General features: G+C 41.4%; 36 protein-coding genes and 5 pseudogenes (2 of these 41 only partly in view). All 41 read left to right on the top strand.

The annotated features are described in order from the left end of the window. Window positions 1-121, top strand: the 3' end of a protein-coding gene (locus EHLA_RS12265) for a DUF6017 domain-containing protein (RefSeq protein ID WP_028087787.1). Its footprint begins 974 nt before the window's first position; the window shows 121 of its 1095 coding nt (coding positions 975-1095); its start codon lies off the left edge, out of view; its stop codon occupies window positions 119-121. 105 nt (window positions 122-226) lie between these two features. Further along, window positions 227-532, top strand: a complete 306-nt coding sequence (locus tag EHLA_RS12260) for a hypothetical protein (protein ID WP_028087788.1) — start codon at window positions 227-229, stop codon at window positions 530-532. A 45-nt stretch (window positions 533-577) separates the two neighbouring features. Further along, on the top strand, window positions 578-1135 hold the full coding sequence (locus tag EHLA_RS12255) for a hypothetical protein (protein ID WP_044925306.1): 558 nt from the start codon (window positions 578-580) through the stop codon (window positions 1133-1135). 24 nt (window positions 1136-1159) lie between these two features. Beyond that, window positions 1160-1684 carry a flavodoxin family protein gene (locus EHLA_RS12250; protein ID WP_008119059.1) on the top strand — a complete coding sequence of 175 codons (525 nt, stop codon included), beginning with the start codon at window positions 1160-1162 and terminating at the stop codon, window positions 1682-1684. 75 nt (window positions 1685-1759) lie between these two features. After that, window positions 1760-1969, top strand: coding sequence for a DUF6219 family protein (locus EHLA_RS12245; RefSeq protein ID WP_009300563.1), 210 nt, complete (start codon window positions 1760-1762; stop codon window positions 1967-1969). A gap of 619 nt (window positions 1970-2588) precedes the next feature. After that, window positions 2589-2999 carry a single-stranded DNA-binding protein gene (locus tag EHLA_RS12240; protein ID WP_049946959.1) on the top strand — a complete coding sequence of 137 codons (411 nt, stop codon included), beginning with the start codon at window positions 2589-2591 and terminating at the stop codon, window positions 2997-2999. A gap of 13 nt (window positions 3000-3012) precedes the next feature. Continuing rightward, a complete protein-coding gene (locus EHLA_RS12235) occupies window positions 3013-3462 on the top strand; it encodes a hypothetical protein (RefSeq protein ID WP_026650179.1) in 450 nt (149 codons plus the stop codon). After that, the gene (locus tag EHLA_RS12230) at window positions 3431-4183 is read left to right on the top strand and encodes a phage antirepressor KilAC domain-containing protein (RefSeq protein ID WP_226852932.1); all 753 of its coding nucleotides are present in this window, start codon (window positions 3431-3433) and stop codon (window positions 4181-4183) included. Before EHLA_RS12235 ends, EHLA_RS12230 begins: the two co-directional genes overlap by 32 nt. A 70-nt stretch (window positions 4184-4253) precedes the next feature. After that, the gene (locus EHLA_RS12225; protein WP_026650181.1) at window positions 4254-4745 is read left to right on the top strand and encodes a PcfB family protein; all 492 of its coding nucleotides are present in this window, start codon (window positions 4254-4256) and stop codon (window positions 4743-4745) included. Between the two features lie 23 nt (window positions 4746-4768). Further along, window positions 4769-6628 carry a VirD4-like conjugal transfer protein, CD1115 family gene (locus EHLA_RS12220; protein ID WP_222891062.1) on the top strand — a complete coding sequence of 620 codons (1860 nt, stop codon included), beginning with the start codon at window positions 4769-4771 and terminating at the stop codon, window positions 6626-6628. A gap of 121 nt (window positions 6629-6749) precedes the next feature. Then, window positions 6750-6878: pseudogene (locus EHLA_RS12215) on the top strand (Maff2 family mobile element protein); the annotation flags it as partial. A gap of 722 nt (window positions 6879-7600) precedes the next feature. After that, complete coding sequence (gene ltrA, locus EHLA_RS12210; protein WP_096240995.1) at window positions 7601-9487, top strand: group II intron reverse transcriptase/maturase; 1887 nt, start codon at window positions 7601-7603, stop codon at window positions 9485-9487. A gap of 148 nt (window positions 9488-9635) precedes the next feature. Then, window positions 9636-9734 (top strand): annotated as a pseudogene (locus EHLA_RS12205) (Maff2 family mobile element protein); the annotation flags it as partial. A 12-nt stretch (window positions 9735-9746) separates the two neighbouring features. Then, the gene (locus EHLA_RS12200) at window positions 9747-10616 is read left to right on the top strand and encodes a VirB6/TrbL-like conjugal transfer protein, CD1112 family (protein ID WP_005344182.1); all 870 of its coding nucleotides are present in this window, start codon (window positions 9747-9749) and stop codon (window positions 10614-10616) included. A 23-nt stretch (window positions 10617-10639) separates the two neighbouring features. Beyond that, the gene (locus EHLA_RS12195; protein ID WP_028086441.1) at window positions 10640-11104 is read left to right on the top strand and encodes a PrgI family protein; all 465 of its coding nucleotides are present in this window, start codon (window positions 10640-10642) and stop codon (window positions 11102-11104) included. Next, a pseudogene (locus EHLA_RS12190) lies at window positions 10986-13073 on the top strand (VirB4-like conjugal transfer ATPase, CD1110 family); the annotation flags it as partial. The gene EHLA_RS12195 and the pseudogene EHLA_RS12190, both read left to right, overlap by 119 nt. Before the next feature lie 742 nt (window positions 13074-13815). Further along, entirely contained in the window at window positions 13816-15744 is a 1929-nt protein-coding gene (gene ltrA, locus EHLA_RS12185) for a group II intron reverse transcriptase/maturase (protein ID WP_242970684.1), read from the top strand. Between the two features lie 94 nt (window positions 15745-15838). Next, window positions 15839-16219, top strand: a pseudogene (locus EHLA_RS12180) (VirB4-like conjugal transfer ATPase); the annotation flags it as partial. A 16-nt stretch (window positions 16220-16235) separates the two neighbouring features. Further along, complete coding sequence (locus EHLA_RS12175; protein ID WP_008688066.1) at window positions 16236-16346, top strand: hypothetical protein; 111 nt, start codon at window positions 16236-16238, stop codon at window positions 16344-16346. Between the two features lie 18 nt (window positions 16347-16364). Beyond that, window positions 16365-19166: a CD1108 family mobile element protein gene (locus EHLA_RS12170; RefSeq protein ID WP_028086444.1), complete on the top strand. Its 2802-nt coding sequence runs from the start codon at window positions 16365-16367 to the stop codon at window positions 19164-19166. Then, complete coding sequence (locus EHLA_RS12165) at window positions 19147-19500, top strand: DUF4315 family protein (RefSeq protein ID WP_227163109.1); 354 nt, start codon at window positions 19147-19149, stop codon at window positions 19498-19500. The genes EHLA_RS12170 and EHLA_RS12165 overlap by 20 nt, the downstream gene beginning before the upstream one ends. Beyond that, the gene (locus EHLA_RS12160; RefSeq protein WP_028086446.1) at window positions 19463-20890 is read left to right on the top strand and encodes a CD1107 family mobile element protein; all 1428 of its coding nucleotides are present in this window, start codon (window positions 19463-19465) and stop codon (window positions 20888-20890) included. The genes EHLA_RS12165 and EHLA_RS12160 overlap by 38 nt, the downstream gene beginning before the upstream one ends. Continuing rightward, on the top strand, window positions 20891-22963 hold the full coding sequence (locus tag EHLA_RS12155) for a DNA topoisomerase 3 (protein ID WP_055195143.1): 2073 nt from the start codon (window positions 20891-20893) through the stop codon (window positions 22961-22963). It begins immediately after the preceding gene. A 68-nt stretch (window positions 22964-23031) separates the two neighbouring features. Continuing rightward, the gene (locus EHLA_RS12150) at window positions 23032-29328 is read left to right on the top strand and encodes a SpaA isopeptide-forming pilin-related protein (protein WP_073106996.1); all 6297 of its coding nucleotides are present in this window, start codon (window positions 23032-23034) and stop codon (window positions 29326-29328) included. A 72-nt stretch (window positions 29329-29400) separates the two neighbouring features. Beyond that, window positions 29401-29541, top strand: coding sequence for a hypothetical protein (locus EHLA_RS16450; protein ID WP_164651566.1), 141 nt, complete (start codon window positions 29401-29403; stop codon window positions 29539-29541). 6 nt (window positions 29542-29547) lie between these two features. Next, window positions 29548-30648, top strand: coding sequence for a DUF5688 family protein (locus EHLA_RS12145; RefSeq protein WP_026648906.1), 1101 nt, complete (start codon window positions 29548-29550; stop codon window positions 30646-30648). 73 nt (window positions 30649-30721) lie between these two features. Beyond that, window positions 30722-31030, top strand: coding sequence for a hypothetical protein (locus EHLA_RS12140; protein ID WP_026648905.1), 309 nt, complete (start codon window positions 30722-30724; stop codon window positions 31028-31030). Between the two features lie 880 nt (window positions 31031-31910). Then, window positions 31911-32255, top strand: coding sequence for a TnpV protein (locus EHLA_RS17165; RefSeq protein ID WP_222891046.1), 345 nt, complete (start codon window positions 31911-31913; stop codon window positions 32253-32255). A gap of 1022 nt (window positions 32256-33277) precedes the next feature. After that, window positions 33278-38365 (top strand): annotated as a pseudogene (locus tag EHLA_RS12135) (DEAD/DEAH box helicase family protein); the annotation flags it as partial. 81 nt (window positions 38366-38446) lie between these two features. Further along, entirely contained in the window at window positions 38447-41197 is a 2751-nt protein-coding gene (locus tag EHLA_RS12130; RefSeq protein ID WP_028086450.1) for a YodL domain-containing protein, read from the top strand. Window positions 41198-41497: 300 nt separating this feature from the next. Then, complete coding sequence (locus EHLA_RS12125) at window positions 41498-41713, top strand: helix-turn-helix domain-containing protein (protein ID WP_028086451.1); 216 nt, start codon at window positions 41498-41500, stop codon at window positions 41711-41713. A gap of 24 nt (window positions 41714-41737) precedes the next feature. Continuing rightward, window positions 41738-43471, top strand: coding sequence for a type I restriction-modification system subunit M (locus EHLA_RS12120; RefSeq protein ID WP_073106993.1), 1734 nt, complete (start codon window positions 41738-41740; stop codon window positions 43469-43471). Then, complete coding sequence (locus tag EHLA_RS12115; RefSeq protein WP_073106989.1) at window positions 43468-44745, top strand: restriction endonuclease subunit S; 1278 nt, start codon at window positions 43468-43470, stop codon at window positions 44743-44745. The genes EHLA_RS12120 and EHLA_RS12115 overlap by 4 nt, the downstream gene beginning before the upstream one ends. Window positions 44746-44748: 3 nt before the next feature. Beyond that, the gene (locus EHLA_RS12110) at window positions 44749-47826 is read left to right on the top strand and encodes a type I restriction endonuclease subunit R (RefSeq protein ID WP_073106987.1); all 3078 of its coding nucleotides are present in this window, start codon (window positions 44749-44751) and stop codon (window positions 47824-47826) included. A 12-nt stretch (window positions 47827-47838) separates the two neighbouring features. Continuing rightward, window positions 47839-49041, top strand: a complete 1203-nt coding sequence (locus EHLA_RS12105) for a DUF6361 family protein (protein ID WP_073106984.1) — start codon at window positions 47839-47841, stop codon at window positions 49039-49041. Then, complete coding sequence (locus EHLA_RS12100; protein WP_073106981.1) at window positions 49034-50881, top strand: phospholipase D family protein; 1848 nt, start codon at window positions 49034-49036, stop codon at window positions 50879-50881. The genes EHLA_RS12105 and EHLA_RS12100 overlap by 8 nt, the downstream gene beginning before the upstream one ends. 12 nt (window positions 50882-50893) lie before the next feature. After that, window positions 50894-53815, top strand: coding sequence for a hypothetical protein (locus EHLA_RS12095; protein ID WP_231301769.1), 2922 nt, complete (start codon window positions 50894-50896; stop codon window positions 53813-53815). After that, complete coding sequence (locus EHLA_RS12090) at window positions 53796-54170, top strand: TnpV protein (RefSeq protein WP_001129922.1); 375 nt, start codon at window positions 53796-53798, stop codon at window positions 54168-54170. Before EHLA_RS12095 ends, EHLA_RS12090 begins: the two co-directional genes overlap by 20 nt. A 366-nt stretch (window positions 54171-54536) precedes the next feature. Beyond that, on the top strand, window positions 54537-56456 hold the full coding sequence (tet(O), locus tag EHLA_RS12085) for a tetracycline resistance ribosomal protection protein Tet(O) (protein WP_015521635.1): 1920 nt from the start codon (window positions 54537-54539) through the stop codon (window positions 56454-56456). A gap of 51 nt (window positions 56457-56507) precedes the next feature. Further along, window positions 56508-56681 carry a cysteine-rich KTR domain-containing protein gene (locus EHLA_RS12080; protein WP_002779755.1) on the top strand — a complete coding sequence of 58 codons (174 nt, stop codon included), beginning with the start codon at window positions 56508-56510 and terminating at the stop codon, window positions 56679-56681. A 487-nt stretch (window positions 56682-57168) separates the two neighbouring features. Then, window positions 57169-57671, top strand: partial view of a sigma-70 family RNA polymerase sigma factor gene (locus EHLA_RS12065; protein WP_000241709.1) — the 5' portion only. 10 nt of this gene lie beyond the right edge of the window; only the first 503 of its 513 coding nucleotides appear in the window; its start codon is at window positions 57169-57171; the stop codon falls past the right edge of the window.

Below are 57671 nucleotides of genomic sequence, written 5' to 3'. Positions count from 1 at the left end.
GAAGAATATCCGGCAGTATATGCTGACGGTATTGTATAACGCTCCTGCAACAATCAATCAGTTTTATGATGCTGAAGTTCGACATGACATGTACTGGGGGAAGGATATTCCAGACAGGTAAGAACTTTGTGCCCACTGGGCACGAAGTTTAAAAAGAGATAGTCATATCTGGCAGATATGCTAAAATAACCTTGTGTCCACTGGGCACAAAGTAGGAGGAAGAATTATGTTGAGATTTATGATAAAACTGCCATTTCGAATTATTGCAGCTCCTGTTTGGCTGGTACTTGCAGCGGTGAATATTGTGCTGGTGTTCCTGGTTGGGTTATCTGCTGGATTCTGCTATCTGATAGCCGGAATCTCTGTTGTGACAGAAGTTTTGAGTATTGGGTTTGGAATCAGTACGGACTGGACAATGAAATCAGCGATTATTACGACAGTAGTGTTTGTTCTACTCCCACATATCGGTATGGGGATAGTTGCAGTAATTGAAGTTGTGAAATGTGGATTACAGGAATTTATTTTTGGATGATTGTGGAAAATATAGTGGCGCTATATGGAAAGGCAGAAATAAACAATGGAAGAATTATATAAAGTGATGGATGATTTGCTTGAGGTGGAATTTCAGATGAAAGCAGGGATGGATATTCTGAAAGAACTGGAAGAGTTTTATATGCTGGAAAAAGAAACCGAAAAATCGGATGCTAGAAAAGTAGCTGTGCTGATGAAAGGATATCTGCAGTCGATGAAGTCAAATATTCGAGAAATCATTCGTTATATTGATGACACGACACTTGAAAAATCAAATGATAAAAAGAAAGATAAACAGGAATCTGCGAGCACCATATCCGAGGAAGTGCAGGAATTTGTGAATCTGACAATTACAGAGCATATGGGGAAAGCATATTCAGAATGGAAGTTAAAGCAGGATAAAGAGCCAGTAAGTGAGATTGATAAGAAATACCAGAAATTACTGGAAACGTTATCCCAAGAACAGGAAGAAGTGATTACGGAATACTGTAATGCAATTTTTAGCAGTGGAGCAGAAACAGAAGAATTTTTCTATCGACTGGGATTAAAAGATGGACTGAATCTGAAAAATACGGTAAAATCTGTATTAGAAATGATATCATGAAATCGGAAGTTGGAGGATACACGCATGAAAATTGTAATCATTAATGGAAGTGCCAGAAAAGGAAACACGCTGACAGCAATCAATGCATTTATAAAAGGAGCATCAGAAAAGAATGAAATTGAAATCATTGAACCTGACAAACTCAACATTGCACCATGCAAGGGATGTGGTGTCTGTCAATGCTCTAAGGGATGCGTCGATAAGGATGATACAAATCCTACAATTGATAAAATTGCTGCCGCAGATATGATTCTTTTTGCTACACCAGTTTATTGGTGGGGAATGTCAGCACAATTGAAACTTATCATTGATAAGTGCTACTGCCGTGGATTGCAGTTAAAAAATAAAAAAGTTGGCACGATTGTTGTAGGCGGTTCTCCCGTAGACAGTATCCAGTATGAGCTGATTGATAAGCAGTTTGACTGTATGGCAAAATATCTTTCATGGGATATGCTTTTCAAAAAATCATATTATGCAACAGCCAGAGATGAACTTGAAAAAAACAAGGATTCCATGAACGAACTTGAGGGGATCGGAAAAAATTTATAAAGCACGTTCCAAATTCCTGTTTGCATATTTCATCAAACGGTACATATTAAAATTAACACAAAGGGAGATGTTAGAATGAAAGCTCATGAATATTGGTCTGTCGGAGCATTGATAACGATGCTAGGAACTTTTTATAGCGGATATAAAGGTTCAAAATCAAGCCATAAATATTTTGCGGCAAGTTCTTTGCTTTGTATGATTATGGCTATTTACACAGGTCATAAGATGATATCTAAAAACAAGAAAACAAAGAAAGAACCAATATCATTAGGAAATGAAGAATAATACAATCAACCTTGTGCCCAGTGGGCACGAAGTTGGCATAGTCACTATGGTGTCAGGAGAAATCCTGGCATCTTTTTTTTATATCTTTTTACACTTCAAAAAATAATTTCAAAAAATTTCTAAAATCATGTCCGATTTTGTCGCTCCCAATACAGAGTATATGGAAGGCAAATTGAAAATCCTCTGATTTCCAAAAATCACAAACGTAAAAGAGGTTCAGACAGTTCTTCCGATTGCACCTTGACAATTGAAGGAGCTGATACATCTTGAGGAACATGCTTACCGGAGATAATCCGGCTCGTGCAGGCGAAGACTCCTACGGGAAGAGCGAAGCAATAATGATACCACCGAAGGGTACAGGACCTCTGCTGAAACAGAGACTGTGACTGTATTTTTACAGCCGGGTTATCTGGAATGATAACGATCAGATGTATATGTACAGACAAAGCCCAAATGTGAATACTTAGATTTTCTTATTTATATTACAGGAGAAATCCTGTAGCAAGTGGGGAATGGTTCGAATCCATTCCTCATTTTTTCGTGCAGAAAATGCACAGATTATTATCCTGTTTGAAATACCAGGGAAGGGTGTTGCAGGAAGAAAGGGAGGACAAAAAGAATGAATACGATTGTTTTAATGGGTAGACTTGCCAGAGATCCAGAAACTAAGCTGACATCTACGCAAAAGGGACAAACCAAAGTATCTAGGTTTCCACTGGTAGTAAAAAGAAATCGCACAAGCAAAGCATTTGTAGTGATGATCACAGCTTATGGAAATAATGCAGAATTTGTGGAGAAATATCTTGAAAAAGGAATTAAGATTGCTCTTTCCGGAGAGTTGGTAATCTCTCAGATCAAAGATGAACAGACTGGAACTGCATCCTATTATACCGAAGTCATTATGGATAATGTAGAGTTTGCAGAAGCCAAAACAAAAAAAGAAGAATCTGACGGATTTCAACCAGCAGAGAAGAGGAAGATTCCATTCGATATACCAGAAGAACTTGAACAAGAAATGCCATTTCGATAGGAGGACAAGATTTATGAGAAAATACTTTTTAGAATTATTTGCAATAGGATTGGTTGATTCAGAAGGAAGAATCAATACAGAACATATGACAAGTGATGCGCTTATGACTGCCATGAAAACAATGGAAGAGCTGACGCAAATGAAAATGGATCGTTTGGTTTTGGAAACAACAATGGAGATGATCTTATGTATGTTTGAGTCATGTGACACAGAGGAATTTACAGAAATATTAGGCAAGCTGCTTGGCGGAAAGCAGACTTCTAAAGTGACAGCTCATTTGGAAGCACTGGAGGAATTGTTGACAGAAGAGGAATATAGTAGTTTCCTTGCAGAATATCTTGGTTATTTAACCGTGAATGTAGCAGAGTTTATTAGGAGCACAATCATTGAAAATGGTTTGATGTTACTTGCCGGTTCAGGAGGAGAAGAGGATGGAGAAGAGGATGGAGAAGACGGATTATAAAATCACAGAGTTTCACAATTCGGAGTTTGGTTCCATCCGTATGATTGAAGATGGAGGCAGACTTTTATTTTCTGGAATTGATGTAGCATTTGCTTTGGGATATGCAAAACCAAGAAATGCGATAAATGTTCATTGCAAGGGGGCCCTGAAACGGGGCGTCCTTACATCAGGTGGGGTACAGCCAATGATTTTTATTCCAGAGGGAGATGTATATCGGCTGATTACAAAAAGTCGTTTAAAGTCAGCACAGAATTTTGAGAAGTGGGTATTTGATGAGGTACTTCCGGCTATTAGGAAAACAGGCGGATATTTAGAGACCGATCTTTTAGACAGGGTAAAAGATAACCCGGAACTTCTTTTGGAATTTGCCGAGAGACTTTTGGCAGAAAACAATCGAAATCGAGAATTGCAAAATCGTGTAAAGGATATGCAGCCAAAAGCAGATTATTATGATCATTTCATGATTACAGGAGAATGCACCAATATTCGAACGACGGCAAAAGAGATTGAATTTCCAGAAAGAAAATTTGTGAAACTTCTTTTAAATAGAGGATTTCTATATAGGAGTCCATCCGGCACGCTGTTACCCTATGCGGTGGAGAAGAACAATGATCTGTTTATTGTAAAAGACTATTTTAACAATGGACATCTTGGTTCACAGACATTGGTTACACCAAAAGGAAAAGAATTTTTTAAAGCGTTGTGTGCGGAGGAAGAGTAAAGAATGAAGGAGGTGGTTGCCATGATTACAGATCTGGACAGCAGTTAAATCGCTGAAAGGAGGGAAAATCATGCAGGAAGAGGTAACTCAGAAAACGGTCACGTTCTGCATTCGGACTACCAAAGTAACAGCAGATTTATTGAAAAAGGTTCTTGCTGCTTATCTGCGTCATCAGAAGCAGAAATCGGTAGAGAAGAAAGCGAAGAAGAATCAGCCGAAACAGGGAAAGGTCACGGTAAAAGAGCTGGCAAAACAAAATGCCGGGATGGTCAATATCGAGATCACAAATAAGAATATCAAGTCCTTTGAACGTTATGCCAGAAAATACGGGATCAATTATGCTTTGAAAAAAGATAAGAGTAAAGATCCACCGATGTATCTGGTGTTTTTTAAAGGACGTGATCAGGATGCCCTCAATGCTGCTTTCCGTGAGTTTTCCCAGAAACAGATTCAAAAAGCGAATAAGCCTTCTATTCACAAGCGTCTTGCAACTTACAGAGCAATGATGCCAAAGAAATCGAAGGACAAAGTAAAGAACCGGCATCAGGAGCAGAGCCGATGAAAAAGCAAATCGGTAAAAATCTGATGCAAAAATGGAAGAATAAGATCAGGGTCAGGCTGTCCGCCCTGGATAAAAAGAAACTGGTTCTTACCAATATCCCATATATCTTAACTGCTTTTTATACAAATCGGGCATCATTTCTTTACAGAAACAGTCTGGGAGAAGATATTGGGAACAAGCTATTATATGCGATGGAACATGCAGACAGGATTCTTACTGGATTGCAGCCAAGTTTTAACTGGCGTGATATGCTGACAGGAATTGTAGCAGCTGTCATTCTGAAATTACTGGTATGGCAGAAACAGTCAGATGCAAAGAAACTCCGGAAAGGAATCGAGTATGGTTCAGCCAGATGGGGAAACGCTGAGGATATTAAACCTTATATGTCGGAAGATCCCTGGATGAATATTCCATTAACAGCAACAGAAGCATTGACTATGGAAAGTAGACCTAAACAGCCAAAGTATGCAAGAAATAAAAATATAGTGGTCATTGGCGGCAGTGGTTCCGGAAAAACTCGATTTTTCGTTAAGCCGTCAGTCATGCAGATGAACTGTTCCATGGTCATTACAGATCCGAAAGGCACTCTGATCGAGGAGTGCGGGAAGATGTTAGCAAAGGGACCACCTAAGAAAGATAAGAATGGAAATATTATGAAAGATAAATCAGGAAAAGTGGTACACGAACCATATGTGATTAAGGTTCTGAATACTATCAACTTTTCCAAATCGCTTCATTACAATCCATTTGCTTATATACGGTCTGAAAAAGATATCCTGAAGCTGGTTACAACAATTATTGTTAATACCAAAGGCGAAGGGGAAAAAGCTTCCGAAGATTTTTGGGTGAAAGCAGAGAAGCTGTTGTACACGGCATTGATTGCTTTTATCTGGTATGAAGGAGATGAAGAGGAAAAGAATCTGAATACCCTTCTGGATCTTTTGAATGAAAGCGAAACCCGTGAAGAGGATGAAACTTACCAGAATCCAGTGGATATGATGTTCCAGGAACTGGAAGAAAGAGATCCGCAGCACTTTGCGGTCAGACAGTATAAAAAATACAAAATGGCGGCTGGCAAAACAGCCAAAAGTATTCTTATTTCCTGTGGTGCGAGGCTGGCACCATTTGATATAGCAGAACTTCGTGAGATCATGTCTTATGATGAAATGGAACTGGATAAGATTGGGGACAGGAAGACAGCCTTGTTTTTGATTATGTCCGATACAGATACAACCTTTAACTTTGTGATTGCCATGTTACAGTCACAGCTTTTCAATCTGCTTTGTGACAAAGCAGATGATGAATATGGTGGAAGACTGCCAGTTCATGTGCGTGTCATTGCTGATGAGTTTGCCAATATTGGACAAATTCCTCAGTTTGACAAGCTGATTGCAACCATCCGAAGCAGGGAAATCTCTGCTTCTATTATTTTGCAGTCACAGAGTCAGCTAAAGGCAATGTATAAGGATAGTGCAGATACTATTCTGGGTAACTGTGATACCACACTATTTCTTGGAGGAAAAGAGAAAACTACCTTAAAGGAAATGAGCGAGCTTCTGGGTAAGGAAACCATTGACCTGTATAACACTTCGGAGACGAGGAGTAATCAGAAGTCTTTTGGATTGAATTACCAGAAAACAGGTAAACAGCTGATGACTGAAGATGAGATTGCAGTCATGGATGGAGGAAAATGTATCCTGCAGATCCGTGGTGCCAGACCATTTTTCTCGGACAAATATGATATCACGAAACACAAAAACTATCGGCTTCTTGCAGATGAAAACGAGAAGAACCGGTACAAAGTTGAGAAAGAGTTAAATCCGCAGTATACACCGAAATCTGAAGAAGAGGTGGAAGTAATTCATGTAGAACTGTCGGAGTAACCTTGGGAATGAACAGAAAATAATGAGGAAAGGAATAACTGACACTAGGTGCACCGGCTTTTTAGTCGGTGTATTTTCGTTCCCGTAAACACCTGAAAGAAGTCAGTTTTGGTGAATGTATATGGCATTTTTTAGCAGTGCAATTACAACTTTAAAAACTCTTGTAGTCGCAATCGGCGCAGGTCTTGGCGTGTGGGGTGTCGTAAACCTTCTGGAAGGATATGGAAACGACAATCGTGCGACACGTTCGTAAGTGAAAAGCTTACGCACAAAGTCGAAGGGCAATTGTAGCCCGAAACTTTGGAGAACTGATATTCCGATGGGTGAAATGAGGGGGTAACGTCCCGAAGCGCCACCCTAATACTCCGAATGGCGGGGAGCATGCAACGGCTCTCTCCAAAAGTTTATAGAGCTCGGTGAAGTCGGCAGAGAGCAATCGTAAGACTGGTTTTCAGGCCAGACACGAAAGCTGTCCAGAGGTGGATGGTGTTGCCTATATGCCGGGGGTCGGATATCCATGGTGAGAATGTATGAAAATACTGACGAAATTCCGAATGTACGAGTCTAAACGTTGATGCTGTCGAAAGGCAGTACACCTTTCATGGTGGTATCTGTGGGCAAGTAAAATTGGTTGTTATGAAAGTCCATGCATCGTTACAGGCGGTGCGGTTATGCATGACCAGATACAGGCTTAGAGGAAGAACCTAAAGATATCCAATGATAGGAATATCGGAACGTGGAAAGCTGGGGACACGGAGGCGGTTGCAAGCCAGTGATGTGGTGGATGGGAATACCTTCGCGAGAGGGCAATAACCATTCTTTATTCCAGTGAGAGTAGTGGCACAGTACCTATGAAGCCGTGAATAAGTAAGCGGTGGAGGGATAGCCACAAGTCGAATTCAGCAATGAAAATGAAAACACAACAAACACAGCTTCGAGTATGACAAAGAAAATCCAAACCGAAGGGAGAGGATGCCTGTGTTGACTTCGGGGCAGCAAGAAAGGAAAAGTAAACAGAGAAAAATCCGCAACTCAGAGTATTACGACATGGAAGGTACTTTTGACAGGCTGTATGCAGAAAGTAAGAAAGATAAAACCTTCAACCATCTGATGGAAATCATCGAGAGTGAAGAAAATATCAAGCTTGCATACAGAACGATAAAGAAGAATACAGGAAGTGATACTTCGGGAGTGGATAAAAGGACGATAGCCGACCTTGCAAAGTTAAGCGAGGAAGAATACGTCCGTCTCATACGGAAACAATTCAGTAATTATCATCCACGACCCGTAAGGCGAGTGGAAATACCAAAGCCCAATGGAAAGACCAGACCGCTGGGAATTCCAACTATCGTGGATCGGATCGTACAGCAATGTATTTTGCAGGTCATGGAGCCGATATGTGAAGCAAAATTCAGTGAGAACTCCAACGGGTTCCGCCCGAACCGTTCCGCTGAGACTGCTATTGCGCAATGCATGAGGCTGATACAGGTACAGCATCTGTACCATGTGGTTGACCTCGATATTAAAGGCTTCTTTGATAATATCAGCCATACAAAGCTGATGCGTCAGATATGGGCATTGGGAATTCGGGACAAAAAGCTGCTATGCATTATAAAAGAGATGTTGAAAGCACCTGTTGTTCTGCCAAATGGGGAGAAAACATATCCCACACGGGGTACTCCGCAAGGCGGTATTTTGTCGCCATTGCTTGCAAATATCGTATTAAATGAACTGGACTGGTGGATTGCTTCCCAATGGGAACAGATGCCAACAAAGACAAAATTCAAAACGAGGAGCAATGCGCAGGGAACAGAGATTAAGAGCCACGCTTACAGGGCTCTGCGCCGGAGCAGATTAAAAGAGATGCATGCAGTTCGGTACGCAGATGATTTTAAAATTTTCTGCGCATCACATGAGGATGCCGTCAGAGCATACAAGGCAACAGAGTTATGGCTAAAGGACAGGCTGGGGCTGGAAATCAGCCCTGACAAATCCAAAGTAGTTAATCTCAAAAGACAGTATTCTGATTTTCTCGGGTTCAAGCTGAAAGTCCGTAGAAAGGGTAAGAAATATGTGGTTCGGTCTCATATGAGCGATAAAGCATACAAAAAGGCTCATGATAAAGTCTCGGAAGAAGTAAAGGAACTGGCTCATTCGTCAGATGATAATGTTCAGTTCATGCAGCTTCAGAAATACAACTCTGTAGTTGCTGGACTTCATGAATACTATTGTATTTCCACAGAAGTATCTCATGACTTCAGCAGACTTGCCTTTAGTATCAACAAACAGCTCAGAAACAGACTGAAAGGCGACTTATCCAAAAAGGGACAACTCAGAAATGGGTTCATCAAAGAAAAGTATGGAACAAGCAGACAGATGAGGTTCCTTCATGGACGTCCGGTGGTTCCACTGGGATATGTCCAGCCGAAGAACGCCCAGCATAAAAGGAAATCCATCAATAAATACACGGTCAAAGGTCGGGAACAGATTCATAAGAATCTTGCAATCGACACAGCGACGATGTTATGGCTGATGAGAAATCCTGTAAAGGGTAGAACCATTGAATATGCGGATAACCGTATTTCTTTGTATGCGGCACAGTATGGTAAATGTGCAGTGACGGGAATTCCGATGGATTCTCATGATATTCATTGCCACCATAAAGTGCCGGTAAGCAATGGTGGTTCGGATGAATACGCAAATCTAATTCTTGTCAGCAAAGAGGTTCATATCCTTATCCATGCTTCCTCAGAACCCACGATTGAGAAGTACCTGAAATCCTTAAATCTTGACAATAAACAAATAGAAAAGCTTAACAAACTTCGTAGTATGGCAGAAATGCCACCTATTATTCTTTGAATTTAATGCTGTAACGAAGTGTGTAAGTTGTGTTTAAAACCCTGGACGGCTGAATTCGATGGAGCGCCGTGTGCGGTGAAAGTCGCATGCACGGTGTGGAGCGGGGGAAAATCCGGAGATAACTTCAAAGGATTACCTATCGCTATCCGGTGCTAAGAGCCAGGGCATCAAACAGCTGATGGCTGGTGCCGGAATCATGCTGCTGGGAACTACCCTGATTCCACAGCTGGCAACATTGTTCTCTTAAGAGGAGTGGTAGATGAACACCATCATTGAGAGAATTACGGAAGCGATAAAGGATATCCTGATCGGGCTTATCAAGTCCTGTTTGGATAACATGTTCACGTCTGTCAATGAGCAGGTGGGAACCATAGCCGGGCAGGTGGGACAGACACCGCAGGGATGGAATGCCGGAATCTTCAATCTGATCCAGAACATTTCCCAAACGGTGATTGTCCCCATTGCGGGACTGATCATCACATTTGTCCTGTGCTATGAACTGATTACGATGGTAACGCAGAAAAACAATTTCCATGAATTTGAGACTTACAACATTTTCCTCTGGATCTTTAAGGCGTATGTAGCCATTTATCTGGTGACGAATACGTTCAATATCACGATGGCGGTCTTTGACGTTGGCCAGCATGTGGTCAACAATGCCGCCGGAGTAATTTCCGGAAACACAGCAGTGGACGCATCGGAAGCAATCACAAGGATTGTGGATGCACTGGAAGATATGGAACTGGGGGATTTGTTCTTGTTATCCATGGAAACGCTGCTGATCAGTATTACCATGCGGATTCTGTCGATCATTATAACCGTTATTTTATACGGAAGAATGATAGAGATTTACCTTTATACTTCCATAGCACCAATTCCGTTTGCCACCATGACCAATAAGGAATGGGGCAATATCGGAAACAACTATTTAAAAGGCTTGTTCGCACTGGCATTTCAGGGATTCTTCATGATGGTCTGTGTGGGAATTTATGCAGTTTTAGTAAATGCAATGACCATATCCAGTGACCTTCATGCAGCAATGTTTTCAGTAGCGGCTTATACCGTGATTCTTGCATTTTCATTATTCAAGACCGGAAGCCTTAGCAAATCAATATTCAATGCCCATTAGCGGGCAGGAAAGGAGCGCATACCATGGCGTATGTACCAGTACCAAAAGACCTTACCAAGGTCAAAACAAAAGTAGCGTTAAATCTGACAAAACGGCAGCTGATTTTCTTTTCACTTGCCGCAGTAGTGGGAATTCCGTTTTATCTGTTCATGAGAAAACCAATCGGTTCCAGTATCGCAGCCATCCTGATGGTAACGATCATGCTTCCATTTTTCTTCATGGCAATGTATGAAAAAGACGGGCTTCCCTTTGAAAAAGTGGTGGCAAATATCATTCGACAGAAGTTTATCTGTCCGTCAGTAAGACCATATAAGACAGAAAATTTTTATCAGGAGATTTCCACCCTTGTAAAAAAGGAGGGTGTGCCGGATGGCAAAAAAGACAAAGCAGGAGGCTCAGCAGGAGCGTCTGTCCCTGGTGGAAAAAAGAAACCGTCAGGAAAGAAGAAACAAAAAAAGCAGAAAAGAAAGAGAACAGGAAAAGCGTAGGAAGAAGCAGGAACGGGACCGCAGGAAACAGAAAAATATTCCTACAACTGCGCAGCAGAGTATTCCGTATATTCGGATGCTGCAGGATGGTATTTGCCAGGTGACAAAGAACTTTTTCTCCAAGACGATTCAGTTTTATGACATCAACTATCAGCTTGCTTTAAATGAGGATAAGACCACGATATTTGAGAATTACTGTGATTTCTTAAATTACTTTGATTCTTCCATCAGTGTGCAGCTGTCCTTTATCAATCAGCAGGTGGATGTGGCAGAATTTGAGAAAAGCATTGACATTCCTGATCAGAACGATGACTTCAATGCCATTCGTGATGAGTACCGTACTATGTTGAAAAATCAGCTTTCAAAAGGAAATAATGGTCTGGTGAAGACAAAGTATATCACTTTTGGAATCGAAGCAGAAAGCCTGAAGGTGGCAAGACCAAGGCTTGAAAGAATCGAAACAGATATCTTAAACAACTTTAAGGTCCTGGGAGCACAGGCACATTCACTAAATGGTCTGGAAAGGCTGGAGATTCTATATCATGTGTTCAACCAGGATCGGATTGAACCATTTAAGTTCCAGTATAAGATGCTGCCGGAAACCGGATTAAAGACCAAAGATTTTATTGCACCGACTTCCTTTAACTTTTCCAAGAATCAGACATTTATGATGGGAAGAACGATGGGGAGTGTGAGTTACCTGCAGATTCTTGCACCGGAGCTGACAGACCGGATGCTTGCAGACTTCCTGGATGTGGATGACAGCATCAATGTCAACATTCATATCCAGTCCATTGATCAGAGTTCAGCAATCAAAATGATCAAGAGCAAGATTTCAGATCTGGATAAGATGAAGATTGAAGAGCAGAAACGGGCGGTACGTTCCGGTTATGATATGGACGTGCTTCCATCAGACCTTGTAACCTATGGAGAAGAGGCGAAGAACCTGTTGGAAGATCTGCAGTCCAGAAATGAGAGAATGTTCCTTGTGACATTTCTGGTAATGAATACCGCAAAGAAGCGTCAGAAGCTGGATAATAATATTTTCCAGGTGCAGGGAATTGCACAGAAATATAACTGTTCTTTAAAACAACTGGATTATCAGCAGGAAGCAGCACTCATGTCCTGTATTCCACTGGGAGTCAATCGAATTGAAATTCAGAGAGGGCTTACCACATCTTCAACAGCGATCTTCGTGCCATTTACGACACAGGAACTGTTTCAGGAAGGGGAAGCTCTTTATTATGGATTAAATGCATTATCCAACAACATGATCATGGTTGATCGGAAACGTCTGAAGAACCCGAATGGACTGATTCTTGGTACACCTGGTTCCGGTAAGTCCTTCTCAGCAAAGAGGGAAATTACAAACTGCTTCCTGATTACGGAAGACGATATCATTGTCTGTGATCCAGAAGCCGAATATTCGGCACTTGTGCAGGCACTGCATGGGCAGGTAGTTCGGGTTTCGCCAGTATCTGACCAGTATATCAATCCAATGGATCTGAACCTGAACTATTCCGAGGAAGATAATCCACTGTCACTGAAAGCAGATTTTATTCTGTCTTTGTGTGAGCTGATTGTTGGAGGAAAGAATGGACTGGAGCCGGTAGAAAAGACCATCATTGACCGCTGTGTACGGTTAGTATATCAGGAATATCTTGCCGATCCAGTGCCGGAGAAGATGCCAATCCTGGAGGATTTATATAACCTTCTGAGAAAACAGGAAGAGCCGGAAGCACAGCGACTGGCCACTTCGTTGGAAATCTATGTTACAGGTTCTCTGAATGTATTTAATCATCAGACAAACGTGGATATCAATAACCGCATTGTCTGTTTTGATATCAAGGAGCTTGGTAAGCAGTTGAAAAAGATCGGGATGCTTGTAATCCAGGATCAGGTCTGGAACAGGGTAACGATGAACCGTTCTGCCCATAAGTCCACCAGATACTATGTGGATGAGTTCCATCGGACGAGACGTTCCGCTTGTTGAATAGACAGCGGGGTCAGTAGCCGTCCATAAAAAGAAAAGCTACTGATACAACTGATATGGTGTTGTTCAAATGAAGGGGTAACGCCCGGAAGGGACACACACAAACTCCCTACAGCGTGATAGTTGTGCAAGAACTATCGGGTTGTCAAAAGTTAGGGTGAAGAGCAAAAAGCAGGTCCTAACAGGTAAGGCTGAGGAAAGATTCACAGAGGTGTGGGTTGCCTGTGATTATGTAGTGAAGCTGTATATGGTGAGTATCCACGGAAGTGGGGACGAACTGACGATTTAAAGAGTCTAAAATTCGAATGCGTTGAAAAGCGTATGCCAACGGTTTGGCGCTGATTACCGAAAAGTAACTGGGTGGAAGTGAAAGTCGGAGCATTGTTACAGGCAATGGAAATCAGCAGGCTCAAAGGAAGCACCTAAGTACAGTATATTGCATCATATTGGAACGTCGAAAGCAACGAACAGCGAGCAGTTGCACATGCTATGACCTGTTGGTAAGGAAAACACACTGTATAACTTACCTTTATCGTTGTGAGAGCGGAGGCACGAGCGATGAAGCTTCTGTAATGGGAGTGGAGCAACAGCCTCTAGTGGGACGACTGGTCAGTCTGCCAGTCGACAAAACAAGTGTAATAAAGTAATGCAGTTAACATTCATAGGTTCGAGTATGACTAAGAGAAACAAGTCTTGCGAGAGTGAGGTGATGTTGACTATGCAAAGAAAGGAATTGTTAAAGAAAAGTGCTATCCGATATGCTGAGTACTACGGCATGGTCGAAGTACAGGACGCATTATATGCGGATAGTGCGAGCGAAAAGATTTTCACGAATCTGATAAGTATTATCGGTTCAGATGCCAATATCAAAATGGCATACCGCAATCTCAAATCAAACAAAGGAAGCAGCACACCTGGTGTCGACGGTAAGACCTTTAAGGACTTAGCTGAGATGTCAGAGGAAGCATTGGTTCAATGTGTTAGGGACAAAATTCTTAACTATCAGCCTAAAGCGGTGAGAAGGGTATATATCCCAAAGCCAAATGGGAAAATGCGACCATTAGGAATCCCTACGGTATTAGATAGGATTGTACAACAAAGCGTGTTGCAGGTCATGGAGCCTATATGCGAAGCCAAGTTTTATCGGCACAGTTATGGTTTCAGACCGAATCGTAGCACTAAGAATGCCGTTGCCGTGTGTTACAAACTGGCGCAGGTGGACGGATTCCACTATGTAGTTGATGTAGATATCAAGGGATTTTTTGATAATGTCGACCATGGAAAGCTACTAAAACAGATATGGACGATGGGAATACGTGATAAAAGGCTGATTTCCTTAATTGGAAAAATGCTAAAAGCTCCAATTGAAGAAAATGGGGTTAGAACGGTACCCGACAAAGGCACGCCACAGGGCGGTGTACTTAGTCCCTTACTGGCAAATATTGTGCTGAATGAGCTTGATTGGTGGATAGCCAGTCAATGGGAGGAAATGCCTGCAAAGCATCCTCTGAAAAGCGATATTTATATGAATAAAAATGGTACTCCGAATAAAGGGAATCTGTACAAGAAGTTGCGACAGTCCAGATTGAAAGAGTGCCACATAGTGAGATATGCGGATGATTTTAAGATATTTTGCAGGTCGTATTCTGATGCTTCCAAGCTAAAGCATGCGGTCGAGCAATGGCTAATGGACAGACTAAAGCTGGAAACATCTCCAGATAAGTCACGAATTACGAATCTTACCAAAGGCTATAGCGACTTCTTAGGCATAAAATTTAAACTTTACAAGAAGGGAAAGAAATGGTCTATCAAGTCTCATATGACTGACAAAGCCATCAATTCTCAACGAGTGAAGCTGAAAAATGCCATGGCGCAGGCCTGTAAATCTCACGAGAGTGAACAATCACAGCACGATGACCTCATCAGATACAACCAAGCAGTCGTAGGTATGCATCAGTACTATAACATGGCTACTATGATAAATTCAGATGTTCACAGACTGTTCCCGTCGATTGACATAACCATGAAGACGAGACTGAATAGTCGGGCTGACCTCTCCAAGGAAAAACCGCCGACATTGAAAGGTGCGATGGACGAATATTTCTATCAGAAATATGGGGAGTCCAAACAGGTTAGATATATCAATGGTATGATTGTCGTTCCTGTAGCATACTGTAGGACGCAAAATCCAATGTTCTACCGAGTGGACACCAATCGTTACACCCCACAGGGACGTGAACGTATTCACCGCATGCTTGCTAAATCTGAATATGGAGAAACGCTGTTGAAGTTGAGTAGAGATAACGACACGAATCATAGTATCGAATTCTGTGACAACCGCCTATCAAGATTTGTGGCATCAAAGGGTAAGTGTGAACTCTCAAAGGTGTCTCTTGCGTTTGAAGATGTGGAATGCATATATCTTAATCCACCAAGCCAAGGTGGTACGGATGAATATGCAAACCTCAGAATCGTACACAAAGATATAAAGAGCCTTATCTATTCTAATGACGTGAAAATCATCAAGTCCCTCATCGATTTATTCGATTGTAGGGGACCTGCCAAGATTGCAAAGCTCAACAAATGGAGAGCTAAAGCAGGATTGGAAGCAATTAACCTTATAACAATTAACCAGACTTTGAAGTGACTGTATTAGCAATAAAGACTTATCCCATGGAACGCCGTGTGCAATGAAAGTTGCTTGCACGGTGTGGCTCGGGGCGAAAGGCGTGAAAGCGTCTGACCTATCGAGATTTCTCTTAAAAGAGGAACAGACTGCAGCTTATAGTGTGGAGATCTGGAAGCGATTCCGTAAATGGGGTGGTATTCCAACTGGCATCACTCAGAATATTAAGGATTTGCTGTCTTCCAGGGAAATCGAGAATATATTTGAAAATTCAGATTTTATTTATATGCTGAACCAGGCTTCCGGAGACAGGCAGATTCTGGCAAAACAGCTGAATATCTCACCAACCCAGCTGTCCTATGTAACCAACAGTAATGAGGGTGAAGGACTTCTGTTTTATGGAAATGTCATTATCCCATTTGTAGACAGATTCCCGAAGAATTCCCTCTATAAAATCATGACAACCCGCTTGGAGGAGACTTCTGAAGCAGGTTAAAACAAAGGAGAAAACAATGTTACGAGCAATTTCATATGTATTAACTTTTAGTGGCGGTGCTGTTTTTGGCATCGCTTTTCTCTGTTTATTACAGGCAGGGAAAGGGTATCCGAAGAAGGAGGAGTAATCAGTGGCAGAACAGAGAATGAAAGTCAGGGACAAGAAAGTCCAAAAGATGACCAAGGATGGTCTGGTGGAAGAAAACCTGACAGATAAATCTTCTGTTCGTGTCAGTAACCGTGTCGGTGATGTGCAGATGGGAAGAAAACAGGGGGAAAAAGAAGAAAACCTTGTGGATAAGTCTCCCCGCCAGTCTGAACGGAGTGGGAAAAATATTCGACCCTCTGTGCAAAAATCCAGAGATGCACCGGAACTGATACGGACAGAGAAGCAAAGTGAGGATTTTGGACAGAGTAGTAAACAGCAAAATAGAAAAAGAATCCGTGCTGAAGTCGGAAAAGAATCCAGACTTGCAGAAGAATCCGAAGCCGGACAGTCAGGGAGACTGAAAGAAAAACGTGCTGATCTATCAGAAAACAGAGGAGACAGCCGGAGAAATCAGACAGGTGGCAGCAAAAAGCCAAAACAAAAACAACGTTTGAAGTTTGCTTATGAGGAAACTGGTGCTTCTGTGAAAAATGACAAAGATATGGAGAAATTGAACCAGATGGATACGGATGGAGTCAATTTCCGCCATCAGAAACAGAAAGAAAAAGCCAAAAAGTTTTCTTATGAAGAAGCAAGAAAGAAAAAGGAAGCAAAGCAGCATTCCAAGAAAGCACAGGTCTATCAGGCAAATGAAGGAGAAACTCCTGGAAAGAAAAAATCCCGTTTGAAGTTTGGTGAAGGGGAATCTGTGAAAACAGAAAAAACTTCTGTTGTCAAGAAAGCAGGAAGTGCAACTTCCGTAGCATTGCACCGTGAGATCAGCAAAAATGAAGACGATAATGCGGCGGTAGAAGGTGCCCATAAGTTAGAAGAAAGCGGCGAAGGTGTTTACCGGCTGGAACAGAGAAGTGCCAGACGCAGGAAACAGTGGGCATCCAGAAAAAGAAGCAGACTTGAAAGACAGGAAGAGAAACAGGCACAGGCTGCATCCCATCAGGAGCAGAAGAAGCTGAAAAAACAGATTCAGAAGCAACAGATCAAATGGGATTATGCCAAAGCGAAGCGAAGTGAACAGACAGTAGGAACAGCTACAAAAGGTACGATTGATTATATTAAGAAGATTGGCGGTAAGGTCACCAACTTCTTTAAAGAAAATCGGAAGGTGTATATCAGTGTAGCAGTTCTGATCGGATTGATGTTTCTGATCATAACGAATGTCACGTCATGTTCTGCAGTGTTTTTACAAAATGTAATCACTTACACAGGGACCAGTTATCTGTCATCGGATCAGGCAATCCGGGAAGCGGAATTGTATTATACACAGCTGGAAGCTAATCTGCAGGAGCGGATCAACAACATGGAATCTGAAGAACCGGGACATGAGGAATACCGATATAACATCGGACCTATTGAGCATGATCCGTTTATCCTGATCAGTTATCTGTCAGCAAAGTATGAAGAATTTACCTTTGAACAGGTAAAGCCAGAACTGGATGCTCTTTTTGCATTGCAGTATCGGTTAGAAACAGAAGCAGTCAATGAGACTGTGACAGAGACAGCAACTGTAAGAGTTGGAGAATCTTTGGGACAGGTTGTGACCAGTGGGTATTGTAACTGCCCAATTTGTTGTGGTATTTGGAGCGGAGGACCGACTGCCAGTGGAGCATATCCAACTGCCAATCATACCTTAGCGGTAGATGCTTCCAATCCGTTTGTACCAATGGGAACAAAGGTAGTTATGAATGGTGTCGAATATACTGTAGAAGATACCGGAGCTTTCGCAAGATACGGTGTACAGTTTGATGTCTATTATGACAGTCATGCGGCAGCATCTGCACATGGACATCAAACATGGGAATGTTATCTGGCAGATGATAATGGAAGCAATGAAGTGGAAGTGACCAGGACAAGAGATGTAGATGTGCTGAATGTCACCTTAAATAGTGGAAACCTGATGTCAATCTGTCAGGACAGGTTGGGATTTTTCCAGAAAGAACTGTTCAGTGCCTACAACGATACAAAAGGCAACTTGCAGATGTTTGCAACACCGGTTGATTTTAACTGGTATTCCAGTGTGACCAGCTATTATGGATACAGGATTCATCCAATATCAGGAGCAAATCAGCTTCATAATGGTATGGATATCGGAGCACCGGAAGGGACAAAAGTAATGGCAGGGCTGACCGGAACGGTTACAACTTCTGCTTATAACGACAGCTATGGCAATTATGTTGTGATCAAGGACAGTAAAGGCTATGAACTGCGGTATGCACATTTAAGCAGCCGGAGTGTATCTGCAGGAGCATCCGTCACGAAAGGTGATGAGATAGGGCTTGTAGGAAATACTGGAAATTCTACAGGAAGCCATCTTCACATTGAACTTCTGAAAAATGGAGAGCGGTTAAACCCGATCTTTTATCTGGAAACAGGAGAAGGGGCAGGATTTGGCGGCAATGAATATACCAGTGAAGCAGCACAGCGTTTGTTAAATGAAGCAGCGAGATATCTTGGGACACCGTATGTGTGGGGTGGATATTCGCCAAGTGGATTTGACTGTTCTGGATTCGTAAGTTACTGCCTGACACATTCAGGTGTAAGGAATACAGGAAGATTAACGGCACAGGGATTGTATGACATTTGTACGCCGGTATCTCAGTCAGAAGCACAGCCAGGAGATCTGATCTTCTTTACAGGTACTTACGATGCAGGAGTTCCGGTAACGCATATCGGAATCTATGTGGGCAATGGTCAGATGATCCATTGTGGGCATCCGGTGCAGTATACGTCCATCAACTCTCCATACTGGCAGAGTCATTTCTATGGATTCGGACGATGGTAAGGAAAAGGGCGGTGTAACAGCCGTCCGGAAAGGAGAAGCGATGAAAAGTCTTGAAAAAGCAACGGCAGATTATGAGAAAGCCAAGGAAAAAATGGAAGCATCCAAAGCCAGATATGAAGCAGATTTAAAGCGTTTCAAGGCTGCGGAGATAGCAAAAACAGAAGCGGAAAATCTGGAAATTGTAAAAATTATCCGTGCAATGGATATGAGCATTCCAGAGCTGGAAGCTTTCAAAAAGAGAATGAAAAATGAACTGCCCGGCAGGGTAGAAATACAGAAGGAGGAAACAAGGTCTGATGATGAATTTAGAGAAGATGAAACAGAAGAAATCTAAAAATAGCGTGAAAAAAGGATTGCTTGCGGCAACAACGATTCTTTGCTTGACATCGCCTATGTTGCAGACACAGAGTGTGTTAGCGGCAGAGAATACAGCACCCGCAATTACGATTGAAAAGCCAGATGGCTGGAGACAGGGGGAAACGGCAGTCGCAATTACTGTGGATGCCAGTCATATGCCAGAAGGATTTTCTATCACAAAAATTGAAGCGAAAGCTGGGAAAGACGGAAGCTGGCAGGATGTGACAGGGAATGGAAGTATTTCCATTACTGGTAATCAGACGGTCTATGTGCGTGTGACAGATGGTGAGGGGAAGGTCTATGAGCAGAATCGCTCTATTAAGTGTTATGACACAGAAAAGCCTACGCTTTCTGCATCTCTGACAGATGGTGTACTGACGATTCAGGGAAATGATACCGTTTCCGGCATTACTTCTGTGACAGTTAATGGCACCACTTATACAGATCTGAAGGATGGAATGCTGAGAGTGCAACTGACACAGAAAGATTTTACAACAAAACAGATTGAAATCACGGTAACGGATGGTGCCGGAAATACTTCTGAAAAGTATGTGTTGCAGAATCCTTATTATGAATGGGCAAAGAAGCAGGCAGAGAAACAGAAAACTTCAGGTGACAGCAATGGTGCGATGGCAACCACGACCAGTGCAGATGCAACTGGGACTGAGAAAACAACGACTTCACCACTTCCGCAGGATGCACAGGCTTCTGAGCCAACAGATGCAAAAGGAACTGTGGATGATCGGACAGTGACAGGTATTGAGGAACAGCTTAATAAAGAAGGCGAGACAGCAGATTCTGTTACCAAAACAGCTACGGAAGGCACAAAAGAGTTTTATACCATTTCAACTAAGAGTGGTAAGATTTTTTATCTGATCATCGACAATTCAAAATCTCAGGATAATGTGTATTTCCTTACCGAAGTCAGTGAGAAAGACCTGATGAACTTCACACTTTCTGATTCTGTGACACTTCCGGAAGTAGATATTGTTTATGCAGAACCAGAGAAACAGGCTGAAGAAGAAAAGCCGGAAACGACAGAGACAGATGAGAAAGATAAGGTAGAGGATGAAATTCAGATGCCAGAAGACAAAAGTTTGGCAGGGACTTATCTACTGATCGGATTGGTTGCTGTTGGAGCTGCGGCAGGTGGTTATTACTTGAAAGTCTACAAACCGAAACATGAATATGATGATGAAGATGAGATGGAAGAGGATGAAAATGAATCCGAAGATTCAGAGTCAGAAAAACGGGAAGTAGACGATGCAGATGAGCAGGAAGAACAGGAAAATGCAGGGACAGAAGTTTTGAAAGATGAAGATTTCAATGATGAGGTACTAGAAGATGAAGAAGAGGAGCAGGAGTAAATGAAATTAGTGATTGCAGAAAAGCCATCGGTTGCGATGGCACTGGCTTCCGTGCTTGGAGCCAGAACAAGAAAAGATGGCTACGTGGAGGGAAACGGTTATATCGTTTCCTGGTGCGTAGGACATCTAGTTGGATTATGTGATGCATCGGAATACGATGAAAAATATAAAAAATGGAGATATGATGATCTGCCGATTGTGCCAGAATGTTGGAAACATAAGGTATTGGAAGGTACGAAAAAGCAGTTTGGAATCTTAAAGAAACTTATGAGAGATTCCAAAGTAGATGAAGTGATCTGTGCCACTGATGCAGGACGTGAAGGTGAGCTGATCTTCCGTCTGGTGTATGAGCAGGCAGGATGTAAAAAGCCGATGAAGCGACTCTGGATCTCTTCCATGGAAGAACAGGCAATTAAAGATGGATTTGCGTCATTAAAAGACGGTTCGTGTTATGACAGTCTCTATCAGTCAGCTCTTTGCAGGGCAAAGGCTGACTGGCTGGTGGGAATCAATGCGAGCCGTCTTTTTTCTGTTCTGTATAACCAGAATCTGAAAGTTGGAAGAGTACAGACACCAACACTTGCCATGATCGTGGATCGAAATCAGAAGATCAAGGAATTTACCAAAGAGAAATATTATATGGCTCATATCAAATTTGACGATATGGATGCGGTCACAGAGAATTTTCAGAAAAAAGAAGATGCAGATAAAGTGGCTGCAGAGTGTCAGGAGCGCATGTGCGAAGTGGAGAAGGATGATGTGAAAGAGAAAACGGTCCGCCCTCCGAAGCTTTATGATCTGACCACCCTGCAGAGGGAAGCTAACAGAATGTTTGGCTATACCGCACAGCAGACATTGGATGCTGTGCAGGAGATGTATGAGCAGAAGCTTGTCACTTATCCGAGAACAGACAGCCAGTATCTGACAGATGAGATGGGAGAAAGTACAGAAACTCTGATTCAGATGTTATTTGGGAAAATGCCTTATGCTGAAGGTCTGGAATATCAACCGGACGTGAGTAAGGTATTAAATTCAAAGAAAGTATCCGATCACCATGCGATTATCCCAACCATGGAAGTAGCCAAAGCAGATATTGGTGAACTGAAAGAACGAAGCCGCAAGATTTTGTATTTGATCAGTGCCAGGGTTCTGACAGCAACTGCAGATCCTTATATTTATGAGAGTCATAAATGTCAGATTACCTGCAATTATCATACGTTTTATCTCAATGCAAAGAAAACAAAACAGGAAGGGTTCAAGACAATTGAGAAAAAACTGAAACAGTTCTTTGGAATCATTGCAGAAAAAGAAGAGCCGGAGTTGGATATCTGGGCAGGCAAGCATTATGGTCCCTGTGATTCTTTTGTATCGGAGCATTTTACACAGCCACCGAAACAGTACACAGAAGATACCCTGCTTTCTGCGATGGAACGTGCAGGGAATGAAGAGCTGACCGAAGATACAGAAAAGAAAGGACTTGGTACTCCTGCAACAAGGGCAGCAATCATTGAAAAACTGATTCAGTCTGGCTTTGTGAAAAGGGAAAAGAAAAATCTGGTGCCGACAGATGATGGAAATGTGCTGATTACGGTTCTACCGGATGAGATTAAATCTCCGAAGATGACCGCAGAGTGGGAAATGGCATTGAATCATATTGCCCAGAATACAGAGACAGCAGATGAATTCCTAAATGGGATTACAGAGCTGATGCAGGAACTGGTTGCCAGGTATCAGGGGATTTCAGAAGAGAAGAAAAATCAGTTTCAGGGAAAGGCAAAAGGAGAAGTCATTGGCAAATGTCCCCGCTGTGGAGCAGATGTCAGGGAAGGAAAAGTAAATTTTTACTGTTCTGACCGGAAATGTGCTTTTACCTTATGGAAAAATGATAAATTTCTTGCAAGCCAGGGAAAAAAGATGGATAAGGTGGCAGCAAAGAAGTTCCTGTCTAAAGGAAAAATCCATTATAAGGATCTGGTATCAAGAAAAACAGGGAGACAGTATGAAGCAACTGTGGAGATGGTCGATCCCGGAGAGGGAAATGTACAGTTCAATCTTATTTTTCCACAACGATAAGTAGTGTATTGCAGGCAGTCTAAGGACTGTCTGTTTTAATACAAATATATGAAAGAGAGGACCTTAGCATGAAGAAAAAAGGTAATTTTAGAAAAGTAGTATCTGGCTTGCTGGCAGGCATGACAATGCTTAGTACAGTGCTGTCTCCGATGACGGCATATGCAGCGGAGATCCAGCCAGAGGAAAAACCTCCACTTTATGAGGAAGTGAAAGACCTTCTGGATGAAGATGAGGTGGTGACTGCCAAAGATTATGAAATTGAAACAGGCAGTGTATTTGATGTGAAATCAGATTACACGGGACTGGAAATCAAGGATGATAACAAGGTCAAAGTCACATTTGAGGAAGCAAAGAATGACAAGGATGAGGATTTTACGACAGATCATGCGGACACTTACAAAGCGGTCTATTATGTGGAACCGGTAAATCAAGAGCATCCGAAGTACCAGATCAGCCGAAAACTGATTGTGCGTGAGAAAGCAACAGAAGCTCAGACTGAAACTGCAGGGAGTGAAGCAGTGACCGAATCAGAAACCGCTGGCAGTGAACAGCAGACAGAGGAAGCGGAGGATTCAGAAGCAGACTCGGAGATTACCGATATTGACGCTGATGAATTTGATGATTTAGTAGAGCAGGCACAGAATCAGGATACCTATGATGAAGAATCAGGGTTAGAGCTTCATGATGTTTTGGAACAGGCAGGAGACGAAGGTGTGGATCTTGATGCTATGGAAGAGGGAGAGATTGCAACATTTGAAGCAGTTTCAGCTTATTCAGCAAGAAGTACACAGCAGGTAACAATTGAAAAAGGACCACTGTATAGATATGCAGATTATAATCTTGGAACCTATCTGACAGAGCCGTACTATATCAGCTACGGAAACGTCAGAGCAATTGCGTATTGTGTACAGCCAGCTAAGCCAGGACCTGGATCTGGAAATTATACAATTACAAAGATTGGAGACAATCAGGCGTTAGCAAAAGTGTGTTATTACGGCACAGATGCCGCAGGGAGCGAAAGCTTTTTTGCGAATAAACACACGGATTTTTCAGAAGGAAAAAGATTCATCATCATTCACATGGCTGCATCATATGCCAACGGAAGCAGTGATGCATTTTACGGAACCAATGCTACAGGAGAGGCTTTGGCAAAAGAACTCTATAATTATTGTGTGAATAAGCCGGAAATACCAGATGTAGCGATGTCATTTTCAAAGCCGGATGTAAAAGCTTATGTAGATAGAAATGTTCAGAGAACGGAGAACATTAAGTTCAACGCATCTTCCCAGCAGAAAATCACAATGGACTTACCAAAAGGAGTAAAGCTCCATAATGTATCTACTGGAACCGTAAGTGCGGCAGGTGCAAGCGTAACAATTGGAGGAGGAACCACGTTTTATCTCTCAGCTCCTCTGACACAGACAAGAGATGTAAGTGATACTTTTTCTGCAAAAATGAAGGGAAGTATTACAAAAGATTATTCAGCATATAAATTGACTACGAATGCAAGTGTTCAGGATCTGGCATTTGTATTTGGAGAAGGTGTTGCTGATGAAAAATATGTAAGCTTAAAGGTGTCATGGATTGAACAGGCTACGATCGAAATCGTAAAGAAAGACGATACAGCGAATGTCAATCTTGCAGGTGCAGTATTTGGCGTTTACAGCGATGAGGCTTGTACAAAGCTGATCACTCAGATGCCTGCAACAGATAAGAATGGAAAATCCTCTGTTACGATTATCAAGACACAGGATACCGTTTATCTGAAAGAAATCACAGCACCACAGGGATATGTAGTAAATGCAACGGCAACAAATGTAAAACTGGTAGCAAGTAAGACCTCAGCTGTAACCGTGGAAAATAAGGAGCAGCTTGCAGAGCTTACTGTTTATAAAGAAGGTCAGGTGCTTACCGGAGCAGAAGTCAGTGAGAGTGGAACCGTATTCCATTATGAGAACCGCAGACAAAAAAATGCTGTTTACAACGTGTATGCCGGAGCAGATATTGTGACTGCGTATGGTACAAAAGTGTACAGCAAAGGTGATCTGGTGAAAGAAAATCTGACAACAGGTGAGAATGGCTCTGTTACCCTGAAGAATCTCCATCTAGGAACTTATGTGGTAAAAGAAGCAAAAGCACCGGACAACTTCTATAATGGCGGCGAAGAAAAGACAGTGACGCTGACTTATGCCGGACAGAATAAAGAAGTTGTATTTGCGGATGTCACCTTCAACAATGAGCGTCAGAAAGCAGAAGTCACTGTAGTAAAACAGGATAAAGATACAAAGAAACCGCTGGAAGGTGGTATTTTCGCCCTGTATGCGGCAGACGATATCAAAAATGCAGATGGTGTAGTTGTTGTAAAGAAAGGCACCCTGATTGAGAAAGCCACTACCGGTGAGGATGGAAAGGCAAAATTCACAGCAGATCTGCCTATCAATCATTCCTATTCCGTAAAAGAAGACCAGGCACCAGAAGGCTATGTAAGAAATACAGAAGACGTGTATACGTTCAAGTTCTCTTACACCAATGATAAAGAAGCAACCGTATCTTTCGCCCATACCTTCAGCAATGACCGTGTGACAGCAAAAATCAATTTATTCAAAGTTGATAAAGAAACAGGAAAAGCCGTTCCGCAGGGCGATGCAACACTGAAAGGTGCAGTCTACGGATTATATGCCCGTGAAGATATCGTGCATCCGGATGGAGCAACCGGTGTGATTTATAAAGCAGGGGAACAGGTGGCTTCTCTTACAACGGATGAAAAAGGACAGGCTTCTGTAGATGGCTTATATCTTGGCAAATATTACGTCAAGGAGATCACACCACCGACCGGATACCTGGCAGATACAGAAGAACATGATCTTGAATGTAGTTATGAAGGTGATATGACTGCAGAAGTAAAAAGAGAATGCATTTCCAGTGAACAGGTGATCAAGCAGCCGTTCCAGATTATCAAAGCAGCCAACAATGGAAAGACCGATGCAGATCTGTTATCCGGAGCCGGATTTACAGTTTATCTGAAATCTTCCCTTACAAAGAAAGCAGATGGAAGCTATGATTTTGATTCTGCTAAACCAGTAGTGAGTGGAGAAAACGGAGCTACTGAGATTTTTACAGATGAAAAAGGTTATGCCTGCAGTATTCCATTACCATTTGGAAGCTATATTGTCCGTGAAACAACAACACCACACAATTACAAGCCAGTCGATGATTTTGAAGTGAATATCACAGAGAACCATCCGAATGAGCCACAGATCTGGCGTGTGCTTCTGGACAAAGAGTTCAAGGCAAAATTGAAAATTGTGAAAAAAGACGATGAAACAAAGAAATCCGTCCTGATTGCAGGAACAGAATTTAAGGTATATGACCTGGATAACAAAAAATACGTGGAGCAGGTAACTACTTATCCTGTGACAACCACACACAAGTCCTATTTTACAGACAGTCAGGGTTATCTGATCATGCCAAAGAACCTGAAAATCGGACATTACCGGATTGAGGAAGTCAACGCACCGGAAGGGTACACAATCAACAAGAATTATATGGAGATTGCTGTTGATGCAAACACTGCTTATCAGATGGATTCAGAAAGCGGCGATGCCATTATCACAGTTGATTACGAGAATCATCCGGTAAAAGGAAAGCTGACGATCTATAAAAAAGGTGAGATGCTGAGTGGATTCAAAAAGGATTTTGTTTATGAAGAAAAATATCTGAAAGGTGCAGAGTTTAACGTCTATGCAGCGGAAAATATCTACACACCGGATTATCAGAAAGATGAAAATGGAAACAGACAGCTGATTTATGCAAAAGATGCTCTGGTAACAACGGTAACGACCGGGGAAGACGGAAAAGCAGTTGCAGATAACCTGCCGCTTGGTTCTTACTATGTGGTAGAAAAAACAGCACCGGAAGGATTTGTTCTGAACCATGACAGATCGGATGTAGCATTTGTCTATGCAGATCAGGATACACCTGTGATCGAACAGGAAGTGACTGTTGGTGATGACAGACAGAAAGTTGCAATCCAGGTAGAAAAACAGGATGCAGAAAACGGAGCAACGGTAGAAGGTGCAGTCTTTGGCATTTATAACAAAGATGATATCAAAGCAGAAGGCAAAGTCATTGTCAACGCTGATACCCTGTTACAGGAAATGACTTCTGATAAAGATGGAATTGCTTCCTGTACGCTGGATCTGCCACTCGGACAGTATTATGTAAAAGAGTTAAAGGCACCGGCAGGATTCGTTTCTTCCGATGAAGTTCTGAATCTGGATGCTTCTTATCAGGGACAGGACGTGAAGACAGTAAAACTGAAAACAGTGAAGAAGAATCAGCCGACAACGGTTGAAATTACAAAATCAGATGTGACAACAGGTGTGGAACTGGATGGAGCAAAACTCACCGTTCTTGATAGAGAGGGGAATGTCGTAGATCAGTGGACTTCTGTAAAAGACCAGCCACATGTGATTAAACGACTGACCGTTGGGGAGGAATATACCCTTCGTGAAGAAATCGCACCGTATGGATATCTGAAAGCAACGGATGTGAAGTTCACACTGGAAGATACCGCAGAGATTCAGAAGGTAGAGATGAAAGATGAAGTGCCGACAGGACTTTTAATCATCAACAAAAATGGAGAATTTTTGGATAAAGTGACACTTCTGGACAATGTAAAAGGCACTGTGGAGCATCTCTTCGAATATGTAACCGGAAGCCTTACAGATGTGACTTTCGATGTATTTGCTGCGGAAGATATCAAAGCGGCAGATGGTGTCAGCAAAGATTATTACAAAGCAGATGAAAAAGTAGGAACTATTACTACAGATTCCAATGGTATTGCACAGATGGATAATCTCCCGGCAGGCAAATACTATGTGAAAGAAGTTAAAACTGCCCATGGCTATGTATTGGATGGAGAACCGAGATATGTTGATCTTTCCTACCGTGATCAGGACACACCGGTAATCACTTATGATGAAAAATGGCAGAATACCCGTCAGAAAGTAAAGGTTACTGTTCTGAAGAAAGAAAAAGATACAGACCGTGTTCTTGCAGGCGGCGTCTTCGGCCTTTATACCAGTGAAGATATCAAAAATGTAAACGGAGATGTGTTGCTTGAGAAAGATTCCCTCATCGAGCAGAAAGCAACCGATGAGAAAGGACAGATCACTTTTGCGGCAGATCTTCCAGTAGATGGAAAATATTATGTAAAAGAGAACAGTGCACCGGACGGATTTGTGACAACGGAAGAAGTGCAGGAGTTTACCTTTGAATATGCCGGAGAAGATCAGGCAGAAGTAAGCTATGATTTTACGTTTGAAAATCAGCCGACCACAGTGGAACTGACAAAAACAGACCTGACCACAGGCAAAGAACTTCCAGGTGCACACCTGAAAGTGACGGATGCAGATGGAAATGTTGTGGATGAATGGACTTCTACAGAAGGATCTCATGTGATCAAAGAACTTGTTGTAGGTAATGAGTATACCATGACGGAAACAAAACCGGCAGACGGATATGTTACTGCAGAGAGCATTACCTTTACGGTTGAGAATACAGCTGAGATTCAGAAGCATGAGATGAAAGATGATGTGACCAAGGTTCAGATCAGCAAGACAGATATCACAGGAGATACAGAGATTCCTGGTGCAAAACTAACGATTCTTGATAAGGACGATCAGGTAGTAGAGAGCTGGACTTCCACAGAGGAGGCACACTATATTGAAAAACTGCCAATTGGTAGATACACCTTACGAGAGGAACAGGCACCAAAAGGATATCTTCTGACATCGGATGTGACATTTGAGGTGAAGGATACTGGAGAAATCCAGAAAGTGGTTATGAAAGATGATACTGCCAAGGGAAAAGTCATTCTCAATAAGACAGATAAATCATCTGGGGAACCGCTGAAAGGAGTAGAATTTGAATTCCGTGACAGCAAAGGAAAGGTCCTGGAAACCTTAAAAACAGATGCTGCCGGTCATGCCGAGAGTAAGCTGTATGAGATTGCCGCATTCAAGAACGGCAAATATGATACAGCAATCAAGTATTATCTGGTGGAGACAAAAACACTGGATGGATACACACTGGATCAGACCAAGCATGAAGTGACATTTGCCTACGCAGACGACAGTACGCCGGTTGTAGAAGTTACTTTCAATCTGACAAATGAGAAACCGGAAGTTCCGGAAACACCAAGCACACCAGATGTGCCGCAGTCCCATGAAGAGACGAAGGTATCAGATGCACCGAAGACAGGAGATAACACAAATATCTGGCTGCCGATTCTGCTTCTGCTTATCTCTACCGGAGGCATGGCAGGACTTTATATCAGCAGAAAGAAAATCAGAAAACAGTAATCCTCAGTAAAGGGGGCCCTGAATCAGGGCTCCCTTTAAAATACAAAAATTCACAGAAAGGGACAGAAAAATATGATGAAAACAATGGAAAAGAGACAGGAAGCAAGAAAGAACCAGGAGAGAACTTTAAAAAGAATGATGGCTTATCAGAAAAAAGCCGAGCAGATGGTCAGCAGGAAAAGAATGAACCATCACATGATCAGAAAGGGGTAAAAGCGTATGATGAACAGAAAAGAATTTTATGAATATGTCAAAGATAATGTAAAAGACTATTTGCCGGATTCATATCAGAATGGAGAAATCCGTATTGAAGAAGTTGCAAAAAATAATGGATTAAGGTTGACTGGCATTTCAATTCCACAGGGTGATCAAAGAGCTGTGCCGATGGTATATCTGGATTCTCTTTATATGGAATATGTCAATGGAAAAAATCTGGATTCCTGTGTGGGTGATGTGGCAGATATGCGTATTGAAGTGCAGGACAAAGCGGCATTTATCAATATGGGTCTTCCGGATATTTTGGATTATGAAAAAATGAAGGACAAATTACAGGTGAGAATCTGTGACCGGGAATGGAATGAAGAACGCCTGGCTGATAAAGTTGTTACCGAACATGGAGATTTTGCAGCATATTACGCAGTGAATGTGGAAGAAAACGAGGGAGGAATTGGTAGTATTCCGGTTACTGTCAATCTTATGAATGAATGGGGTGTGACAGCAGAACAAATCCAGGCAGATGCAGTGGCGGCAGACAGAAATCGTGGTGTTGTTTTGATGGACATGAATGAAATGATAAAATCCATGATTTTTGGTGAAGAAGCAGAAAATCTTTTGAATGAAAAACTGAATGTTGAAGCAATGGAAAATCCAATGTTCTGTCTTTCAAATGCACAAAAAATGAATGGTGCATCACTGTTACTGCAGGAAGATATTCGTAAGCAGATCGGTGAATGCCTGGGAAGTGATTATTTTGTTCTTCCCTCTTCAATTCATGAGGTGCTGATTCTTCCTGATAACGGAATGTTTGAAGTACCGGAATTAAATGCCATGGTACAGGAAGTCAATGAGACGCAGGTAGAGAGGCAGGAACAGCTTTCGGATAAGGTTCAGTTCTGTGATGGAAAGACAGCAGTTATGGAAAATGCCGAACGCAGGGAAGCACGTCTGGAGAAAGAAAAAGCAGCAGAAAAAGCAACTGGGAGAACAGAAGCAAAAGGTGGAATCCATGGAAAACTGGAGAAAGCCAAGGCGGAGATCAAAGCAAAAGGGACAGATACAATCCCAAAGAATAGGGCGAAAGACCTTGCCTCAGTATTATAACGAGAAATAACGATGATTTTGAGGGGACTGTGTGAGCAGTCCCTAATTTTATGAAGATGGAGGAGAAAAGAATATGGACTGGTGTTTATATGGTGATGATAAAAGAAAGGAAATGGATAGAGATTTAAAACCGGAATATCTTTTGGATGACTTACGGAGATATCAGGATGTATTTGGTGAAGAATTTGGTGTAAAAGAGCTTCTTATGCTGGAGGATATCCGGGTAAAGGCTATGATTGCCGGAGCACTTGCAGATATGCCGGAATTTCTTATTGATCAGATTGGAAAAGCAAGTAACAGTAGTAATTTTCCTTCTATGACAAGGGCAATGGAACGGATTGCCGATGTTGTAGAAGAAAAGTGGGAAGAAGAAAGGGAGTAACAGATGGCAAATAAATTATATGCAATGGAACTTCTGACGGAGGAAGTGGCAAAGGATGTTGCTGCCAATCCGCAGGAATGGATGCGGTTTCTAAATACTGCATCCAGGCTGTACCGGTACACTTTTCCGGAACAGCTCTTGATCTATGCACAGCGTCCGGGAGCAACAGCCGTGGCATCCATGGAAATCTGGAACCAGAAGATGTACCGATGGATTAAAAAGGGTTCTAAAGGAATTGCCCTGATAGATAACACATCCGGACCAAAAACGAAACTCCGATATGTTTTTGATGTGCAGGATACTTATAAGGTAAAAAATCTGGGCAGAGATCCGCAGTTATGGAATCTTAATCCAGAAGGAGAACAACTGGTGGCAGATTATCTGCAGGAGCGGCTGGCACTGGAAGCAACAGAGGGAGGATTAGCAGAGGTTCTTCACCAGGCGGCAGAAGAAAGTGTGCAGGCCTGGTTGCCGGATGCTTTCGACGAACTGCAAATGGATGTAGCCGGCACTTTTCTGGAAGATCTGGATGAACAGAATCAGAAAGTGGAGTTCCGGGAACTGATGACAAACAGTGTCTGGTATGTGTTACTGAACCGATGCGGACTGGATGTGCAGGAATATCTTGATGCAGAGGATTTTCGTCATATTACAGATTTTAACCAGTTAAAGGTTATTGGACACCTTGGAAGTTCTGTGAATGAGATCAGCAGACCGGTATTGATGCAGATTGGACGATATGTGTTGAATGACTTGGAAAAAGATCTGAAAACGGTTGCAAAAGAAAAAGAAGTAGCTTATAATGAATTTAACACGTTAATTCGTGAAAGCAAAACAAGGAACACAGAAGATAGAGGAGAAAATAAGGAGGAAACAGAGCATGAGAGAGATCACTTACAGCCAGAATGGAGAGTACCAGATTCCGGATATCAGTCTGGAGGAGACGAGAGGAACGATCGGGAAGTACGGATTGATGAGGAAAGAGTATCTGAGAAACCACAAAGTAGCCAGATTCAACATTCTGACCTTACAGAACCGTCTGGACAGTCATCTGATGGAAATCGACAGCCAGGCAAGGCAGAGAGTAGACAACCTGATGTCAGAACTTCTGGAGAAAAACCCGGCACCGGACAAAATGGCAGACGGGATGGCATGGACCAGACACATGAACCAGATCAAAGCACAGGCAGAGGAACTGGTAATTCAGGAGATTATTTACAATTAAGTCTGTTCCCGACAGAAGAGGAACAGTTAGGAGAAATAAGGAAAGCGGTAGCTGCATTAGAACAGCCAGCCGCTTTTCTTATTTCTGATGAAGTAGTAGATGATATTCTCCGCACGGGAAGTGGACAGAAAAATACACTGTTTCATATTACGGCAAGACTGATTGAAGGTCTGGATAATGAAGAAATGCAGAACTTCCTGAAGGAGGAATATGAAACAGGTGGAAAAGGATTTACCATAGATGGACAGAAAATCAGTATCTGGTATGACAATGATGGTATCCGTATCCGACGGGGAGATTCCGCCAGAAGAAACTTTGATCGCATGGTTACGTGGGAAGAAGCGGCGGACAGAATCCGGGATATGTATGAGGATAGAAGTTACGTGGATAATCTGATTTCCAATAACGCCATTGAACAGGAGCAGGAAGAAATGACCAATCTTCTTGCACTCCATTTTCGGGATACCAGCAGAAACCGGGAGGAGCAGCAATCATATTCGGATTGGCAGGATGTCGTGCGGGAAGCTTGGACAGATTCAGCGGAAGCAGATGCAATTGCCCATCGCTTTGAATGGCTGCAGAAAGATATGGATGAGAATCCAGAAGATTATCGCAGGTGGGAGATTCAGCATAATCCGGAATATTTCCAGCGTTTTCAGGATCTCCAGAGGGAGCGTTCCTGGGTAGACCAGAAATTTACGGTCGAACGTCCGGCCCTTTCCTTTATCACACAGGATGAGATAGATGCAGTCCTTAGAAGAGGCGGGATCACTGCCGGAGGACGGAATCGGATCTATGAGTATTTCATGGAACATCACGATATAAAGGATGCAGCTGAGTTTCTGAAAAATGAGTATGGTACAGGTGGAGCAGCACCTGGGATACCGGGAGCGTATGAATCCGATGCTTCCCATGATGCGAAAGGATTAAAACTTGCGAAAGGGAAGATTGGCAGTCCAGATGTAGAAGTTCTATTAAAGTGGAATAAGGTTGCAGAACGTGTCCGTCAGCTGATTCGCACCGATGATTTCTTATCACCGGAAGAACTGGAAAAGTATGAAGAACGGCAGGAAGCACAGAGACAGGCGGATCTGGAAGGAGCTCAGCAGGCTTTGGAAGTGGAGCAGGAAGGCTCTGATCAGCAGGAAATACGAGAGGAAAATCAGGAACCGTCGGAGGTTGAGACACAACCGGAAGCAGTAGAAGATGCAGAAAAAAAGGAAGATATAACACCAGAACAGTCTGATATTCCAGCAACAAACTTCCATATCACAGATGATGAACTGGGACAGGGAACACCAAAGGAAAAGTTCCGTGCTAATATCATGGCAATCCAGCTTTTAAAGAAATGCGAGGAAGAAAACCGCAATGCCACACCAGACGAACAGGAGATTTTATCCCGATATGTAGGCTGGGGAGGTCTTGCTGATGCTTTCGATGAAACAAAATCCGCATGGGAGACGGAATATCTGGAATTAAAGACAGTCCTTACACCGGAAGAATATGCAGCAGCCAGAGCTTCTACCTTAAATGCCCATTACACACAGCCAATCGTGATTGAAAGTATGTATCAGGCGTTGGAAAATCTGGGATTTACAAAAGGAAATATCCTGGAGCCATCCATGGGTGTTGGTAACTTCTTTGGAATGCTTCCTGAGAAGCTGAACCAGTCAAAACTCTATGGTGTGGAACTGGACAGTATCAGCGGTAGAATTGCAAAACTGCTTTACCCAGATGCCAATATCCAGATTAAAGGTTTTGAGAAGACAGATTATCCGAATGATTTCTTCGATGTGGCAATCGGAAATGTGCCATTTGGAGCTTATAAAGTGAATGACAGGCAATATGACCGCTATAATTTTATGATTCACGATTATTTTCTGGCAAAGACAATCGACCAGTTGCGTCCGGGTGGTGTGGCAGCTTTGATCACAACAAAAGGAACCATGGATAAAGCATCACCGGAAGTCCGAAAGTATCTGGCAGAACGTGCCGATCTCCTTGGAGCCATCCGCCTGCCGAACACAGCATTCAAAGCAAATGCAGGAACGGAAGTCAGTGCAGATATTTTATTCTTCCAGAAGCGTGACAGCATGACAAAAGAGATGCCGGAGTGGGTGAATCTTGGAAGTGATGCCAATGGAATTACGGTCAATCAGTATTTTGCAGACCATCCGGAAATGATTCTGGGTGAGATGAAAGAGGTATCCGGTCCGTATGGTATGGAAACAACCTGTATGCCGATAGAAGGTGCTGATCTTGAAGTCCAGCTTGCAGAAGCTGTCAGGAATATTCATGGAAATATGGCACCTGCAGTTGATGTGGATGCAGAACTGGATGATGTACCAGAGAGTATCCCGGCAGATCCGAATGTTCGTAATTACAGTTATGCGGTTGTAGATGATCAGGTATATTACCGTGTTAACTCTCTGATGAATCAGGTAAAGATGCCTGCCGCTACTGCAGAACGTGTAAAAGGTATGGTGGAGATCCGAGACACGGTGCGTGAACTGATTGCCATGCAGATGGAAGAATCCGTAACAGATGAAGAAATTCACAAACAGCAGGAGAAATTGAATCAAGTATATGATGCTTACACAGCAAAGTATGGAGTCATCGGAAGTAATGCAAACAAGCGGGCGTTTTCTGATGACGCTTCTTATTGTCTGTTGTGTTCTCTGGAAGACCTGAACGAAGATGGAACATTGAAGCGAAAAGCAGACATGTTTACGAAACGAACCATCAAAAAGGCAGTGGCGGTAACCAGTGTGGAAACTGCGACAGAAGCCTTAGCATTATCATTGAATGAAAGAGCAAAGGTGGATCTGTCCTATATGGCACAGCTGACAGGAAAGACAGAAGAAAAAATCACGGAGGAACTGGTTGGAGTTATATTTAAGAACCCACTGACAGACCAGTGGGAGAGTGGAGATGAGTATTTATCTGGAAATGTCAGGGAGAAGTTAAACACAGCAAGAACCTTTGCAGAGAATCACCCGGAATTCACACCGAATGTCCGTGCATTGGAAGCAGTTCAGCCAAGAGAACTGGAAGCATCTGAAATCGAAGTAAGGATTGGGGCAACCTGGATTGAACCATCGGATTATCAGGACTTTATGAGGGAACTGCTTCATACTCCGTGGTATCTTGCACAGAAGGAGATACAGGTAAAATATTCTGAGGTGAATGGTGAGTGGCGGATTACCGGGAAAAATGCAGACAGTCCAAGAAATGCGTTTGCCTATGCAACGTATGGAACCGAGAGGGCAAATGCTTACCGGATTCTGGAAGATACACTGAATCTGAAAGATGTTCGTATCTATGATAAGAGTGTCAATGAAAATGGGGATGAGATTCGTGTCCTCAATAAAAAAGAAACTATGCTGGCATCACAGAAACAGGATGCCATGAAAGCAGCATTTAAGGATTGGATTTTCAAAGATCAACAGAGACGTGAAAGACTGGTAAGAGTTTATAATGAACGGTTTAACAGTATCCGTCCCCGTGAATACGATGGCAGTCATCTGACTTTCCCAGGAATGAACCCGGAAATTGAACTTCGCCCACATCAGAAAAATGCTGTCGCACATCAGCTTTACGGGGATAATGTGCTTCTGGCTCATGTAGTAGGAGCTGGGAAGACCTACGAGATGGTAGCGGCTGCAATGGAGAGCAAACGTCTGGGATTATCACAAAAGAATCTATTTGTCGTGCCGAACCATCTGACAGAGCAGTGGGGAGCCGAGTTCCTGCAGTTATATCCGGGAGCCAATATCCTGGTGGCAACCAAGAAAGATTTTGAACCGGCGAACCGGAAAAAGTTCTGTGCCAGAATCGCTATGGGAAACTATGATGCGATTATCATCGGTCATTCCCAGTTTGAGCGTATCCCAATCTCTGATGAGAGGCAGGAAGCCATGCTGCGGAAGCAGATTGACGATCTGGAAATCGCAATCCAGAGTGCAAGATATGAGCAGGATGGCGGCCGCTATACGGTAAAGCAGATTGAAAAGACCAGAAAAACGCTGATGACAAGACTGGAGAAGCTGAATCAGAAAGAGAAAAAGGATAATGTAGTTACCTTTGAAGAACTGGGAGTGGATCATCTGTATGTAGACGAGGCACACAGTTATAAAAATGCGTTCCTTTATACAAAAATGAGAAATGTAGCCGGAATTGCCCAGAACGAAGCACAGAAATCAGCAGATATGTTTAATAAATGTCAGTATCTGGATGAGATTACCGGTGGAAAAGGCATTACCTTTGCAACGGGCACACCGATCAGCAACAGCATGACGGAACTTTATGTCATGCAGAGATATCTGCAGAACAGCAAATTACAGAATATGGGCTTGGGATTATTTGATTCCTGGGCATCCACGTTTGGAGAGGTTGTGACCAGCATTGAACTTGCACCGGAAGGAACCGGATACCGAGCAAAATCCAGATTCGCCAGATTCTATAATATCCCGGAACTGATGAATATGTTCAAGGAGATTGCAGATATCAAGACTTCGGATCAGTTGAATCTTCCAGTACCGGAAGCGGAATACGAAACTGTAGTATTGAAACCAACAGAACAGCAGAAAGAAATCGTAGCAAGCCTAGGAGAGCGTGCGGAAGTGGTAAGAAACGGTGGCGTAGATGCTAGTGTAGACAATATGCTGAAAATTACCAATGACGGAAGAAAACTGGCACTGGATCAGCGATTGGTCAATGAACTATTGCCAGACGATCCGGGCAGTAAAGTGTCGGTCTGTGCAGAAAAAAGCTATGAAATCTGGAAAGATACAGTTGTACAGAAATCGGCGCAGATCATTTTTTGTGACTTGAGCACACCGAAAGGCGATGGCAGTTTCAATGTTTACGATGACTTGAAACAGAAGCTGATGGCGAAAGGTGTACCGGAAAAAGAAATTGCATTCATTCATGATGCAAATACCGAAGCAAAGAAGACGGAGCTGTTTGGAAAAGTAAAATCTGGGCAGGTTCGTTTTTTGATTGGTTCAACAGCAAAGATGGGTGCCGGTACCAACGTGCAGGATCGTCTGATTGCTCTGCATCATCTGGATATTGGCTGGAAACCGTCTGATCTGGAGCAGAGGGAAGGACGTATCATCCGGCAGGGAAATCACAATAAAAAGGTTCATATCTTTCGGTATGTGACAGAATCCACCTTCGACAGCTACATGTGGCAGTTGATCGAAAATAAACAGAAGTTCATCTCCCAGATTATGACGAGCAAAGCACCGGTCAGAAGCTGCGAAGATGTGGACGAAGCGGCACTGTCCTATGCAGAGGTTAAGGCACTGGCAACTGGAAATCCGGCAGTAAAAGAAAAGATGGCACTGGACGTGGATGTGGCAAAACTGAAACTTTTAAAAGCCAATCACATGAATAACCAGTACCGTCTGGAAGATGATATTGCAAGAAATTTTCCACAGCAGATTGCAAAATTGACCGAGACTATTGATAGCTACAAAGCGGATATTGCCCATTATCAGGAGCATAAAATCACAGATCCAGAACAGTTTTCCATGGAGATCAGCGGCAAAGTATTTACAGAAAAGAAAGAAGCAGGAGCGGCACTACTGGCAGTCTGCAAGGACATGAAAGCAGTCGATGCAGCAATGGATATCGGAAACTATCAGGGATTCAACATGAGAATCCAGTTCGACAGCTGGAGTAAGGAGTTTATCCTGTCTGTGAAGCATGAATCGGTATCGAAAGTTCATCTGGGAGCAGATGCCCTGGGAAATATCACCCGTATCAATAATCTTCTGGAAAGCTATCCGGAGAAACTGGCAGAAGCGGAGCAACGATTGGAAACGGTACAGGAGCAGCTTACAAATGCCAAAGAGGAAGTTGGAAAGCCATTCACAAAAGAAGAGGAACTGAACCAGAAACTGGAGCGACTGTCAGAACTAAATGCCCTTCTTAATATGGATGAACGGGAAGACACAGAAGCAGAGCAGTCAGAATCGAAAGAGAAAGAAGAACGACCGGCACGTGGTTCTATCCATGAGAAATTGCAGATTTATAAAGAAAAAAGCCAGCGGGAAAGCGAGAATGGCAGGGAAGATAGAAAAAGGGACTTCGGTCTGGAATAAGAAAACAGGAAAGATGGCATAATTTGGTAGAAAGAATGTTCTGCCGGTTATGCCACTTTTGGGAATACAGGAGGAACTTATATGGCGAGAAACATGATAACAGGAATAGAAACGCAGAAAATGCAGGAATATACACAGGAACAAATAGACCGTGCAGAACACATGGGAATAGCAATTCCAGCGGACGTAAAAGAACAGATTTTTGAATATGCAAATCTGGTTGGCGAAGAAGAGAAAGTAAGGACGCTGGTAAGAAATCTGGCAGATGCAGTCAATCGGTCAGATGAAGATAGAGTAGAGGAACTTCTGGATGATGCCCAAATGGATATTCAGGACTTACCAGATCCAACCATAGGCAAGCTGGAACTTCGGGATTATGGATATACAGCAGAGGATATGGTGCCGCTTAGAAAAGCAGCAGCCCTGGATTATCACAGAATGGGTTCTAAAATCTATTGCCTGGGTAGTGATGGCAGCAAGGGAGAGTATGCAAGTAAAGAAATGATACAGGCACATGAAGGGCTGTTTGGCATGGAATCACAGATGTGGGAACGGATAAGGGATCAGGATCTGGATTATGCAGATGAAGATTTTGGAGCATTTCAGGAGCCGATGAATGTGATTGGACAGGAAGAAGCTCTGAAATTATATGATGCCGGAGCAGATATCTATCTGATTACCAATTTTTCATCACCAATCTATGTTACAGAGCGAATGGAGATTGAACGAGGTCCGGAGCATTATCAGATGTCTACAGAAGAACTGGAACGATTCCGCAATTTGGAATGGGAGATGCAGAAATATCCGCAGATTCAGTCTTTGAAAGAGGCAAATCTGCTATTAGGGACAAGACGAACATTCGGTATTTATCAAATAAGAGATGGTTTGCCAGGTGAAAACTATGCGTTTATGAATATGAGCTTCATTGAAAGTCACGGGATGCAGATTAAAAAAGAAGACTATGAACTGGTCTATGTGGGAGAATTATTTGGAAATATGTCGCTAGATGATATATTTGAACGATTCAACATCGACAGACCAGAAGACTTTCGAGGACATTCCCTGTCTGTCAGTGATATCGTAGTTCTGAATGAGGGGGGAAAGGTAACCGCTCATTTTGTAGACAGTATCAGTTTTGAACAGCTAGATTCTTTCCTGAATCTGGAAGAACAGGTTCTTAGTGAACTGGCATATGAGGTAGGAGAACGTTACTTTGCTATTCAGAGAACAGAAGGAGGATATGATTATTCCTTTTACGATGAAGATTTCCGCCTGATGGATGGTGGCGTCTATGAAAATGGTGAAATTTCTATTGAAGAAGCGGCAGAGGAACTTTTGGAAGACGAAGGATGGACTGGAGAACGCATCCGTGGGGATTATGATCAGTTGATGGAAAAGGTAGAAGAAATGGATGAGGTTGTAATGGCAGAGATTCAGAAAAGCCAGGGCGAATATAAGCCATTGGCAAAGGTAGAAGAACTGGAAGAGGCAAATTATAACATGATTGATAATGTCCTCAATAATATGCCACCGAAGAAAGAACCGTATCTGGAATACTTTGCCGCAGAATGTGATGAGTTCCATGATATGGGAGCTTATGAAAAAAGTACCGATGTTAATCAGATTGCTGCGGTTTATGAAAAATATAGGGAGAATCCTGAGAATGCCTATCGAGTATGCAGTATGGGGATTATCTATCGTGATCCGGAAGACAGTTACTATGATGATGCTGAATTTGCAATCGTAAAAGGAAATACAGTACTTGGAAATCTGATGGACGATGTTCGATTTTATGGAGAACTTGCACTGATACGGGAAGGGATTGAGAAAATTCATGATGCATTGCCGGACTATAAGTATGTACCAATGCGGGATGTTCGGGAAGCAATGTATCCAGAGAAGATGACCACAGAACAGTTGGCAGAGGCATTGGATGAGATTGCAGAAGCTTTTGATCCGTATGAGTATCGAGATAATGTGGAGACGGGAGAAAATACGGTACAAGAGGTGATGTTGGATTTGCAGAGTGGCAATACACATTCTTATATTTCTTATCTGAAGGATATTGTAGACGAAGAATGTGACCAGTCTGTGCGTGCAGGTGTATTGATTGAAAGACTGAAAGTCTATGAGCCGGAGTTTCCAAAGAATCTGGAACCAATGGTGTATGTAAACTATTGTGAAGAAAGTGCTCTCATGAATCCAAGATGTCAGAAGTTATCCGAGCTGGATGCAAAAACAGCAGAAATGGATAAAGAATGGTATGCAAAACGTGATTCGAAGACAGAGGAACCTACAAAAATCACAAAGATATATGTGACTGTATATTATGCGGAAAAAGGTGAACAGATGCTGCATCATTTCAAGAAGTCAATAGATATTGGAAATGGACATGGCGGTATTGTGAGTCAGTTGAAGTATGATAATGAAATGAAGCTTACAGATGAGTATTGGATCAATTACCAGAAAGGTAAAGGAAGTGAAGAGTTCCAAAAATATATGGAAGATCTGACAGACATGCAGAATCATGTGCTTCCGTATCTGCAGAGCTTTTGCAATCTGGAAGAAAAAGGTGTGAAAGAGAGACGAGAACAGCAGATAACGGAAAGAAATGAAGGAAGAGCAGATGAGCGGGGAACAAGTACCGAAGCGAATGCAGTGGTCAAGGATGCAGGAAAAGCAGATAGGAAACAGGTACAACAGAAGCAGGCGGTAGTTGGAAAAGATAAGAAATTATCCATTCATGAACGGCTTGAGATTAATAAGAGGATTATTCAAGAAAAGCAGGGAAAAGATAAGCCGGAGAGAGGGGCTGATCGGGGTGTGAGATAAGTATAATATTATAATTCTAATGAAGGATGTAGGGAGTCAATCCCTGCATCCTTTTTTAATGCGTAAATATGGATTGAACGTTATAATGAAAGCAGATTGGAGATGTTTTTCTTCTAACCACATCAATTAGGAAAAGAGTATCTGTAGCAGATAAATTCAAAAGGTTTGTGAATAAATTAAAAAAGATATTCAATATTTGAAAAAAGATATGTGATATTTGTAAATGCGAATTGTACAAGGAGTTTTTTGTGTGATAAAATAATTTTGATATTGATTGCACATTAAACGGAGGAAAAGAGGATGGCAATTAGTTATAATGGATTATGGAAACAGTTAATTGACCACGGAATGAAAAAAGGAGATTTGTGTGCCAAGACTGGTCTTAGCTCCAGTACAATAGCAAAGATGACAAACTGCGAGTCGGTGAAACTATCTGTTTTGGAAAAAATCTGCAAAGAGTTGGATTGTAACTTTGGAGATTTGATTGACTATGTACCAGATAACAAAGAAAAGTAAATTACCTTATGGAGGAAAATGTAAATGGCTACGAGAAGTGCAAAAATAGATCAGAAAGCAGACCTAATATGGGCAATAGCAGATAAGCTTACCGGTGTATATAAACCACATGAATATGGAGATGTTATATTACCACTTACAGTAATCAGACGTTTTGACTGTATTCTCTCAGATACGAAGGATGCGGTATTACAGAAATACGATGAAGTAAAGAATCTTCCAATGAAAGATATTTTACTTCGTAAGGCTTCAAAAAAGGATTTTTACAATACAAGTAAATATACATTTGAAAGACTTATGGATGATCCTGACCACATTGAGGAGAATTTTAGAGAGTATCTGAATAAATTTTCAGCAAATGTGCGGGATATTCTGGAAAAATTTAAGTTTGATGGACACATCACAACGATGGCAAATAAGGGGATTCTGTATATTGTTTTAAAGGAATATACAACAGACAGAGGAAATCTTCATCCGAATGAAATCTCTAACCTTGAAATGGGATATATTTTTGAAGAAATTATAAGAAGATTCTCTGAGTCTCATAATGAAGATGCAGGACAGCATTACACTCCAAGAGAAGTTATCCAACTTATGGTTAATATTCTCTTCTATGATGATAATGACATCCTTTCTGGCAATAATGTGGCAAAGACGATTTATGATCCTGCCTGTGGAACCGGAGGTATGCTTTCTGTAGCAGAGGAATATTTACATAGTCTGAATGCATCTACAGAGCTTGTATCGTTCGGTCAGGAAATCAATGACCAGACATTTGCAATCTGTAAGGCTGATATGCTGATTAAGGGTAACAATGCTGATTACATTAAGGATGGCAACACATTATCGGATGACCAGTTTGCAGGCAGTACATTTGACTATATCCTTTCAAATCCTCCGTTTGGACGTGAGTGGAAGAATGAAAAGGCAAAAGTAGAGGAAGAGGCAAAGCTTGGCTTCGGAGGAAGATTTGGAGCAGGACTTCCGGCTACAAGTGACGGACAGATGCTTTTTCTTATGACAGCAATATCAAAGATGAAAGATATTGATAAAGGTGGAAGCAGAATTGCAATCATTCATAATGGTTCCCCACTTTTTACAGGAGATGCAGGAAGCGGACCTTCTGAAATCAGAAGATATATTCTTGAAAATGATCTGCTTGAGGCAATCATTGCTTTACCGAATGATATTTTCTATAACACAGGAATTGCAACCTATATCTGGGTATTGTCAAATAAAAAGGCAGGTACAGTCAGAGAAGGAAAAGTGCAGCTGATCAATGCCAATGAGATGTTCGTGAAGAGAAGAAAGGCATTAGGAAATAAGCGAAATGATATCTCTAAGGAAGATATTGCAGAGATTACAAAGATATATGGTGATTTTAAAGAGAGTGAAATCAGCCAGATTTATGATGACGAGGATTTTGGTTATACCAAGATTACAGTAGAAAGACCGCTTCGTGATGAAGAAGGCAATCTGGTATTGAAAAAGGGAAAGAAACAGCCGGATACCAGTCTTCGTGATACAGAAAATGTTCCGTTAAAAGAGGATATCAAAGAGTACTTTGAAAGAGAAGTACTTCCATTTGCACCGGATGCATGGGTAGATGAGAAAAAGTCAAAGGTGGGATATGAGATTCCGTTTACGAGATATTTCTATAAGTATGAAGCTCCAAGACCATCAGCAGAAATTATGGCAGAGATTATGGATTTAGAGACAGAACTATCTGGAAGTCTTGAGGAGGTATTTGACCTATGAGAGAGATGAAGGATAGTGGAGTGGAATGGATTGGGAAGATACCAAAAGATTGGGAGATTGTTCCCTTAACAAAGCAATTAGATTCAATTGTCGATTATAGGGGAAAAACACCAGAAAAAACAGAAGAAGGAACTTTTTTAGTAACTGCAAAGAATATAAAAGATGGGAAAATATGCTATGAGTTATCAAAAGAATACGTTCGTGAAGCCGATTATGAGGAGATAATGCATCGAGGAATACCACAAATTGGCGATATACTATTTACTACAGAGGCTCCATTGGGGCAAGTGGCTAATGTAGATAGAACTGATATTGCCTTAGCACAACGTATTATAAAATTTAGAGCATTAAGTACTGTTAATAACTATTATTTGAAGTATTGGATGTTGAACGAGGGATTCCAGCAGTTTTTACATTCATTATCTACTGGTTCAACAGCAACTGGAATAAAATCAAGCAAGTTATTTTTACTTCCGTTGGTTAGACCAAATATAGAACAACAAAATAAAATAGTTGAATATCTGGATGCCAAGTGTTCAAAGATTGATGAAATTGTAGAAAAGCAGAAGGTGATAATTGAAAAATTAGAGGAATACAAATTATCAATTATTACGGAAGCAGTAACCAGTGGAATAAATCCAGATGTAGAGATGAAGGATAGCGGAAGTGTATGGTTTGGAAATATTCCTATAAATTGGGAAATGAAAAGATTAAAGTATGTATTCCATATTCAGAAAGATATTGCAGGAGAAGAAGGACATACTGTTTTGTCAATTACACAAAGAGGAATAATTCCTAAAGATTTTTCTAACAATGAAGGACAGTTTGCAAATAGCTATGCAAATTATCAGTTAGTCCATAAAGGTGATTTCGCAATGAATCATATGGATTTGCTGACCGGTTGGGTAGATATTTCAAAGTACGAAGGAGTTACAAGTCCTGATTATAGGGTTTTTGTATTAAATGATAAGAATGGTATGTGTCCAAAGTATTATTTGTATATGATGCAAATGTGTTATAGTGCACGAATTTTTTATGGATTAGGACAAGGTGTAAGTGGTATGGGAAGATGGAGACTACAAGCAGATAAGTTTTTGAATTTTTATATTCCTATTCCACCATATGATGAGCAGAAGAAAATAGCTGATTACATAACTGATAAGGTAAATCATATTGAAGTTGAGATTGATAAAAGAAATAAACTTATTAAGAAATATCAAGAATACAAAAAATCCCTCATTTACGAAGTTGTCACAGGCAAAAAGGAGGTGTAGCTCATGTCTGATTTTGATGTAAAAGAGAAACGATTTGAGGAAGATATCGAAGACTATCTGACTCATCATGGTGGATATACCAAAGGTGATCCAAAGAAATTTAATCGTGAATCAGGACTTGAAGAAGATACTTTTGTTGAGTTTATTAAGACAAGTCAGCCTAAGAAATGGGAAAGATATGTAAAAATTTATGCGGAGAATTCCGAGAAACAGATCATCGAACGTTTTAAAAGAGAAGTAAAGACAACGAATCTTTTGAATGTGATGCGGCATGGATTTATGGACAGAGGAATCAAGTTTTATCCGATTTTCTGGAAGCCGGAGACCTCTTTGAATGAGACTACACAGATGCAGTATGATGCGAATATCCTTCATTGTACCAGACAGCTTCATTATTCTGTACATAATGAAAACAGCATTGATATTGTTCTTTTTGCAAACGGCATTCCGGTGGTATCTATGGAATTGAAATGTCAGTTTACAGGACAGGATACAACAAATGCGATTAATCAGTATAAGTTTGATCGTGCCGGTAAGGATGCGATTTTTGCCTTTAAGGAAAGGGTATTGGTACATTTCGCTGTAGACCTTACCAATGTTTATATGACTACAAGACTTGAGGGCGCACACACTTATTTCCTGCCATTTAATCAGGGAAGTAATGGCGCCGGAAAAGTAGGTGGCAAAGGTAATCCGGTAAATCCAAATGGATATGATACAGCTTATCTTTGGGAAAGAGTACTCTGCAAAGACAGTCTGATGGAAATTTTACAGAAATATATGCACTTGCAGCAGGAGTACGATAAAAATGGAAATCTTGTGAAAGAGACTATGATTTTCCCAAGGTATCATCAGCTTGATGTTGTTACAAAGCTGTTGGAAGATGTAAAAAAGAATGGTTCAGGTAAGAGTTATCTGATCCAGCATAGTGCAGGCTCAGGAAAGTCCAATTCGATTGCATGGCTGGCACACAGACTTACCGGACTCCATGATTATGAAGACAATAAGATTTTCCAGTCAGTAATCATCGTTACTGACAGACGAGTGTTGGACAGTCAGTTACAGTCTACAGTATATCAGTTTGACCATGTGGAAGGTGTGGTTAAGAAAGTAGATAAAAATTCGGGACAGCTTAGAGATGCAATCAATGATGGTGTAGGCATTATTATTACTACATTACAGAAATTCCCGGTAATCTATAAAGAAGTGGATTCTGCAAAAAAAAGATTTGCGATTATTATTGATGAGGCACATTCTTCGCAGACCGGAGATGCAGCGAAAAAGTTAAAAAGAGCATTAGCTGATACTGAAGAAATTCTGAAAGAGTATGCCGAGATGGAAGATGAGGACGAGAGAAACCGCAAGGATGATGAGGACAAGCTATTAGACGAACTGGCAGCACAGGGGATGCATAAGAACTTATCATTCTTTGCATTTACAGCAACGCCAAAAGGAAAAACATTGCAGCTGTTTGGTCAGAAGGATGCGGAAGGAATCTACAGACCTTTCCATATTTATTCTATGAGACAGGCAATAGAGGAGCATTTCATCTTGGATGTTTTGCAGAACTATATGACCTACAAAATGTACTATAAGATTGCCAAGATTATTGAGGATAATCCGGAATTTGATACAACAGCTGGTTCAAAGGCAATTATAAATTATGAGACACTGCATCCACATAATATCTCTCAGAAGACTGCCATTATGCTGGAACATTTTATGAATGTCACAAGACATAAGATAGGTGGCAGAGCGAAGGCTATGGTTGTTACACCATCCAGACTTCATGCAGTACGATATGTGCAGGAATTTAAGAGACAGATAAAAGAAAAAGGACTGAATGACCTTGAAGTGTTAGTCGCTTTTTCCGGTGAAGTGAAAGATAACGATGATGTGTTTACCGAAGAGGGAATGAACAAGGATAAAGAAGGCAAGACAATAAAAGAAAAGGCTTTGCCGGAAACATTCCATGCAGATGATTATGGAATCCTTGTTGTTGCAGAAAAATATCAGACAGGCTTTGATGAACCACTACTTCACACCATGTTTGTGGATAAGAAATTGTCCGGTGTAAAGGCAGTACAGACTTTATCAAGACTGAATCGTACTACAAGAGGAAAAGTAGATACCTTTGTACTTGATTTTGTGAATTCAGCAGAGGATATCAAAGCATCTTTTGAGCCATTCTATGAGGAAACTGTGCTCTTGGAGGAAACAGATCCTAATGTTGTATATGATATGAAGAATACCTTGGATGATTTCAGGGTATATCAGAAATCAGAAGTGGATAAATTTGCGGATATTTTCTATCAGAATGAGAATCAATCAGCTGGTGATCTTGGAAAGCTTCAGGGACAGTTAAGACCAGCAATAGACAGATATGAAGTGCTTGAGGTTGAAAAACAGGATATATTTAAGTCTACCTTGGCAAGTTTTAACCGTGTGTATGCCTATATTACACAGGTATGCAGATTATTTGACAAGGATATTCATAGATTCAGTATTTATTCAAAATTCTTATACACAATGCTTCCTAAGGGACATGGTGGAGAGAAGATAAATATTGATGACAAAGTTCTTCTTGAATACTATAAGCTGGAAAAAGACTTTGAAGGTCCGATAGAGCTTGAAAGCACAGAAGGCGGATATACACCTATCTCCGGTGATTCCGGTCATAGAGAGCCTAAGAAAGACCCGTTGACAGTAATCATTGATAAGATAAACGAAAAGTATGGCACTCATTTTACAGAGATGGATAAAGTTCTTGTTCAGATGGAAAATGATTATGCCAATCAGGAGAAATGGCAGAGCTACGCAAAGAACAATGACAGGGCAACATTTATGCTGTTATTTGAAAAGGATTTTCCGAATATGGCAGCAGACAGATATGAGCAGAATGACCAGTTTTTCAGAAAACTGTTTGATGATCCTGATATGATGAGGCAGGTAATGGAGACTGTAGGTTCTGTATTGTATGAGAGATTGAAGAAGAAATATATCTTTGATCCAAAGTCGGGAGTAATTGAAGAGGCGACACCGGAGACTTATGTGGAAGATACATATTTGACGAAGAAATAAGGAAGTGAAAACATGCAGTTAGGATGGATAGATTTTTCAAAAGAAGACCGGCAGAAGGCATTCGATGTGATTAACCTTCTGAGTGAACAGGGAGCAGTCGATGAACTTGGAATCGGCGTTATTCGTGATGCTTTTGCCAATTATTTCTTTCCGGGGACATCTACCATCCAGACTAGAGCAAAGTACTTCCTTATTGTTCCATATATGTTAAGGGAGGCTGTTGATGGCAGGTATGGAAAGGATGCAAATAGAGTTTTAAGAGCTATAGATTCTGCTGAAAAAGATTGTGGCATCAGATTGTTAGAAGCAGATCCCAAGGCAGAAGGTGTTATTGGAAGTCGTGTATTGCCAAAGGGCTGGGTGGCAAGAAAACCATCAGATATCTACTGGAATGGAATTCGTACCTTTGGAATATTCTGTGATTATGGTCTGTCTATACCGGAGTATGTTTCATTGGCGGTAAAGCTAAAAGAACAGAAGTCTGTCAGCCGGTTGGGAAACAGGAATGATGATGCAGAGGAAAATGATAAGGATGATTCGGATGCAGGAGACATCGGCAATATTAGATTCTGGAATCTTCCGATTTATCATGATGATTGGAGAGACAACCTTACAATAGAGCTGACGCAGGAGGAAGCATTCTATCTGGATAAGCAGATTCAGAAGTCAACGAAAGGGTCTCTTTTGGAATATGTATTGAAAAATCGTATTGATTTGAATGAATATGATGATTTTGCTTCTTTAACGGCTGAACTATCGGAAAAAGTAGGTGAAAAGCTGGCATATATGATGAAGCTTGCCTGCGATTTTAATAATCTGGTGTATATGGCGAGAGTAAGATACAATGTCATGCTTTCAGAAGACGAGAATACATACGCAAATGATGAATGGAGCAGGTTGCTTCCGGATATAAGGCATAATGCGACAGTAGATCTGGATGCAGTGTTTGGAGAATTCCAGTTGATCAATCCAAGGGCAAAGAGCTTTCTATGTGGGATACAAGCAGCATTTATTACATTAGATATTGATATGGCTGATGAACTGATTCGCAAGAGGGAACGGAGCCTGAAAGGAGCAGCCAGAGCGAAGTTAAGCAGAACAAAGGAATTTGATCATTCAAAATGGGTAGGCGGTGGAATGCTCGATTACAGATTCTCGAATGCCAGAAGAATTGTGAATGACATCTATGCCGGGGAGGTGAGTGCTGATGTTTAGACCGGATTCAAACCGAGATAGAACGGATTACAGCGGTATTTTGATGCCTCCGGACGGATATAGATTGGACAGAGCAGTAGGCACTACATATTCACTTGACCTGGAAGCACTCACAGCTGTGGCGATATGTCTTGGATTATCTGAAGAAACAGATAGTAAGCTTATGCAAAATCCAATTGGTATGCTGAATGCATTGCAGAAGGTATCAGATAAAATCGTGCTGTTTTGTGAAGCAGGACAGATTAAAGTGCCAACAAAACCGACTGCACTATCTATTTTATTAGAGAAAATGGTAGTAGAGGTCGCACTGCCAAAAGATAGACAGCTTGGTCGATATCCGTCATTTCATCCGAAAACATGGGTATTAGCATATGTAAACGCTGATGGAGATAAAAAATATCGTTTTGTGGTAATGAGCAGAAATCTGACTTTTGACAGGAGCTGGGATATCAGCTTTGCAATGGATAGCAGTAAAAATGTCAGACAGAAGAAAAAGACTCAGCCTATCTGTGATTTTCTGGATTATCTTGTAATGAATGTGCATAATACCAGCAATAATGCCGGAAAGAAAAGAAACCTGATTCGTGGATTATGTGCAGACATTAAGGATGTATCCTTTTCACTTGATAGTAAAATATTTGGAGAGGATTTTGAAGTGCTTCCACTTGGTATTGGAAAAAATGCTTACCGGATGCAGGAGGATATCCTATTCTGCAAGGAAAGAGGAAATGCCAATTCGACATTTAATGAGCTTGTAGTGATGTCTCCGTTTTTATCAGAAAGTGTGATTGCAGATTTTAACCTGACAGACAGGGCATTGTCGGACTGTAAGAGAACACTTGTTACGAGACGTTCTGAGCTTGGAAAACTCAAAGCATCAGATGTAGATAATTTTACCATCTATGCATTAAAGGATGAGATTATAGATGGTGAGGAAGAAATTTCAGATGAACTCGCAGATAAAAAGAAACAGGATATTCATGCAAAAATCTATCTGAGAAGGAAATATTCAGATGTTGACCTGTATCTTGGTTCCATGAATGCTTCCTATTCTGCAATTAATAAAAATGTTGAAATGATGCTGTGGCTTGGTACAAAGAATATGTATCTGAATGGGGATAAATTCTTAGAGGATATATTCTGTGGACCGGTAGGAGATGCAAAGAATCCATTTGAGCAGGTTACAGTAGCGGATGCTGTTTTGGAAACAGAAAGTGACAATAGAAATCTGCTGGAGCAGAAAATTAAGGACTTGTGCCGAGTGAAAAGGCAGGCTGTAATTTCAGAAGATAATGAGAATGCTGGAAAGTACAAGATAGAGGTTGAGTTCAGTGGTATTGAATCTGATAGTGAGGTTACAGTATCACCATTTAATTCAAAGCAGGAGCAGACATTGTCAGAACATATAGAGTTTTCAGAGCTTGAGATCTTGCAGTTATCAGAGTTCTATGAGATTACTGCAAGATCAGGTGATGATACAATTCGCAGAATTATTATGATCCCTACAAGTGGTTTCCCGGATGACAGAGAAAGTGCTGCAGTAAACAGTGTGGTAAAAGATAGGGCATCATTTGTTGAGTACATAGCGTTTGTACTTGGTGATGATTATGTAGCATCTATGCTTGAAGGAAAGCAGATGGGAGAATCCGGCTTTTTTGCCAATTCGAGTGATGCAATGCCGGCACTCTATGAAAAGATGTTAAAGACATCTGTAGAAGGGCCGGAAAGAATAAAAGACATTGGATATGTGCTTAAGATGGTTACAGATAAGGATATTATACCGGATGAATTCCGTGAACTGTATGAGACTTTTTGTAATACTTTGAAAATCAGAAGATAACGAGGTGATGTCATGTTACAATTTAATATAGATGAAATTGAAAAGCGTACCCTTTCCGGTCTGAAGGATTTTCAAAGAGCGACTGTGGAGAGAGTGGATTATCTGTTCCGGCATAATCAGAATCGTGTGCTTGTAGCAGATGAAGTGGGTATGGGAAAAACTCTTATTGCCAGAGGAGCAATTGTAAAGACAGCAAGACTTAGAATCGAAGAGAAAGATGATCTGTTTAAGGTAATTTATATCTGCTCTAATCAGAACATAGCAAATCAGAATATCAGAAAACTTGATGTAACAGGAAAGAATGCCATCGGCTCAGTATCAGATACCAGACTGTCTATGCAGCATTTAAAGATTACTGAGCAGGAAAATGATCCGCAGATAAAGGAAGGTTTTATACAGCTTATCCCACTTACACCGGAAACATCTTTCCGCATGACCACCGGAGGTGGAAGTGTGCAGGAAAGAGCACTTATGTATGCCATTTTAAGGAGAATGCCGGACTTTAAAGGACATGTAACTTCTCTTGAAAAATTTATGATAATGGATGCTGTAAAAGCATGGGATGGATGGGCAAAATGGAACTTTGAAAATCGTGTGGCAGAATGCGAAAAGATGACGAAGGGTGTCTATCCACAAAATGTGATAGAAAAAATCCTTAATTATCAGGAGTATGAAAGTATAAGGGACATGCTGCTTAATCATTTGCATGAAAGAAGATACAATAAACAGCTTACATATTCCAATTACTATGTGATGAATAAGCTTCGTGTGATGTTTGCGAGAATCAGTGTATCTATGCTTGAGCCGGATCTGGTAATCATGGATGAGTTTCAGAGATTTAAGTTTCTTTTGTCATCCGATGACAGTGAGCTTGGTATTCTTGCACACAGTTTCCTTAGTGGACATGATACAAGGGTACTTCTGTTGTCGGCTACACCATATAAATTGTATTCTACCCTTGAAGAGATAGATGAAAATCAGCTTGATGAGCATTATGCAGAGTTTTTTCAGGTTATGAACTTTCTTTTTGATGATGAAGTCAAAGACATTAAATTTAAGGAAGTGTGGAAGAATTATTCCCATGCTCTAAGTGAGTTGAAGGCAGGGGACAGTGCAATTATCCGTATGAAGGAGCTGGCAGAAAATGCCATGTATCAGGGAGTCAGCAGGACAGAGCGTATATCTGTCATGGATTCCGGTGATTATACGGATGACAGCAGCGTGAAGCATCATTTGCAGATAGATGAAAATGACATAAACTCCTATATACAGATGTCACGATTGTTGTCAAAAACGGATTCAAATCATTCTTTACCGGTAGATTATGCAAAGAGCTGTCCGTATCTTATGTCCTTTATGAAGAAATATAAGATTAAAGAGCAGATTGAAAAATATTATATAAAACATCCAGATGAATTTGGAAGTGAAAGAGAACAATGTCTCTTGTGGCTGAATCGCAATAAAATCAATAAATATGATGAACTGCCGAAAACCAATGCAAGGCTTGAGGCACTGAAAGAAAAAGCATTTACCGGCGGTGCAGAAAAATATCTGTGGATTCCTCCATCACTGCCATATTATGAGATGCAGGGAGCATATAAAAACAGCAAAGGCTTTTCAAAAATACTTGTATTTTCTGCATGGGAGATGGTTCCACGAATGATAGGTGCGCTTGTTTCCTATGAGGCGGAAAGACTTACAGTTGGAAAACTGGTACATCAGATAAAGAATCAGGATAAGAAGAATACGGGGTATTTTGCGGATGGTTCGAGACGATACCCGGTGGCAAGGCTCAGGTTTAATGTTTCAAATGGAGAAGTAAGAGGCATGAGCCTGTTTGCATTGCTTTATCCTTCAAAGACACTTTCTGATATGTATTTACCGATTGAGTCATTGAATAATCATGAATCATTAGAAGTAATAGAGAAATCTGTACGGCTGAAACTGAAAGAGAAGCTTGCGATAATCGAAGAAAAGTATGGTGATTCGGGTAACAATAAGGAAGATGCCAGGTGGTATTATCTTGCACCGATGCTCATGGATGGAGTCATCTATGCAAAGCATTGGATAGAGGATATTGTGTGGGAAATGAATACAGACGAAGAGGATACAACATCTGAGGTCAGAAGCAGTTCAAAGGATAAGAGAAATAAGGGCTTTATTGCTCATATTGATAAGCTAAGAAGTTATTTGGATGCCCCGGAGGAGATTCATCTTGGAAGAAAGCCGGAGGATCTTCTGGAAACATTGGTAAATATGGTACTGGGTTCGCCAGCAATATGCATTTATCGTTCTAATGGAAGAAGCACAGCCAGAGCAACATCGCTTGCAAAGGTATTTGTCAATAATTTCAATTTGCCGGAGTCAACAGCTATCATTGATCTTGCTTATGGCAGATGCAGGGATGATAATTCCCATTGGCAGAATGTACTTAAATACTGTAAAGATGGCTGTTTTCAGGCAATGATTGATGAATATATCCATATGCTGAAAGAAACAGCAGGTTTTCAGTCGGATGGAAATCAGTATCAGATTGTGCATGACATGATGATGGATTCATTGAAGATACATACAGCCACCTATATCGCTGATACTTATCCTGATTTCAAAAAACGTATTAACGGAGCTGACAGGAAGAGTGATGGATGTCGAATAAGGTCGAGTTATGCAGTTGGATTTACAAAGGATGCAGGAGATAATTCCAAGGTAGTCATGCGTAAAGAAAATATCAGAAATGCCTTTAACTCACCAATGCGTCCATTTGTGCTCGCCACAACATCAATCGGACAGGAAGGATTGGATTTTCATAATTATTGTCGTGTGATTATGCACTGGAATCTTCCAAGTAATCCCATAGATGTAGGACGGATTTTGCGGACATTCAAAATAAAAAAGAATGTGGAGGTAACAGACAATGGCAAAATCATTATTTGAGGAACTGGGCGGCAAATACGAAAGGCAAGGGGATTATTTGATACCGTGCTTAACTGTACCCGCCGAAGAAGAACAGGCAATAGGCATCTGGGGGCAACGGCATTTAGATTATCTAAAACAGTACCGTAAAGTTACATACACCAATCTTCTTACAAGCGGCAGGCTAAACGCCTACCTTGCCGACATCAACAGACAGGCACAGGAACGCTTTGAAAGGCTCATAGAGGGTATGAAACAGGCACAGGGCATAACGGAACAGCTAAAGGCAGAAAACGCCTTAGAATGGACAGGATGCCTCAATAACATAAGGGCTTGTGCGAGGGAGATTGTGGAAAAGGAAATTATTTTTGCATAAACAGATGATTAGTGGCAGGGGGAAATCCTGCCGCTTTTTCTGCTTTAGTTTGTCAGCTTGACAAATAAAGGGTTAAGGAATATAATTAGATTCAGTATTATACAAGGAGTTAATAAATATGCGGCAAGGTATTCTTAAATAAACTGTCAATTTGATAGTGGGAACAAAAAGTAGCAGTCCCGTTTCACTTTTAATATGGGGCTTAGTTTTTTGTACCCAGTTTAAGAATACTTTTATCATGTAATTTTATATGCCCGAAAACATATAAGTGTTTTGGGGCTATTGGAGTTATTTACCCAGTGATAGGAGTATTTATCACTGGGTATTTTTATGCCCTTTTTTGGGTGTTGATAGGAGGAAAATCACATGAAAATAATTAACTTAGGCATTCTGGCTCACGTTGACGCAGGAAAGACAACATTAACGGAAAGTTTATTGTATACCAGTGGTGCAATTGCAGAACTAGGGAGCGTAGATGAAGGCACAACAAGGACAGATACAATGAATTTGGAGCGTCAAAGGGGAATCACTATCCAGACAGCAGTGACATCTTTTCAGTGGGAGGATGTAAAAGTCAACATTATAGATACGCCAGGCCATATGGATTTTTTGGCGGAAGTATACCGTTCTTTATCCGTATTAGACGGAGCAGTATTATTAGTTTCTGCAAAGGATGGCATACAGGCACAGACCCGTATACTGTTTCATGCACTACAGATAATGAAGATTCCGACAATTTTTTTCATCAATAAAATTGACCAAGAGGGGATTGATTTGCCAATGGTATATCGGGAAATGAAAGCAAAGCTTTCTTCGGAAATTATAGTGAAGCAAAAGGTTGGGCAGCATCCCCATATAAATGTAACGGACAATGACGATATGGAACAGTGGGATGCGGTAATTATGGGAAACGATGAACTATTAGAGAAATATATGTCAGGGAAACCGTTTAAAATGTCAGAACTGGAACAGGAAGAAAACAGGAGATTCCAAAACGGAACGTTATTTCCCGTTTATCACGGAAGCGCTAAAAACAATCTGGGGATTCGGCAGCTTATAGAAGTAATTGCCAGTAAATTTTATTCATCAACGCCTGAAGGTCAATCTGAACTATGCGGGCAGGTTTTTAAGATTGAATATTCAGAGAAAAGGCGGCGTTTTGTTTATGTGCGTATATATAGCGGAACATTGCATTTGAGGGATGTTATTAGAATATCTGAAAAAGAGAAAATAAAAATCACAGAGATGTGTGTTCCGACAAATGGTGAAATCGTCCCGGCTGACCATGCCTGTCCGGGAGAAATTGTTATTTTAGCTGATGATACTTTGAAACTGAACGACATTCTGGGAAATGAAAAACTCCTGCCTCACAAAACACGGATTGATAATCCCATGCCATTACTTCGGACAACGGTAGAGCCGCAAAAGCCGGAGCAAAGGGAAGCCCTGTTAAATGCCCTCGCAGAGATTGCTGATACAGACCCTCTTTTAAAATATTATGTGGATACTACAACGCATGAGATTATACTTTCTTTTTTGGGGAATGTGCAGATGGAAGTCATTTGTGCCATCCTTGAGGAAAAATATCATGTGGAGGCAGAAATAAAAGAGCCTACTGTTATATATATGGAAAGACCGCTTAGAAAAGCAGAATATACCATCCACATAGAAGTCCCGCCAAATCCTTTCTGGGCTTCTGTCGGGTTGTCCATAGAGCCGCTCCCTATTGGAAGCGGAGTGCAGTATGAAAGCAGAGTTTCACTTGGATATTTAAATCAATCGTTCCAAAATGCGGTTATGGAGGGGGTTCTTTATGGCTGCGAGCAGGGGCTGTATGGATGGAAAGTGACAGACTGTAAAATCTGTTTTGAATATGGATTGTATTATAGTCCTGTAAGTACCCCCGCAGACTTTCGGCTGCTTTCCCCTATCGTATTGGAGCAGGCTTTAAAAAAAGCAGGGACAGAACTATTAGAGCCATATCTCCACTTTGAAATTTATGCACCGCAGGAATATCTCTCACGGGCGTATCATGATGCTCCAAGGTATTGTGCAGATATTGTAAGTACTCAGATAAAGAATGACGAGGTCATTCTGAAAGGAGAAATCCCTGCTAGATGTATTCAAGAATACAGGAACGATTTAACTTATTTCACAAATGGGCAGGGAGTCTGCTTGACAGAGTTAAAAGGATACCAGCCAGCTATTGGTAAATTTATTTGCCAACCCCGCCGCCCGAATAGCCGTATAGATAAGGTTCGGCATATGTTCCACAAGTTAGCTTAACAGCTTGCAAAAGTCATATAAAATGAGATTTGAAAGGATTAGAGACTAATTATGATGAAATGCGAATGGATATTGTGTCCTGTTTGTGGGAGCAAAACCCGTAATAAAATTAGGAAGGACACTGTTTTGGAGAATTATCCCCTTTATTGTCCAAAATGCAGACAAGAAAGATTGATTAAAGTTGACAACTTGAAGATAACTGTCATCAAAGAGCCAGACGCTTAAGACGCAGAGCCGATGAAATTGTGGAACAATTCACGAATCATCGGCTCTTTTTGTTTCGTATTTGAAAGAACAAACTCACCAAATAAAAAAAACGATATTCGGGTGGGTTATTTTGTTATACCCTAAATTACCCTCTGAATTTGTTTTTAAATTTGGAGGGATTTTTTTATGTCCTTTTTTCGGGCAGTTATCTATCTGCTCATACGAAGCAAAATTTATCAATACATAGCATATCAGAGAACGGCAGGAAACCAGTTAAAAAAATTTCTGCCAGTGCAACGGTACTTCTCACCTTGAAAGTAGAAGTACAATCTCCATACAATAGAATTACTATTTCCTATAACCGTAAAGGTCACAGAGCCTTTGCGGTTTTTCTTTTGTCGATTTTTGTTGGAAAGTGCCGTAGGGCTGTTTCTGATATGCGGTGTCGTTCTCCGCCTCTCCATCTGGATTTTTTACATTTCAAAAATTCAGATGGGAGGTATTTATGGTGAAATATGCACCAAGAAAGGTATATATCAGAGAAAGTGGCGGCTATGTGGAATTATCCTACACGGAGTTCTGCCGTTGCAGGGAATCCGACCAGACCTATATGGACAAGCTGTTTATCCCCATTCAAGGCTGTCTGCTTGAAGTCGTGAGGGAGCAATACACAGACTTCTACCGTGACAAGGAACGGTGGCGTTATCTGCAAAAATTAGATACAAAGAATAGACTGCTATCTCTCGACGGATTTACGGACAGCGAGGGGAATCCTCTGGACTTTATCACTGATGAAGCGGTGGACATTGCAGAAACCGTTGTCAATGCGGTCATGGTGGACAGGCTGAAAGCCGCCCTGCCTTTGCTGTCGGATAGTGAACAGGAGCTGATACAGGCAATCTTTTTTGACGGACTTTCCGAGCGTGAAGTCGGGGCGAGGTTGGGCATAACCCAGAGCGTTGTAAACAAACGCAAAGCCAGAATCCTAATAAAACTAAGAAAGATAAT

Origin of the sequence: Anaerobutyricum hallii (assembly GCF_900209925.1) — a bacterium.
GTDB classification, from domain to species: domain Bacteria; phylum Bacillota; class Clostridia; order Lachnospirales; family Lachnospiraceae; genus Anaerobutyricum; species Anaerobutyricum soehngenii.
This window is presented reverse-complemented; position numbering and strand designations above follow the sequence as displayed.

Coding starts and splice junctions, on each gene's coding strand:
- EHLA_RS12260 (WP_028087788.1), top strand. CDS start 227: ATGTTGAGATTTATGATAAAACTGCCATTTCGAATTATTGCAGCTCCT.
- EHLA_RS12255 (WP_044925306.1), top strand. CDS start 578: ATGGAAGAATTATATAAAGTGATGGATGATTTGCTTGAGGTGGAATTT.
- EHLA_RS12250 (WP_008119059.1), top strand. CDS start 1,160: ATGAAAATTGTAATCATTAATGGAAGTGCCAGAAAAGGAAACACGCTG.
- EHLA_RS12245 (WP_009300563.1), top strand. CDS start 1,760: ATGAAAGCTCATGAATATTGGTCTGTCGGAGCATTGATAACGATGCTA.
- EHLA_RS12240 (WP_049946959.1), top strand. CDS start 2,589: ATGAATACGATTGTTTTAATGGGTAGACTTGCCAGAGATCCAGAAACT.
- EHLA_RS12235 (WP_026650179.1), top strand. CDS start 3,013: ATGAGAAAATACTTTTTAGAATTATTTGCAATAGGATTGGTTGATTCA.
- EHLA_RS12230 (WP_226852932.1), top strand. CDS start 3,431: ATGGAGAAGAGGATGGAGAAGACGGATTATAAAATCACAGAGTTTCAC.
- EHLA_RS12225 (WP_026650181.1), top strand. CDS start 4,254: ATGCAGGAAGAGGTAACTCAGAAAACGGTCACGTTCTGCATTCGGACT.
- EHLA_RS12220 (WP_222891062.1), top strand. CDS start 4,769: ATGCAAAAATGGAAGAATAAGATCAGGGTCAGGCTGTCCGCCCTGGAT.
- ltrA (WP_096240995.1), top strand. CDS start 7,601: ATGCCTGTGTTGACTTCGGGGCAGCAAGAAAGGAAAAGTAAACAGAGA.
- EHLA_RS12200 (WP_005344182.1), top strand. CDS start 9,747: ATGAACACCATCATTGAGAGAATTACGGAAGCGATAAAGGATATCCTG.
- EHLA_RS12195 (WP_028086441.1), top strand. CDS start 10,640: ATGGCGTATGTACCAGTACCAAAAGACCTTACCAAGGTCAAAACAAAA.
- ltrA (WP_242970684.1), top strand. CDS start 13,816: ATGCAAAGAAAGGAATTGTTAAAGAAAAGTGCTATCCGATATGCTGAG.
- EHLA_RS12175 (WP_008688066.1), top strand. CDS start 16,236: ATGTTACGAGCAATTTCATATGTATTAACTTTTAGTGGCGGTGCTGTT.
- EHLA_RS12170 (WP_028086444.1), top strand. CDS start 16,365: ATGAAAGTCAGGGACAAGAAAGTCCAAAAGATGACCAAGGATGGTCTG.
- EHLA_RS12165 (WP_227163109.1), top strand. CDS start 19,147: ATGGATTCGGACGATGGTAAGGAAAAGGGCGGTGTAACAGCCGTCCGG.
- EHLA_RS12160 (WP_028086446.1), top strand. CDS start 19,463: ATGATGAATTTAGAGAAGATGAAACAGAAGAAATCTAAAAATAGCGTG.
- EHLA_RS12155 (WP_055195143.1), top strand. CDS start 20,891: ATGAAATTAGTGATTGCAGAAAAGCCATCGGTTGCGATGGCACTGGCT.
- EHLA_RS12150 (WP_073106996.1), top strand. CDS start 23,032: ATGAAGAAAAAAGGTAATTTTAGAAAAGTAGTATCTGGCTTGCTGGCA.
- EHLA_RS16450 (WP_164651566.1), top strand. CDS start 29,401: ATGATGAAAACAATGGAAAAGAGACAGGAAGCAAGAAAGAACCAGGAG.
- EHLA_RS12145 (WP_026648906.1), top strand. CDS start 29,548: ATGATGAACAGAAAAGAATTTTATGAATATGTCAAAGATAATGTAAAA.
- EHLA_RS12140 (WP_026648905.1), top strand. CDS start 30,722: ATGGACTGGTGTTTATATGGTGATGATAAAAGAAAGGAAATGGATAGA.
- EHLA_RS17165 (WP_222891046.1), top strand. CDS start 31,911: ATGAGAGAGATCACTTACAGCCAGAATGGAGAGTACCAGATTCCGGAT.
- EHLA_RS12130 (WP_028086450.1), top strand. CDS start 38,447: ATGGCGAGAAACATGATAACAGGAATAGAAACGCAGAAAATGCAGGAA.
- EHLA_RS12125 (WP_028086451.1), top strand. CDS start 41,498: ATGGCAATTAGTTATAATGGATTATGGAAACAGTTAATTGACCACGGA.
- EHLA_RS12120 (WP_073106993.1), top strand. CDS start 41,738: ATGGCTACGAGAAGTGCAAAAATAGATCAGAAAGCAGACCTAATATGG.
- EHLA_RS12115 (WP_073106989.1), top strand. CDS start 43,468: ATGAGAGAGATGAAGGATAGTGGAGTGGAATGGATTGGGAAGATACCA.
- EHLA_RS12110 (WP_073106987.1), top strand. CDS start 44,749: ATGTCTGATTTTGATGTAAAAGAGAAACGATTTGAGGAAGATATCGAA.
- EHLA_RS12105 (WP_073106984.1), top strand. CDS start 47,839: ATGCAGTTAGGATGGATAGATTTTTCAAAAGAAGACCGGCAGAAGGCA.
- EHLA_RS12100 (WP_073106981.1), top strand. CDS start 49,034: ATGTTTAGACCGGATTCAAACCGAGATAGAACGGATTACAGCGGTATT.
- EHLA_RS12095 (WP_231301769.1), top strand. CDS start 50,894: ATGTTACAATTTAATATAGATGAAATTGAAAAGCGTACCCTTTCCGGT.
- EHLA_RS12090 (WP_001129922.1), top strand. CDS start 53,796: ATGGCAAAATCATTATTTGAGGAACTGGGCGGCAAATACGAAAGGCAA.
- EHLA_RS12080 (WP_002779755.1), top strand. CDS start 56,508: ATGATGAAATGCGAATGGATATTGTGTCCTGTTTGTGGGAGCAAAACC.